47 protein-coding genes and 4 tRNA genes (2 of these 51 running past the window's edge) are annotated in these 57671 nt (G+C 70.0%); 31 read left to right on the top strand and 20 right to left on the bottom strand.

Annotated elements, in window-relative coordinates; genetic code table 11:
* A protein-coding gene (gene glnA / locus ACRVYW_RS00525) for a type I glutamate--ammonia ligase (RefSeq protein ID WP_431800683.1) crosses the window boundary here: on the top strand, positions 1-423 show its 3' portion. It extends 915 nt beyond the left edge of the window; 423 of the gene's 1338 nt are visible here — the last part of the coding sequence; the start codon falls outside the window, past its left edge; its stop codon occupies positions 421-423.
* A gap of 5 nt (positions 424-428) precedes the next feature.
* Complete coding sequence (locus tag ACRVYW_RS00520) at positions 429-3428, top strand: bifunctional [glutamine synthetase] adenylyltransferase/[glutamine synthetase]-adenylyl-L-tyrosine phosphorylase (RefSeq protein ID WP_431800681.1); 3000 nt, start codon at positions 429-431, stop codon at positions 3426-3428.
* Between the two features lie 111 nt (positions 3429-3539).
* Here the strand turns inward: ACRVYW_RS00520 and glnA (ACRVYW_RS00515) are convergent, their stop codons facing one another.
* A complete protein-coding gene (gene glnA, locus ACRVYW_RS00515) occupies positions 3540-4964 on the bottom strand; it encodes a type I glutamate--ammonia ligase (protein ID WP_431800679.1) in 1425 nt (474 codons plus the stop codon).
* 131 nt (positions 4965-5095) lie between these two features.
* Here glnA (ACRVYW_RS00515) and ACRVYW_RS00510 point away from each other — a divergent pair, with 131 nt between their 5' ends.
* A complete protein-coding gene (locus tag ACRVYW_RS00510; protein WP_431800677.1) occupies positions 5096-5497 on the top strand; it encodes an RDD family protein in 402 nt (133 codons plus the stop codon).
* A gap of 18 nt (positions 5498-5515) precedes the next feature.
* Here the strand turns inward: ACRVYW_RS00510 and ACRVYW_RS00505 are convergent, their stop codons facing one another.
* A complete protein-coding gene (locus ACRVYW_RS00505; RefSeq protein ID WP_431800675.1) occupies positions 5516-6226 on the bottom strand; it encodes a DUF4191 domain-containing protein in 711 nt (236 codons plus the stop codon).
* A gap of 128 nt (positions 6227-6354) precedes the next feature.
* On the opposite strand from ACRVYW_RS00505, the gene ACRVYW_RS00500 reads away from it, so the two are divergent.
* On the top strand, positions 6355-7800 hold the full coding sequence (locus tag ACRVYW_RS00500) for a hypothetical protein (RefSeq protein ID WP_431800673.1): 1446 nt from the start codon (positions 6355-6357) through the stop codon (positions 7798-7800).
* A 38-nt stretch (positions 7801-7838) separates the two neighbouring features.
* Here ACRVYW_RS00500 and sucB read toward each other — a convergent pair whose 3' ends face one another.
* The 3 genes from sucB to ACRVYW_RS00485 all read right to left on the bottom strand — a co-directional run bounded on the left by sucB (position 7839) and on the right by ACRVYW_RS00485 (position 12593).
* Positions 7839-9623, bottom strand: coding sequence for a 2-oxoglutarate dehydrogenase, E2 component, dihydrolipoamide succinyltransferase (gene sucB, locus ACRVYW_RS00495; RefSeq protein WP_431800671.1), 1785 nt, complete (start codon positions 9621-9623; stop codon positions 7839-7841).
* Positions 9624-9699: 76 nt separating this feature from the next.
* Positions 9700-11070 (bottom strand): dihydrolipoyl dehydrogenase, encoded by a 1371-nt coding sequence (lpdA, locus tag ACRVYW_RS00490; protein ID WP_431800669.1) that lies wholly within the window; start codon positions 11068-11070, stop codon positions 9700-9702.
* A complete protein-coding gene (locus tag ACRVYW_RS00485) occupies positions 11067-12593 on the bottom strand; it encodes a leucyl aminopeptidase (protein WP_431800667.1) in 1527 nt (508 codons plus the stop codon). The genes lpdA and ACRVYW_RS00485 overlap by 4 nt, the downstream gene beginning before the upstream one ends.
* Positions 12594-12693: 100 nt before the next feature.
* On the opposite strand from ACRVYW_RS00485, the gene ACRVYW_RS00480 reads away from it, so the two are divergent.
* From ACRVYW_RS00480 to ACRVYW_RS00460, 5 genes are all read left to right on the top strand, one after another.
* Positions 12694-13617 (top strand): proteasome assembly chaperone family protein, encoded by a 924-nt coding sequence (locus tag ACRVYW_RS00480; RefSeq protein WP_431800665.1) that lies wholly within the window; start codon positions 12694-12696, stop codon positions 13615-13617.
* 247 nt (positions 13618-13864) lie between these two features.
* Complete coding sequence (locus ACRVYW_RS00475; RefSeq protein ID WP_431800663.1) at positions 13865-15241, top strand: RNA polymerase sigma factor; 1377 nt, start codon at positions 13865-13867, stop codon at positions 15239-15241.
* Complete coding sequence (locus ACRVYW_RS00470; RefSeq protein WP_431800661.1) at positions 15238-15936, top strand: coenzyme F420-0:L-glutamate ligase; 699 nt, start codon at positions 15238-15240, stop codon at positions 15934-15936. Before ACRVYW_RS00475 ends, ACRVYW_RS00470 begins: the two co-directional genes overlap by 4 nt.
* A gap of 1 nt (position 15937) precedes the next feature.
* A complete protein-coding gene (locus ACRVYW_RS00465) occupies positions 15938-16960 on the top strand; it encodes a sugar-transfer associated ATP-grasp domain-containing protein (protein WP_431800660.1) in 1023 nt (340 codons plus the stop codon).
* Between the two features lie 34 nt (positions 16961-16994).
* On the top strand, positions 16995-18002 hold the full coding sequence (locus tag ACRVYW_RS00460; RefSeq protein WP_431800658.1) for a sugar-transfer associated ATP-grasp domain-containing protein: 1008 nt from the start codon (positions 16995-16997) through the stop codon (positions 18000-18002).
* Between the two features lie 48 nt (positions 18003-18050).
* On the opposite strand, the gene murJ is transcribed toward ACRVYW_RS00460, so the two are convergent.
* Positions 18051-19652: a murein biosynthesis integral membrane protein MurJ gene (gene murJ / locus ACRVYW_RS00455; protein ID WP_431800656.1), complete on the bottom strand. Its 1602-nt coding sequence runs from the start codon at positions 19650-19652 to the stop codon at positions 18051-18053.
* A 157-nt stretch (positions 19653-19809) separates the two neighbouring features.
* Entirely contained in the window at positions 19810-20028 is a 219-nt protein-coding gene (locus ACRVYW_RS00450; protein ID WP_431800654.1) for a DUF7455 domain-containing protein, read from the bottom strand.
* A 203-nt stretch (positions 20029-20231) separates the two neighbouring features.
* On the opposite strand from ACRVYW_RS00450, the gene ACRVYW_RS00445 reads away from it, so the two are divergent.
* Positions 20232-22322, top strand: coding sequence for a DNA gyrase/topoisomerase IV subunit B (locus ACRVYW_RS00445; protein ID WP_431800652.1), 2091 nt, complete (start codon positions 20232-20234; stop codon positions 22320-22322).
* Positions 22323-22719: 397 nt separating this feature from the next.
* On the opposite strand, the gene ACRVYW_RS00440 is transcribed toward ACRVYW_RS00445, so the two are convergent.
* Positions 22720-23883, bottom strand: a complete 1164-nt coding sequence (locus ACRVYW_RS00440; RefSeq protein WP_431801704.1) for a sensor histidine kinase — start codon at positions 23881-23883, stop codon at positions 22720-22722.
* Positions 23884-24111: 228 nt separating this feature from the next.
* On the opposite strand from ACRVYW_RS00440, the gene ACRVYW_RS00435 reads away from it, so the two are divergent.
* A complete protein-coding gene (locus ACRVYW_RS00435; RefSeq protein WP_431800650.1) occupies positions 24112-24774 on the top strand; it encodes a response regulator in 663 nt (220 codons plus the stop codon).
* Between the two features lie 48 nt (positions 24775-24822).
* On the opposite strand, the gene ACRVYW_RS00430 is transcribed toward ACRVYW_RS00435, so the two are convergent.
* Positions 24823-27279: a DNA gyrase/topoisomerase IV subunit A gene (locus ACRVYW_RS00430; RefSeq protein WP_431800648.1), complete on the bottom strand. Its 2457-nt coding sequence runs from the start codon at positions 27277-27279 to the stop codon at positions 24823-24825.
* Between the two features lie 78 nt (positions 27280-27357).
* On the opposite strand from ACRVYW_RS00430, the gene ACRVYW_RS00425 reads away from it, so the two are divergent.
* Entirely contained in the window at positions 27358-28506 is a 1149-nt protein-coding gene (locus ACRVYW_RS00425; protein ID WP_431800647.1) for an alkaline phosphatase family protein, read from the top strand.
* Positions 28507-28575: 69 nt separating this feature from the next.
* On the opposite strand, the gene sepH is transcribed toward ACRVYW_RS00425, so the two are convergent.
* Positions 28576-29592 (bottom strand): septation protein SepH, encoded by a 1017-nt coding sequence (gene sepH, locus ACRVYW_RS00420; RefSeq protein WP_431801702.1) that lies wholly within the window; start codon positions 29590-29592, stop codon positions 28576-28578.
* 239 nt (positions 29593-29831) lie between these two features.
* Between sepH and ACRVYW_RS00415 the strand changes: the two genes are divergently transcribed.
* Entirely contained in the window at positions 29832-30125 is a 294-nt protein-coding gene (locus ACRVYW_RS00415) for a DUF4193 domain-containing protein (RefSeq protein ID WP_431800645.1), read from the top strand.
* Between the two features lie 61 nt (positions 30126-30186).
* Here the strand turns inward: ACRVYW_RS00415 and ACRVYW_RS00410 are convergent, their stop codons facing one another.
* A complete protein-coding gene (locus ACRVYW_RS00410; RefSeq protein ID WP_431800643.1) occupies positions 30187-30681 on the bottom strand; it encodes a DUF3093 family protein in 495 nt (164 codons plus the stop codon).
* Positions 30682-30705: 24 nt separating this feature from the next.
* On the opposite strand from ACRVYW_RS00410, the gene dut reads away from it, so the two are divergent.
* The 4 genes from dut to ACRVYW_RS00390 all read left to right on the top strand — a co-directional run bounded on the left by dut (position 30706) and on the right by ACRVYW_RS00390 (position 35568).
* On the top strand, positions 30706-31155 hold the full coding sequence (dut, locus tag ACRVYW_RS00405) for a dUTP diphosphatase (protein WP_431800641.1): 450 nt from the start codon (positions 30706-30708) through the stop codon (positions 31153-31155).
* Positions 31152-31739 carry a DUF3710 domain-containing protein gene (locus tag ACRVYW_RS00400; protein WP_431800639.1) on the top strand — a complete coding sequence of 196 codons (588 nt, stop codon included), beginning with the start codon at positions 31152-31154 and terminating at the stop codon, positions 31737-31739. The genes dut and ACRVYW_RS00400 overlap by 4 nt, the downstream gene beginning before the upstream one ends.
* Positions 31736-32527: a DUF3159 domain-containing protein gene (locus ACRVYW_RS00395; protein WP_431800638.1), complete on the top strand. Its 792-nt coding sequence runs from the start codon at positions 31736-31738 to the stop codon at positions 32525-32527. The genes ACRVYW_RS00400 and ACRVYW_RS00395 overlap by 4 nt, the downstream gene beginning before the upstream one ends.
* 203 nt (positions 32528-32730) lie before the next feature.
* The gene (locus ACRVYW_RS00390; RefSeq protein WP_431800636.1) at positions 32731-35568 is read left to right on the top strand and encodes an aconitate hydratase; all 2838 of its coding nucleotides are present in this window, start codon (positions 32731-32733) and stop codon (positions 35566-35568) included.
* Between the two features lie 107 nt (positions 35569-35675).
* Here the strand turns inward: ACRVYW_RS00390 and ACRVYW_RS00385 are convergent, their stop codons facing one another.
* Complete coding sequence (locus ACRVYW_RS00385) at positions 35676-36023, bottom strand: UBP-type zinc finger domain-containing protein (RefSeq protein WP_431800634.1); 348 nt, start codon at positions 36021-36023, stop codon at positions 35676-35678.
* A 99-nt stretch (positions 36024-36122) separates the two neighbouring features.
* Between ACRVYW_RS00385 and dxs the strand changes: the two genes are divergently transcribed.
* Both dxs and pepN read left to right on the top strand, forming a co-directional pair.
* Positions 36123-38117 carry a 1-deoxy-D-xylulose-5-phosphate synthase gene (gene dxs / locus ACRVYW_RS00380; RefSeq protein ID WP_431800632.1) on the top strand — a complete coding sequence of 665 codons (1995 nt, stop codon included), beginning with the start codon at positions 36123-36125 and terminating at the stop codon, positions 38115-38117.
* A gap of 148 nt (positions 38118-38265) precedes the next feature.
* A complete protein-coding gene (pepN, locus tag ACRVYW_RS00375) occupies positions 38266-40779 on the top strand; it encodes an aminopeptidase N (protein ID WP_431800630.1) in 2514 nt (837 codons plus the stop codon).
* On the opposite strand, the gene ACRVYW_RS00370 is transcribed toward pepN, so the two are convergent.
* The 7 genes from ACRVYW_RS00370 to ACRVYW_RS00340 form a co-directional block, all read right to left on the bottom strand.
* Positions 40721-41323 (bottom strand): hypothetical protein, encoded by a 603-nt coding sequence (locus ACRVYW_RS00370; protein ID WP_431800628.1) that lies wholly within the window; start codon positions 41321-41323, stop codon positions 40721-40723. The genes pepN and ACRVYW_RS00370 overlap by 59 nt on opposite strands.
* A 44-nt stretch (positions 41324-41367) precedes the next feature.
* A complete protein-coding gene (locus ACRVYW_RS00365; protein ID WP_431800626.1) occupies positions 41368-42048 on the bottom strand; it encodes a TetR family transcriptional regulator in 681 nt (226 codons plus the stop codon).
* A 40-nt stretch (positions 42049-42088) separates the two neighbouring features.
* A complete protein-coding gene (locus ACRVYW_RS00360) occupies positions 42089-42799 on the bottom strand; it encodes an SPFH domain-containing protein (RefSeq protein WP_431800624.1) in 711 nt (236 codons plus the stop codon).
* A gap of 230 nt (positions 42800-43029) precedes the next feature.
* Positions 43030-45174: a 3-hydroxyacyl-CoA dehydrogenase NAD-binding domain-containing protein gene (locus ACRVYW_RS00355; RefSeq protein WP_431800623.1), complete on the bottom strand. Its 2145-nt coding sequence runs from the start codon at positions 45172-45174 to the stop codon at positions 43030-43032.
* 5 nt (positions 45175-45179) lie between these two features.
* The gene (locus ACRVYW_RS00350; RefSeq protein ID WP_431800621.1) at positions 45180-46382 is read right to left on the bottom strand and encodes a thiolase family protein; all 1203 of its coding nucleotides are present in this window, start codon (positions 46380-46382) and stop codon (positions 45180-45182) included.
* A gap of 74 nt (positions 46383-46456) precedes the next feature.
* Complete coding sequence (locus ACRVYW_RS00345) at positions 46457-47653, bottom strand: ribonuclease D (protein WP_431800619.1); 1197 nt, start codon at positions 47651-47653, stop codon at positions 46457-46459.
* Positions 47646-48236: a DUF3000 domain-containing protein gene (locus ACRVYW_RS00340; protein ID WP_431801700.1), complete on the bottom strand. Its 591-nt coding sequence runs from the start codon at positions 48234-48236 to the stop codon at positions 47646-47648. The genes ACRVYW_RS00345 and ACRVYW_RS00340 overlap by 8 nt, the downstream gene beginning before the upstream one ends.
* Before the next feature lie 61 nt (positions 48237-48297).
* On the opposite strand from ACRVYW_RS00340, the gene ACRVYW_RS00335 reads away from it, so the two are divergent.
* The 4 genes from ACRVYW_RS00335 to ACRVYW_RS00320 all read left to right on the top strand — a co-directional run bounded on the left by ACRVYW_RS00335 (position 48298) and on the right by ACRVYW_RS00320 (position 52689).
* Positions 48298-49545, top strand: coding sequence for an alpha/beta hydrolase family protein (locus tag ACRVYW_RS00335; protein WP_431800617.1), 1248 nt, complete (start codon positions 48298-48300; stop codon positions 49543-49545).
* A 58-nt stretch (positions 49546-49603) separates the two neighbouring features.
* Positions 49604-50566 (top strand): cell division protein ZapE, encoded by a 963-nt coding sequence (zapE, locus tag ACRVYW_RS00330; RefSeq protein WP_431801698.1) that lies wholly within the window; start codon positions 49604-49606, stop codon positions 50564-50566.
* Between the two features lie 194 nt (positions 50567-50760).
* Positions 50761-51987 (top strand): ammonium transporter, encoded by a 1227-nt coding sequence (locus tag ACRVYW_RS00325; protein WP_431801697.1) that lies wholly within the window; start codon positions 50761-50763, stop codon positions 51985-51987.
* A gap of 99 nt (positions 51988-52086) precedes the next feature.
* On the top strand, positions 52087-52689 hold the full coding sequence (locus tag ACRVYW_RS00320) for a type II toxin-antitoxin system PemK/MazF family toxin (RefSeq protein WP_431800616.1): 603 nt from the start codon (positions 52087-52089) through the stop codon (positions 52687-52689).
* Between the two features lie 148 nt (positions 52690-52837).
* Here the strand turns inward: ACRVYW_RS00320 and ACRVYW_RS00315 are convergent.
* Positions 52838-52913 (bottom strand) — tRNA-Val (locus ACRVYW_RS00315).
* Between the two features lie 172 nt (positions 52914-53085).
* Here ACRVYW_RS00315 and ACRVYW_RS00310 point away from each other — a divergent pair.
* The 8 genes from ACRVYW_RS00310 to ACRVYW_RS00275 all read left to right on the top strand — a co-directional run.
* Positions 53086-53158: transfer RNA gene (locus tag ACRVYW_RS00310), tRNA-Gly, on the top strand.
* A gap of 100 nt (positions 53159-53258) precedes the next feature.
* Positions 53259-53329 (top strand) — tRNA-Cys (locus ACRVYW_RS00305).
* 28 nt (positions 53330-53357) lie between these two features.
* Positions 53358-53429: transfer RNA gene (locus ACRVYW_RS00300), tRNA-Val, on the top strand.
* Between the two features lie 317 nt (positions 53430-53746).
* A complete protein-coding gene (locus tag ACRVYW_RS00295) occupies positions 53747-53980 on the top strand; it encodes a hypothetical protein (RefSeq protein ID WP_431800614.1) in 234 nt (77 codons plus the stop codon).
* Between the two features lie 35 nt (positions 53981-54015).
* Positions 54016-54534 (top strand): glycine cleavage system protein R, encoded by a 519-nt coding sequence (locus tag ACRVYW_RS00290; RefSeq protein WP_431800612.1) that lies wholly within the window; start codon positions 54016-54018, stop codon positions 54532-54534.
* A gap of 176 nt (positions 54535-54710) precedes the next feature.
* Positions 54711-55136, top strand: coding sequence for a hypothetical protein (locus ACRVYW_RS00285; protein WP_431800610.1), 426 nt, complete (start codon positions 54711-54713; stop codon positions 55134-55136).
* A 225-nt stretch (positions 55137-55361) separates the two neighbouring features.
* Positions 55362-57380 (top strand): threonine--tRNA ligase, encoded by a 2019-nt coding sequence (gene thrS, locus ACRVYW_RS00280; RefSeq protein ID WP_431800608.1) that lies wholly within the window; start codon positions 55362-55364, stop codon positions 57378-57380.
* Positions 57377-57671: the 5' portion of an HIT family protein gene (locus tag ACRVYW_RS00275; RefSeq protein WP_431800606.1), read on the top strand. Its footprint extends 263 nt past the window's final position; only the first 295 of its 558 coding nucleotides appear in the window; the start codon lies at positions 57377-57379; the stop codon falls past the right edge of the window. Before thrS ends, ACRVYW_RS00275 begins: the two co-directional genes overlap by 4 nt.

Here is a 57671-nt window from a genome sequence, read left to right as displayed (position 1 = left end):
TTCATCTGCTGGGGCCACAACAACCGCTCCGCACTGGTCCGCGTGCCGATGTACAAGCCCAACAAGGGGCAGTCGACGCGCGTCGAGTACCGGGCACTCGACTCCGCGGCGAACCCGTACCTCGCGTACGCGCTGATGCTCGCGGCCGGACTCAAGGGCATCGAGGAGGAGTACGAGCTCCCGCCCGAGGCCGAGGACAATGTGTGGTCGTTGACGGATGCCGAGCGGCGCGCCCTCGGCTATGCGCAGCTCCCCGCGAGCCTCGACCACGCGCTCGAGTACATGGAGGATTCCGAGCTCGTCGCCGACACACTGGGCGAGCAGGTCTTCAACTACGTGCTCCTCAACAAGCGCCGCGAGTGGCACGAGTACCGCGCGCAGGTGACGCCGTTCGAGCTGAAGAGCAACCTGGAGATGCTCTAAGCGCCATGTCGGCCGGCCAGCGCACTTCGGTCCGGACCACGCTGGCGCGGGACGGGTTCGGTGACATCGATGCGGCCGACGCGCTGCTGACCGAACTGGCCGGCGAGCTCGATCTGACGCGCCCCGAAATCCTGGTGGGCGCCGACGGGGCGGCTGATCCCGATGCGGCGCTCGGCGGGCTGGCGCGCATCGCGCGTCGTGACTCCGCGGCGCTGTCCGCCGCGCTTCGTCGGGTGGGACCGACCCTGTGGCTGCTGCTCGGGGCCTCGAACGGGTTCGCGGACTTCTACCTGCGGCATCCGGGCGAGCTCGCCCATCTGCCAGAACCCGGCGGCGACCTGCCGACGGCCGACGAGCTCGTCGCCGAGCTGCAGGATGCCGTCGCGGCCGACGACGACGGGTTCGCCGCGACCGGCGACGAGAGCGCGTGGGTCGCGCTCCGCGTGCGTTACCGGCGCCTCCTCGCCCGTATCGCGGCATACGACCTCAGCGCGCCCGACCCGGTGGAGGCACTGCCCTCGGTCGCCGCCGCGCTCGCGGATGCCGCCGGCGCGGCGCTGGAGGCATCCTTGAGCGTCGCGCGCACGCGTGTCTCCGGCGGCGCGGCGGGCGCCGGACTCTTCCCCCGCTCTCAGGTCGCCGCGACACAGCTCGCGATCATCGGCATGGGCAAGACCGGGGCGCGCGAACTCAATTACGTGAGCGACGTCGACGTCATCTTCGTCGGCGGAGGATCGGACGAGTTCACCGCGGAGATCGGCGAGAGCCGGGTCATCGACATTGCGACGCGGCTGGCCGTACAGACGATGCGCGGGATCTCCGGCATGGAGGTCGAGCCGCCACTGTGGGAGGTGGACGCGAACCTCCGCCCCGAGGGGAAGCAGGGGGCGCTCGTGCGCAGCCTCGATTCGCACCTGTCGTACTACGACCGGTGGGCGAAGAGCTGGGAGTTCCAGGCGCTCCTCAAGGCCCGCCCGCTCGCGGGAGATCGCATGCTCGGCGAGGCATACGTCGCGGCGGTGCAGCCCAAGGTCTGGACGAGCTCCGCGCGCGAGAACTTCGTCGACAGCGTCCAGCGCATGCGCGAGCGGGTGACGGAGTTCATCCCCGCCGACGAGGTGCCGTATCAATTGAAGCTCGGGCCCGGCGGCATCCGCGACATCGAGTTCACCGTCCAGCTCCTGCAGCTGGTGCACGGGCTCGCCGACGAGCGCATTCGGCAGCGCGGCACGCTCGACGCCCTGTCCGCCCTCGTCACCGAGGGGTACATCGGGCGGGCGGATGCCGCGGCGTTCGCACGCGACTACCGCATGCTGCGGGTGCTCGAGCACCGCGTGCAGCTACGCGATCTGCGGCGCACGCACCTCATGCCGCAGACCCCGGACGGCCTGCGGAACCTCGCGCGGGCGAGCCGGCTGGCTCCCGACGGCGCGGGTGTCTGGGCGGTGTGGGAGGGCATCAAGCGCGAGGTGCGCGAGATCCATGTGCGCCTCTTCTACCGTCCGCTCCTCTCTGCGGTCGCGGCGCTCCCCGCGGAGGAGCAGAAGCTGTCGACCGAGCAGGCGCGCGACCGCCTCGCCGCCATCCGCTTCCGCGATCCGGCCGGGGCCCTCCGCCACATCGGGGCGCTGACGGGCGGGATCAGCCGCAAGGCCGCGATCCAGCGGCACCTCATGCCCGTCATGATCCGGTGGTTCGCCGACGGCGTCGATCCCGACTACGGGCTTCTCGCGTTCCGCCGCGTCAGCGAACGCCTGGGGGAGACGCCGTGGTTCCAACGCGTGCTCCGCGATTCGGCCGGCGCGGCCGAGCGGCTGACGCGCGTCCTGTCCGGATCGCGCTTCGTCGGCGAGCTCATGGAGTGGATCCCCGAATCGGTCGCGTGGCTCGACGCCGAAGACCAGTTGCGGCCGCGCAGCGGGGTCGCGCTCCAGGAGGAGGCGCGGGCCATTCAGACACGCCACGACACGATCGGTGAGGCGATGAGCGCCGTCCGTGCGCTGCGCCGACGCGAACTCCTGCGTCTCGCATTCGCGTCGGTGCTCGAAACCATCACGATCGAGGAGCTCGCCGAAGGCCTCACGACGATCAGCGAAGTGACGATCCAGGCGACGCTTCGCGCCGTGCGCCGCGAAGTCGTCCCGCCGGAGGATCAAGCGCTCGACTTCTCGGTGATCGCGATGGGACGGTTCGGCGGGCGAGAGCTCGGATTCGGCTCGGATGCCGATGTCCTCTACGTCTACGACGCCAACGGCCTCGATCCCCAGCGAGCGAACGAGCTCGCCCAGAAGATCGTGGCGGGCCTGCGCACCTACTCGGAGGATCAGCGCGTTCCGTTCGAGCTCGATGCGGACCTCCGACCCGAGGGCCGCAACGGCCCGCTCGTCCGGTCGATCGAATCGTACGCCGAGTACTACCGCCGCTGGTCGCTGTCGTGGGAGGCGCAGGCGCTCCTGCGCGCGCGGGGCATCGCGGGGAGCGTCAAGCTCATCCGTCGCTTCATGGCCCTCGCCGATGAGGTGCGCTACCCCGAACGCGTCGCCGTGCAGGATCTGCGGGAGATCAAACGGATCAAGGCACGCGTCGAAAACGAGCGGCTTCCGCAGGGGGTCGACCGGGCGCGGCACTTGAAGCTCGGCCCGGGTGGGCTCAGCGACGTCGAGTGGCTCGTGCAACTCCTTCAGCACGAGCACGCGCACGAGATCCCGGCGCTGCGGACGACCTCGACCCTGGGAGCGCTGGAGGCGGCACGCGAGGCGGGGTTCGTGCCGGATGCCGCGGCAGAGCGCCTTGCGGCGTCGTGGCGGCTCGCGAGCCGCCTGCGCTCGGCGAACACGCTCCTCTCCGGGCAGACGAGCGACGTGCTCCCGACCGACCGCGCGAAACTCGACGGCATCGGACGGCTGCTCGAGTACCCGGCCCGCTCGGCCACGCTCGTCGAGGAGGAGTGGCTCCGCACCGCCCGCCGCGCCCGCCGCGACTACGAGCGCCTCTTCTACGGCTGAGCGCCCCGCCCGATCGCGCGCTGGCGCGCAGCGGCGGTGTATTGAGATCACCGCAACGCCGAAGGCCCCGGCATCCGCACAGGGATGCCGGGGCCCTCGCGTCAGGGTGCGTCAGACTCCGAAGTACAGTTCGAACTCGAACGGGTGCGGGCGCGCGGCCAGCGGCTTGATCTCGTTCTCGATCTTGTACTCGATCCACGTCTCGATCAGCTCGGGCGTGAACACGCCGCCCGCGAGCAGGAACTCGTGGTCGGCGCGGAGCGCCTCGAGCGAGTCGAGCAGCGAGTTCGGCACCTGCGGGATGTTCTTGGCCTCCTCGGGCGGCAGCTCGTAGAGGTCCTTGTCGACGGGCTCGTGCGGCTCGATGCGGTTCTTGATGCCGTCGAGGCCCGCCATCATCTGCGCGGCGAAGGCGAGGTACGGGTTGCCGGAGGCGTCGGGGGCGCGGAACTCGATGCGCTTGGCCTTCGGGTTCGATCCGGTGATCGGGATGCGGATGGCCGCCGAGCGGTTGCCCGCCGAGTAGACGAGGTTGACCGGAGCCTCGTAGCCCTTGACCAGGCGCTTGTAGGAGTTCAGCGTCGGGTTGGTGAAGGCGAGGACCGCGGGGGCGTGCGCGAGCAGGCCGCCGATGTACCAGCGCGCCGTGTCGGAGAGCCCTCCGTAGCCCTTCTCGTCGTAGAAGAGCGGCTTGCCCTCGAGCCAGAGCGACTGGTGCGTGTGCATGCCCGAGCCGTTGTCGCCGAAGAGCGGCTTCGGCATGAAGGTCGCGACCTTGCCCCACTGCTCGGCGACGTTCTTGACGATGTACTTGAACTTCAGGATGTCGTCGGCCGCGTGCACCATCGTGTCGAAGCGGTAGTTGATCTCCTGCTGACCGCCGGTGCCGACCTCGTGGTGTGCGCGCTCGAGGACGAGGCCCGACTCGATGAGGTGCAGCGAGATGTCGTCGCGAAGGTCCGCCGTCTTGTCGACGGGGGAGACCGGGAAGTAGCCGCCCTTGTACGGGGTCTTGTTGGCGAGGTTTCCGCCCTCTTCGGCGCGACCGGTGTTCCAGGCGCCTTCCTCGGAGTCGACGGAGTAGAACGAGGAGTTCTGCTTCACTTCGTAGCGGACGTCGTCGAAGATGTAGAACTCGGCCTCGGGGGCGAAGAACGCGGTGTCGGCGATGCCGGTGGAGGCGAGGTACTTCTCCGCCTTCTTGGCGACCTGGCGCGGGTCCTTCGAGTAGATCTCGCCGTTGCGCGGGTTGTAGATGTCGAAGAGCATGATGAGCGTCTTCGCCTCGCGGAACGGGTCGATGTACGCGGTGGAGACATCCGGAATGAGCTGCATGTCGGACTCGTGGATGTTCGCGAAGCCGCGGATCGACGAGCCGTCGAAGAGCTGCCCGACCGTGAAGAACTCCTCGTCGACGGTCGAGGCGGGGATGTTGAAGTGCTGCTGCACACCAGGAAGGTCCGTGAAACGGATGTCGAGGAACTTGACGTCCTCTTCCTGGATGAACTTCAGCACCTCGGATGAATCTTTGAACATGGAGTCTCCAAGATCGGGTGTGGAACGCGCCTGTCGGTGGCAGGCTCGTGCCCGACGCTATCGGCGAGGGGTTGCCCCCCAGTATCTCGCGTGTTTCGGGCGTGTTACGCGGTGCTCGGTAGAATCAGCGGGTGACGGATGCCGTAAGCGAGAACACCTATCCCGGCGAACGTCTCGGGTTTCCGCCGGCCGGCTCCGGCTCGATCGCCCGTCCCGGCCGGCGCCTCGCCGCCCTCGCGATCGACTGGGCGTGCGCCGTGGTCCTCTCGGTCGCCTTCTTCTCCTACGACTCGCTCGCCACCCTCGCGATCTTCGCCATCGTGCAGATCGTCTTCCTGCCGACGCTCGGCGGGAGTCCCGGACATCGCCTGCTCGGCATGCGCCTCCAGCTCGTGACGGGCGGATGGGTGGGCCTCTGGCGCCCCATCATCCGGACCGCGCTCCTGTGCCTCGTCATCCCCGCCGTGATCTGGGATGCCGACCAGCGCGGCCTCCACGACAAGGCCGCCGGCACCGTGCTGCTGCGCGCCTGACCTCTCGGATCTCCCGAGTCAGCGAGGACGAGGGGCGCGCGCCTTCGTCGGGTCGATGCCCTTCGGGATCGGCAGCGAGGTGACTGACTGCGACACCGAGTCGACGCGCTTGACGACGGCCGCCATGGTGGCGCGGTCGACCTTCTTGGGCTGCGACTTGATGGTGGAGGCGAGCTTGGAGATGGGCACGTCGCCCTCGCCGTGGCCGACGTAAACGACCTGGATCGGCACGCCCGAAGCGACGCGCTGCACCTTCATCTTCTCGTCGTTGACGAGCCGCGTGAGGCGACCGCGCGAGCCTTCGGCGACGATGACCACGCCCCCGCGGCCGATGACGCGGTACACGGCATCCTGCGTCTTCGGGTTGATGCCGACCGGCATGTCGGAGGCGACCCAGTTGCGGCCGAGCGACGTCGAGAGGACGTGACCCGAGGCGCCCGGCATGCCGTCGAGCTTCTTGTACATCGCGCGCGTCGACAGGCGCGTGAGGAGGATCATCGCCCCGAGGATGCCGAACATCAGCCCGGTAAGGCTCCACAGGATGACGCTCCACACCGCGACCGGCTGGATGAGGAAGCCGATCAGCACGCCGATGCCGATACCCAGCACCACGATGCCGATGAGGGCCCAGGGGAGCCACGGGAACTCGGCCTTCGTGAAGGTGAACAGGGAGCGCAGCTGCGCGAAGAATCCGGGGCGCTTCTCGGGAGCGGAACTGCGGGATGCCATGCCACATAGCCTACCGTCGGCGCCTCGACCTCATCACCGCCTCCTCCCCAACAGGCCGATCGAGCGATTCGTCCACAGATCGCTCCGTTCGGCCTCCGCACGGCGCACGCTCCGCTCAGAATCGGCTCATGTCGCTCCTCGATTCCCCCGCCCCGCCGCTGCGACGCCTGCGCGCGGACGAAGCGCCGTGGCCAGGCGCGCTCCTGCCCGCCCTCGACCCCGGTGACCCGCCGACGGTCCACGTCGCGCTCGACCTCGTTCCCGACGTCCTCTGGCGCGCGGCGCCGGACGGCCACCTCCTCGTGCCGTCCGACATCTTCCGCACCGAGGGTGGCCACGCGGCGGTCGTGCCGCACTGCCCGCACCGTCTCGTCGAACGCGCGCACACCGCGTCGGCCGGTGAGGCCGTCACGATCGCCGTCAGCCTCCTGCGTGCTGCGGCGGAGGCGCGGGCGCTCGGGCTCGTGCCCGCCGAGGACGCTGGTGCATGGTGGGTGGATGCCTCGGGGCGTCCGGTCCTCGCCCTCACCGGTGCGGCGAACTGGGCGGACGAAGCCCTCGACCTGCTGGAGGTTCTGGCGGCCGGCGCGCCGCGGCAGCTTGCCGCGGCGCTCGATGACGCGGCCGCGGTGCTCGCGGCGCCGCGGTGGCCGCGCGCGGATGCGGCCGCCGCGGAAGACGCGCTCTTCGACGCCGCCGAGCCGCTCGCGCTCCGCTCGGAGGGCCACAGCGACGATGCCGCCGCCCGTCAGGATCTGCGGCCGCGGCGCTCGGACAGTCTGCGCGGGGAGTGCGGCGAGGCCCGTTCGGGCCGTCGCCGCGACGCGGCCGTGCGAAGCGGCGAGACCTGGATCGCCCGCTTCACCGAGGCCGGGTGGGCCGCACGCGTCGCGGATGCGCTGCGCGGCACCCTCCGCGGGCCGGCGCTCCTCGCGGAGGCGCTGCGCGAGCGCCGAGCCGCGCGCTCCCGCGTCGAGTCCCCGCGGAGCACCGCGGCTCCACGTCGCTCGGGCGATGAGTCGCCCGCCCGGCGGCGCCGCGCACCGATCCTCGTCGCGGCCGCGCTCGGTGCGACGATCCTGGTGGCCGGTCTGATGTGGCCCGAGCCCTCCGCGGAGGCGGGCTCCGCGCCGACGCCGAGCATCACGCCGACGACCGGCGGAGTCGAGACGGCCGAGGCCGCACAAGCGGAGGACGCGCCCGACACGGACGGCGAGAACACTGCGGACGTTGCGACGCAGGCGGATGCCGGAGAGCCGACGCCTGACGCCACCGGGGGCGACACGCTGACGGCGGCAGCCGGCGCGGCGCTCACTGCCCTGACCGCCTGCGGAGAGGGGCAGCCGTGCCCGGGTGTCCTCGAGACGGACGGCGCCCTCGTTCCCGCCGGCGTGGCGTCGTCTCCGGGCATCGAGCGCACCGCCTCGCTTCTCGACGAGTACGGGGGCGTCGCGGTCTTCCGTATCGAGGCCGTGGGGGAGCCCGGCATCCCCGCGCAGATTCTCGTGATCGTCAGCGGCGCTCACGACACATGGCTGGTCCGCGACGTGTACGACGTCGCGGACCAGCCGTGAGTGTCTCCGATACCGGTGCGTCCCGGCGCCGCCGCGGGTCAGATCCCGAGCTGGCCCTCGAAGTCGGCCGCCTCGAGACGCGACTTCACCGCGCCGAGGAAGCGGGCGGCGTCCGCGCCGTCGACGATGCGGTGGTCGTAGGAGAGTGCCAGGTAGACGTAGGAGCGGACGGCGATGGCGTCCACACCGTCGATCTTCACGACGCCGGGCTCCTTCACGACCGCGCCCGTGCCGAGGATCGCCGACTGCGGCAGGAAGACGACGGGCGTGTCGAACAGCGCACCGCGCGAGCCGGTGTTGGTGACGGTGAAGGTACCGCCGGCCAGCTCATCGGGCTTCAGCTTGTTGTCGCGCGTGCGCGCCGCGAGGTCGGCGATCTCGCTCGAGATGCCGGCCAGCGTCTTGTCGCCCGCGTCACGGAGCACGGGAGTCAGCAGGCCACGCTCGGTGTCGACCGCGATCGAGATGTTCTCGGTCGCGGGGTAGACGATGTCGGTGCCGTTGACCGTCGCGTTGATCACCGGGTACGCCTGCAGCGCCTCGGCCGCGGCCAGCACGAAGAACGGCAGGAACGAGAGCTTGCCGCCCGTCTTCGCCACGAAGTCGCTCTGGACGGCCGTACGGTACGCGGCGACCTTCGTCACGTCGACCTTGACCACCGTGGTGAGCTGAGCGGTCTGCTGCATCGAGGCGACCGCGCGCTCGGCGAGGACCTTGCGCAGGCGGGACATCGGCTGGGTCGTTCCGCGCAGCGGCGAGACCTCGAGTGCCGGGGCGGTGGGGGCGGCGGGGGCGGCCTGCGATGCGGCGGGTGCCTCGGCAGCGGCGGGCGCGGCCTTCGCGGCCTCGGCGGCCTTCAGGACATCCTCCTTGCGGATGCGTCCGCCGACACCGGTGCCGGTGACGCTCGCGAGGTCGACGCCCTGCTGCTGGGCGAGCCGACGCACGAGCGGCGTGACATAGGTCGTGACGTCGTCGTCGGCCGGGGCGGCTGGGGTGGACGCCGCGGGGGCCGGCGCTGCGGGGGCCTCCGCCGCGGGGGCGGGCGCCTCCGGAGCGGGCGCCGGGGCTGCCGGTGCGGGGGCCCCGGCGGCGGGGGCGGGAGCCGGGGCGTCGGGCGCCGGAGCCTCGGGCGCAGGAGCCTCCGTGGCGGGCTTTGCGGGAGCCTCCGGAGCGGCGGCGGACGCACCGGAACCGATGCGGGCGAGCACCGAACCCACGGCGACCGTCTCGTCCTCGGAGACGACGATCTCCTGCAGGACGCCGGCGACCGGTGACGGGATCTCGGTGTCGACCTTGTCGGTCGAGATCTCGAGGAGCGGCTCGTCGACGGCGACGTCGTCGCCGACCTGCTTGAGCCAGCGCGTGACGGTGCCTTCGGTGACGCTCTCGCCGAGCTCGGGCAGGACGATGTCCTGCGCGTCGGCGCCGGCGGGCGCGGCCTCAGCGGCCGGCGCGGGCGCGGGCTCGGCGGCGGGCGCGGCCTCTGCGGCCGGCGCAGGTGCCGCCTCGGGCTCCGCGACCGGTGCCGCCTCCGCGGCCGGCTGTTCGGCGGCGGGCGCGGCGCCCTCCGCGGGTGCGCTCGAACCGTCGCCGATCTTCGCCAGGACGGCGCCGACCTCGACGGTCTCGTCTTCCTGCACGAGGATCTCCTCGATCACGCCGCTGACGGGCGAGGGGATCTCGGTGTCGACCTTGTCGGTCGAGATCTCGAGCAGGCCCTCATCGGCCTCGATCGTGTCTCCGACGTTCTTGAGCCAACGGGTGACCGTTCCCTCGGTGACGCTCTCGCCGAGCGCGGGGAGGACCACGGATGTGCTCATGACTGTGTCTCCTTCAGAAAGTCCGATGTCGTTCTAGCTTAGTGACCCCGCACTGCGGGGGGTGCCGTGGCGCGCATCAGAGCGCGTGCAGAGGCTTGCCGGCGAGGGCGAGGAATGCCTCACCGAGCGCTTCGCTCTGGGTGGGGTGCGCATGAACGTACGGGGCCACGTCCTCGGGGTGTGCCTCCCACGCCACGACGAGCTGGCCCTCGGTGATGAGCTCGCCGACGCGGTCGCCGATCAGATGCACGCCGATGACCGGTCCGTCCTCGACGCGGACGACCTTCACGAGCCCGCCCGTGCCGATGATCTCGCTCTTCGCGTTGCCGGCGAGGTTGTACTCGGCCGTCCGCACGCGATCGCCGTGCGCGTCGCGCGCCTGCGCCTCGGTGAGGCCGACCGAGGCGACTTCGGGGCTCGAGTAGGTGATGCGGGGGATGGATGCCCCCGGCACCGAAACGGGGGAGAGCCCTGCGATCTGCTCGGCGACGAAGATGCCCTGCTGGAAGCTGCGGTGCGCGAGCTGCAGCCCCGGAACGATGTCGCCGACCGCCCAGACGTGCGGCACGCTCGTCTGCAGGCGCTCGTCGACCCTCACGAACCCGCGGTCGAGCGTCACGCCCGCCTCGGCGAAGCCGAGCCCCTCGGTCGCCGGGCCACGGCCGACGGCGACGAGCAGGTAGTCCGCGTCGAGGGTCTCGCCGCTTTCGAGCGACACCTGGACTCCGGCATCCGTCTGCGTCACCCCGGCGAACCGGGTGCCGAGCTTCGCCGTGATGCCGCGCTTGCGGAACGCCCGTTCCAGGCCCTTGCTGAGCGCGATGTCCTCGTTCGGGACGAGGTGGTCGAGAGCCTCGACGATCGTGACCTCGGCGCCGAACGAGCGCCAGACGCTTGCGAACTCGACGCCGATCACCCCGCCGCCCAGGATGACGACGTGCTCGGGGACGACGTCGAGGGCCAGCGCCTCCTCGCTCGTGAGGACACGGCCGCCGAGTTCGAGTCCGGGGAGCGACCTGCTGTACGACCCGGTCGCGAGGATGACGTCCGTGCCGCGGTAGACGTCGGCGCCGACGGCGACGCCGCCGTCGGGCAACAGGCGACCGGCGCCCGTGACGGTCGTGATGCCGCGCGCTGCGAGGAGCCCCTCGAGTCCCTTGTACTTCTTCGCGACGATGCCCTCGCGGTAGGCCGTGACCCCGGCGATGTCGATGCCCTCGTAGGAGGCCGTGACGCCCACCGAGCCGGCGCTGCGGACGTGGTCGGCGACCTCGGCCGCGTGAAGAAGTGCCTTGGTGGGGATGCACCCACGGTGCAGGCACGTCCCACCGACCTTGTCCTTCTCGACGATGACGACGCTCTTGCCGAGCTCGACCGCGCGGATGGCTGCGGCATAGCCCCCGCTGCCCCCGCCGAGGACGACGACGTCGACGGCGTGGTCGGTCATCGGGTGCCCTCCGCGCCGTCGCGTGCGCCCGGCTCCGCTGCGCGACTCTCGACGAGGTCGATGAGCGTGCGCACGGTCGCCGCCGTCGGGCCCTTCTCCGTCGCACCGAACGCCGACTTCGCGGTGCCGCTGCCGGCGATGTCGAGGTGCACCCACGGGATGCGGGGCGCGTCGGCATCCTCGCCGGTCCGGCCCACGAACCGCTGCAGGAACAGCCCCGCGAACAGCGAGCCGCCGGAGGTGTCGCCGATCTTCGCGTTCTGCAGGTCGGCGATGGGGGAGTCGAGCTCGTCTTCCATGTGCGCCGGGAGCGGCAGGTGCCACGCGGGCTCGCCCGCGCCTGCCGCGGCCTCGAGATAGTCCGCCACGGCATCGTCGTCGCCCATCACGCCGGTGTGCCGGTGACCGAGGGCGACGATGATCGCGCCGGTGAGGGTCGCGATGTCGACGATGAGGTCGGGGGAGGTGCGGCTCGCCGCGACGATACCGTCGGCGAGGACGACGCGGCCTTCGGCATCCGTGTTCAGCACCTCCACGCTCGTGCCGTCGGCGATGCGGACCACGTCTCCCGGGCGCAGGGCGCGGCCCGACGGCATGTTCTCGGCGAGGCACAGCCAACCCGAGACGCGCACGGGAACGCCCAGCACCGCGGCGGCGCGCACCACCGCGAGGACGCTCGCGGCACCCGCCATGTCGAACTTCATGCCCACCATGCCTGCGGGGGGCTTCAGCGAGAGTCCGCCGGTGTCGAACGTGATCCCCTTGCCGACGAGCGCGACGTGCGCGGTCGCACCCTCCGGCGCGTAGTCGAGATGCACGAGGCGCGGCGGCCGCTCGGATCCCTGGCCGATGCCGAGGATGCCGCCGAAGCCCTGCTCCTCGAGCGCGTGCTCATCGAAGACCTCGACGTCGACGGGAAGGCCCTCGAGCGAGGCGAGGGCGGCGTCGGCGACGTCCTGCGGGCCGAGCCACTGCGCGGGGGTGTGGACGAGGTCCTTCACGAGGGCGACGGCGGAGGCGACGGCGACAGCGCGTGCGACTGCCGCGGGCGCAGGCTCGGCGGGCCAGTGCAGGGTGACGACGTCGGCGCGAGCGGCACCGGCGTTCTTTTTGTAATCGTCGAAGCGGTATCCGCCGAGCAGGGCACCTTCTGCCGCGGCGCTCCACAGGGCGGCATCCGCCGTGTTGCTGTCATCGGCGACCGCCGGAGCGGCGACGGCGAGACGGGCGAACCCGGTGGTCGTCCGCACGGCCGCGCCGACCGCCTCCCGGAGCGTCGCCGCGTCGGGCGCGGAGCCGGTGCCGACGACGAAGAGGGGGAGGGGCGTGGCCTCCGGTACGTGCACGCGGACGGTCCCGCCCGGAGAGCCGGAGAAGCCGACACCCTCCAGCACGGAGCGCAGTCCCGGCCAGTCGGCCAAGGCATCCGCCGCGTCATCGAGCGGCGGGAGCGCGAGCACCAGCACATCGGCGTCGGCGGCGGAGAGGAGGGCGGTGGACGTGGACAGCTCGGGGAACGCCATGCCCCCATCCTAGGAGCGGTCCGCGGCCCGCGCCGCGGTCGGCTGTTCGCTGTCAGCGCGACCGAGCCCCACCTTCCGCTGCGGCTCGTAGAGTTGATGCATGCCCTTGAGCGGTCCCCTGTACGAGCGCGTCGCGTCGGCACCTCCCGTGCCCGCGGGGCTTCCGCTCGTCATCGCCTTGACCGGTTTCACGGATGCCGGGGGTGCGGTCTCCCGGATGATCGACCTCTTCCGCGACGACCTCGATCCGTCGCCGGTCGTCGTGTTCTCGGCCGACGTGCTGCTCGACTACCGTGCCCGGCGTCCCGCCGTCACGTTCGACGGCGATCACCTGGTCGACTACCGGCCGCCGCGGCTCGAGCTCTCGCTCGCCCATGACACCCTGGGACAGCCCTTCGTGCTGCTCGCCGGCTACGAACCGGACTTCGCGTGGGATGCCTTCGCCGATACCGTCGTCGGTCTCGCCGAGGGGCTGCAGGTCTCATCGGTCACGTGGGTGCACGCGATCCCCATGCCGGTCCCGCACACGCGCCCGATCGGCACGACGGTGAGCGGCAACCGCGCGGAGCTGACGGAGGCGCACTCGGTGTGGAAGCCGCACACGCAGGTGCCCGCGACGATGGGGCACCTCCTCGAGCTGCGCCTCTCCGAGAGCGGCCACACCACCGCCGGGTTCGTGCTCCTCGTGCCCCACTACCTCGCCGACACCGACTACCCGGCATCCGCCCTGGCGGGGCTCGACAGCGTCTCGGTGGCGACGGGGCTCGTGTTCGACGGCGACGAGATCCGCGAGGAGAACCGCGACTATCTCGCGAAGGTCGACGACCAGGTCGAGGGAAACGCCGAGCTCACGACGATGCTCCACACCCTCGAAGAACGTTACGACGCGTACATGGCGGGGTCGACCCAGGCCCAGCCGATCATCCACACGGGTGACCTGCCGAGCGCCGACGAGCTCGCCGCCGAACTCGAGCGGTTCCTCGCCGACCGCCGCGACGGCGACGACAAGCGCGGGCGGCGCTGAGCGCGTTCGCACGTACCGCGGAATGCCAGGGCCGCCGCCGACGTTGTCGTTGAGGTCCGACGCACGCATCGGCCCGCCGCAGCTTCGCAGGTTGAGGGCAGGTTCGCAGGCTGAGGTATGCGACAATAGGACACCCGACCCGTTGTCTTCACGGTGTGGCATCCCTCGCGGATCGCTACGCCGGACTTGACAAGGGTCTTACTAGTGTCCGAAACCCCCCGGCGCCCCCGTCGGTGAAAGGCGAGACGTGACTTCCGGCACGAAGACCACCCGTACGCGCAAGACGGACGACACCGAAACGACCGCGCAGGAGACCGTCGAGGCCCCTGCGGCAGCGCGCAAGACCGCCGCCAAGGCTCCCGCGAAGAAGGCTGCAGCCGCGGCGGAGAAGCCCGCCGCGAAGAAGCCGACAGCCAAGAAGCCCGCAGCGGCGAAGCCCACCGCGAAGAAGAAGAAGGACGACGAGGACGTCGAGATCGACGACGAAGAGCTCGAGACGCCCGACGACGGCGACGACACGGATGCCGGCGACGACAGCGACGACGCCGCGCCGAAGGACGCCAAGAAGTCGGGCGACGACGCGGACGACGAGGACGACGACGAGGGCACCACGAAGCCCGCGTTCACCGAGCCGCTCCCGACCGGGGCGATCGTCATCTCGTCGAGCGACGAGGACGACGTGCCCGTCTACTCGACGCAGATCACCGGCGCGACCGCCGACCCGGTCAAGGACTATCTGAAGCAGATCGGCAAGGTGCCGCTCCTGAACGCGGCCGAAGAGGTCGAGCTCGCGATGCGCATCGAGGCGGGCCTGTTCGCCGAGGAGAAGCTCTCGCACATGTCCGCCGCCGAGAAGTCGAGCCAGCTCGGCCTCGATCTGCAGTGGGTCGCCCGCGACGGTCAGCGCGCGAAGAGCCACCTGCTCGGTGCGAACCTCCGCCTCGTGGTGTCGCTCGCCAAGCGCTACACGGGCCGCGGCATGCAGTTCCTCGACCTCATCCAGGAGGGGAATCTCGGCCTCATCCGCGCCGTGGAGAAGTTCGACTACACCAAGGGCTTCAAGTTCTCGACGTACGCCACGTGGTGGATCCGCCAGGCGATCACCCGCGCCATGGCCGACCAGGCGCGTACCATCCGCATCCCGGTGCACATGGTCGAGGTCATCAACAAGCTCGCCCGCGTGCAGCGTCAGATGCTGCAGGATCTGGGCCGCGAGCCCACGCCCGAGGAGCTCAGCCGCGAGCTCGACATGACCCCCGAGAAGGTCATCGAGGTGCAGAAGTACGGCCGCGAGCCGATCTCGCTGCACACGCCCCTCGGCGAGGACGGCGACAGCGAGTTCGGCGACCTCATCGAGGACACCGAGGCCGTCGTCCCGGCCGACGCCGTCGGCTTCACGATGCTGCAGCGTCAGCTGGAGTCGCTCCTCGACTCGCTCAGCGAGCGCGAGGCGGGCGTCATCCGCATGCGCTTCGGCCTCGGCGACGGGCAGCCCAAGACGCTCGACCAGATCGGTGACACGTTCGGGGTGACGCGTGAGCGCATCCGCCAGATCGAGTCGAAGACCATGGCCAAGCTCCGCCACCCGTCGCGGTCGCAGTCGCTGCGGGACTACCTCGAATGAGCGAGACCCCCAACGACGGCAAAGTGCTGTCGGTCACGACCGACGCGGGCACGTTCAAGCGCATCCCGATCCGCACGCGCGTCGTGTTGCCCGGCGACGACCTCGACGCGTTCATCACCGAGTACGCGACGGGGCTGACCGAGCCCGGCGACACGCTATTCGTCACGGAGAAGATCGTCGCCATCACGCAGGGCCGCTCGTACACGCTCGACGAGATCACGCCGCGCCCGCTCGCGCGTTTCCTCTCGAAGTACGTCACGCGCACCCCCTACGGGATCGGCCTCGGCATGCCGGAGACGATGGAGATGGCCCTCCGCGAGTGCGGCACGCCGCGCATCCTCTTCGCCGCCGGCGTCAGCGCGGTGACGAAGGTCTTCGGGCGACGCGGAGACTTCTACCGCATCGCCGGCGACAAGGCGCGCGCGATCGACGGGCCGACCTCCGGCACCATCCCGCCGTACAACAAGGCCGTCGTCCTCGGCCCCGAAGACCCCGACGGGGTCTCGGCGCACCTGAAGGCGCTCCTCGGAACGGGCGCGGAGGTCGCCGTCGTCGACATCAACGACATCGGCGGCAACATCCTCGGCTCGACGCTCGACGCCCAGGGCGAGCAGCAGCTCGTCGGCATCCTGCGTGACAACCCGCTGGGCCAGGGCCACCAGTCCACGCCGCTCGGCATCGTCCGGAAGGCGTAGCGTGGGCGCGCTCGACCGCGCCTATCGCAAGGCGCGCTTCTTCGTCCGGCGTGTGACCTCGTTCGATCGCGAGCGGGTGGTGCAGTTCGCGCGCCAGTCGGCGCGGCTCTCGAAGGCCCCGCTGTGGTGGGTCACGCTCGACATGGCCTGGTGCGCCGTGCGGTACGAGGCGACGTTCGAGAACTACTCGGAGTGGGACTTCCGCATCCTCTCCGGGCGGGAACGGTCGACGTACATGACCGACCCGAAGTCGTTCCACCTCTCCCGCCGCCTCAACGACGACGCCGTGCGTGCCGCCTTCGACGACAAGATCGAGTTCGCCGGGCGGTTCCAGGGCGAGCTGGGGCGCGAGTGGATCGACATCCGCTCGGCATCCGACGACGACCTCGCCGCGTTCCTCTCGCGTCATGACCGCGTCATCACGAAGGACCCCTCGGGAGTCGGTGGCAACGGCATCCAGATCCGCGACAGCGCCGACCTCGGCACCGCCGCGGATGCCCGGCGGACGCTCACCGATGCGGGCCAGGTGCTCGCGGAGCAGCTCATCGTCCAGCACGAGGACATGGCCAGGCTCTACCCCGGGAGCGTCAACTCGCTGCGGGTCGTCGCCTATCGCGACCCCGATGACGAGGTGCACATCCTCGCGGCGGTGCTGAAGATCGGCAACGGCGGGATCATCGACAACTTCAGCAACGGCGGCATGTACACGATGCTCGGTGACGATGGCCGAGCCCTGCACCCCGCGAGCGACGAGGAGGGGCACGCGTTCGCCGTGCATCCTTCGACCGGCGTCGAGATCACCGGGTACCAGGTGCCGCTGTTCGACGAGGTCAAAGCTCTCGTCGACACGCTCGCCCGGCGCGTCCCCGAGATGCCCTACATCGGTTGGGACATCGCGATCACCCCCGACGGCCCCGTCGTCATCGAGGGCAACCACAACTCGGGCGTCTTCCAGTCGAAGCCCTCGGTGTCGGGCATCCGCCAGGGTCTCCTGCCGCGGTACCGGGCCGCGATGAGATTCTGACCCGGCGCTGTCCGATCCACGAGGAGAACCCCGCATGGCCAACGTCCGACTCGGTTACCTGATCGACCGTGCGCGGAACATCCGCGTGCGGAACCTGTTCGAGTTCGCCCAGCAGGTGGGGCGCGTCTCGAAGGCGCCGACACCGGTGATCGTCGCGGACATGCTGTGGTGCTCGGTGAAGTACGACATGGGTTTCCGCGACTACGCCGTGTGGGACATCCGCCTGCTGAACCGCGCCGAGCGGGCGACGTGGATGACCCACCCGAAGTCGTTCCGCATCACGCGCCTGCACAACACACCCGAAGGGCGGGCGAAGCTCGAGGACAAGCGCCGGTTCGCGGTGGAGTACGCGGACCTCCTCGGCCGCGAGACGATCGACCTGCGCGACGTGGACGACGCGACGCTCGGCGCGTTCCTCGCCCGGCATCCCAAGGTCATCACGAAGCAGGTCGACGGCCAGGGCGGCGGCGGCATCACCGTGCGCGAGGTCGCCCCCGACACGGATGCCGCAGCGTTCCGCGCCGAGGTGATGGCAGCCGGCCAGAGCGTGGTCGACGAGTTCATCACGCAGCACCCGCGGATGTCGGAGGTCTACCCCGGCAGCGTCAACACCGTCCGCCTCATCACGTTCCTCCGCCCCGACGGTGAGGTGCGCCTGCTCGCGGCGGTCCTGCGGATCGGCAACGGCGGATCGATCGACAACTTCGCCTCCGGCGGCATGTACACGATGCTGGATGCCGAGGGGCGCGCCCTCTACCCGGGCGTCGACAAGAACAGCAACGTCTACGACGTCCACCCCGTCACCGGGGTTCCGATCGTGGGCTTCGAGGTGCCGAAGTACGACGAGGTCGTCGCCCTGGCGGAGAGCCTCGCGCGGCGCACGCCCGAAGCGCCCTACGTCGGCTGGGATCTCGCGATCACCGAGTCGGGCCCGGTCGTCATCGAGGGGAACCACAACTCGAGCGTCTTCCAGCCGAAGCCCTCGGCGTCGGGAGTCCGGACGGGCCTGCTCAAGACGTATCAGGACGCCGTGTCGTTCTGACCTCGCGCGTGTCGTACGCGGCCGCTGCGTCGCGGCTCGCTCGCCGGATCAGCGCCCCAGCCGGGCGCGGAGCTTCTGCACGATCGGACGCATCTCGGGTGTCCGGGTCACGATGAGCGTCAGCGCGTAGACCACGACGACGGTGCCGCCGATGAGCGCGGTCGCGATGATCGCCGGCGCGATGCCCGACAGCGCCCAGCCCGTCCCGTTCCCGAAGCCACCGAGCGCGGCGGCCACGCCGGCGCCCGCGGCAGCGGCAGGAAGCGCGCGCATGCCGAACGACGCATACGCCTGCAGCGCCGCCGGCACCCCGGTCGCGCCGATCTTGCGGCGGAGCAGCAGAGCCGCGAGCACGACCTGCACGATGTTCGAGATCGACTGGCCGAGAGCGATACCGAAGGCGAGCCAGACCAGGGGAAGGGTGGCTGCCGCGATGAGCGCCGTGATCACGACGAGGACGCACTGGACGAGCGTGAACACGAACGGGTGGAACGTGTCGTGATAGGCGAAGAACGCGCGCGTCAGGGGCGCCTGGATCGCCAGCGGGATGAGGGCGAGCAGGTAGGCAGCGAGGATCGCCGCGAACTGGCCGGACTGCGAGGCATTGTCGGTGAAGACGCGCGAGATCGGCAGGATCGCCACGAGCATCGCCGCGAGCGCCGCGACGATGAACATCGCGATGATCCGGCCCGAGGTGCGCAGGTCGGTGTGGACGGCGGCGCCGTCGCCCGCGGCGGCGTGCTCGCTGAGCTGCGTGTAGTACGGCGTGACGATGGAGAGCACGATCACCGAGTAGGGGAGGATGAACACCACCCACGCGTACTGCAGGGCGGCGCTGGCGGCGCCCGCCTCCGACGCGGCGCCGACGAGATTCACCTGCACGGCGCCCGCGATCTGACCGGCGACGACCATGAGGAAGGTCCACCCGGCAAGCCGTCCCATCTGACGCAGGCCGATGCCGCGCCACTGGAAGTCGGGGCGGACGGTGAGGGCCGCGCGCTTCCAGAACAGCAGCAGCACGATGGTCTGCACGGCGATACCCGCGGTCGCTGTCCCCGCCATCAGCGCGATCATCCCGGGCGTCCACCCGATGGCACTGCGGGTCGGGCCGAATACGGCGATGAAGGCGAGGAACCCCACGATCGAGACGATGTTGTTGACGACCGGCGACCACGCGTACGGGCCGAAGACGCGGCGGGCGTTGAGGATCTCGCCGAGCAGCGCGTACAGCCCGAGGAAGAAGAGCTGCGGCAGGCACCAGTAGGCGAACGCGAGGGTGAGAGCGATCGCGTCGGACGACATCCGTCCGCTGTAGATGAGGACGATGAGGGGCGCGAGCGACACCGCCAGCAGCGTCACGGCGCCGACCGCGACCGTGCCGAGCGTGATGAGCTTGGAGACGAAGGCGCTCCCACCGTCACGGTGCGCGGCCGCCTTGACGATCTGGGGGACGAGGACGCCCGCGAACAGCCCCGACGAGACGAGGGCGAAGATGTTGTTCGGAAGCTGGTTGGCGATCGCGAACGCGTTGCCGGCGGGCGTCTCCAGGGAGCCCAGCGCGACGACGAGGACGACCGTGCGGACGAGGCCGGTGACACGGGACACCATGGTCCCGGTGGCGATCGTCGCGCTGGCGCGTGCGCCGCTCACAGAGCCTGCGGCCGGTCGCCCGAGAGCGAGTGGACCGGGGGAGGGCTGTTGCGCGTCATGCTCTCCAGACTAAGACTCCCACCCGGCGCGGAGTGTCCGCGGCGGATGGGAGTCTCGTCGGAAAGTGTCGGACGGCCTGGGATCAGACGGCCTGGGATCAGACTGCCTGGGAGAGGCGCGCCGTCTCGTCGTGCCACGAGGTGGCGACGGCGCGGAGCTTCTCTTCGTACTTGCGGCCGTGGTGGGCGCAGAAGAGCAACTCGCTGCCGTTGACCTCCGCGGCGATGTAGGCCTGCGCGCCGCAGGAGTCGCAACGGTCGGTGGCCGTCAGTCGGTACTCGAGGACGCCCGGTTCTGCGGTGGTCGACATGCTCATTTCGGTTCCTCCTCGGTACATGCGATCGCGTGCGGTTCTCTGACATACAACCACGTGAATGTTGCAGGTATGCCGCGATCCGGTCACATTTCGCTGTACGCGTACGGGGCTGCGTGTCGAGAATGCGTCGGCCGCGTTGCGCCACCCTGTGACGCCGTGTGTCGGCGCCGTCGTGTCCGCCCCCCGGCTTACGCTTGGAGATTGTGACCGCCGAGTACTCCGCCCATCACCTCCAGGTTCTCGAGGGGCTCGAGGCCGTCCGCAAGCGCCCCGGCATGTACATCGGCTCGACCGACTCGCGCGGCCTCATGCACTGCGTGTGGGAGATCATCGACAACTCGGTCGACGAGGCTCTTGCCGGGTACGGCTCGCAGATCGACATTTTCCTGCACGCCGACGGCAGTGTCGAGGTGCGCGACCGCGCCCGCGGCATCCCCGTCGACGTCGAGCCACGAACGGGCCTCACGGGCGTCGAGGTCGTCTTCACGAAGCTGCACGCGGGCGGCAAGTTCGGCGGGGGATCGTACGCGGCCTCCGGCGGGCTCCACGGCGTCGGCGCGTCCGTCGTCAACGCGCTCAGCGAGCGGCTCGATGTCGAGGTCGATCGGGCGGGCAAGACCTACGCCATGTCGTTCCACCGGGGCGAGCCGGGCGTGTTCGCCGGCCCCGGCCCCGACGCCCCGTTCACGCCGTTCGAGAAGGCATCCGAGCTCCGCGTCGTCGGCAAGGCGGCGAAGGGCGTCACCGGAACGCGCATCCGCTACTGGGCCGATCGGCAGATCTTCACGAAGGAGGCCGCGTTCCACCTCGACGAGCTCGAGCAGCGCGCGCGTCAGACTGCGTTCCTCGTCCCCGGCCTCGAGATCGACATCACCGACGAGCGCCCGTCGGCCGACGCCGAGGCGGCGGACGAGGCGCGCACGACCGTGTACCGGTTCGACGGCGGCATCTCCGAGTTCGCCGAGTTCCTCGCGCCGGATGCCGCGATCACCGACACCTGGCGCCTCACCGGATCCGGCACGTTCACCGAAACCGTCCCCGTCCTCCAGCCCGGGGGCGCGATGGTCCCCACCGAGGTCGAGCGCACGTGCGAGGTCGACATCGCGGTGCGGTGGGGGACTGGATACGACACGATCACCCGCTCGTTCGTGAACATCATCTCGACGCCCAAGGGCGGCACGCACCAGGCCGGCTTCGAGCAGGGTCTCATGAAGATCCTCCGCAGCCAGGTCGAGCAGAACGCGCGCCGCCTCAAGGTCGGCAGCGACAAGGTCGAAAAGGACGACATCCTCGCCGGGCTCACCGCTGTGCTCACGGTGCGCCTCCCCGAGCCGCAGTTCGAGGGCCAGACCAAGGAGGTGCTCGGCACCCCCGCGGTCCGCGCGATCGTCGCGAACGTCGTGGCGAAGGAGCTGACCGCACGCTTCGCGTCGACCAAGCGCGAGGACAAGGCGCAGACCGCTCAGCTGCTCGAGAAGGTCGTCTCGGAGATGAAGGCGCGCATCTCGGCGCGCACCCACAAAGAGACCCAGCGCCGCAAGAACGCGCTCGAGTCCTCGTCGCTGCCCTCGAAGCTCGCCGACTGCCGCACGAACGACGTCGTGCAGTCGGAGCTTTTCATCGTCGAGGGCGACTCGGCCCTCGGCACGGCGAAGCACGCGCGCAACAGCGAGTATCAGGCGCTGCTGCCGATCCGCGGCAAGATCCTGAACGTGCAGAAGGCGTCGATCAGCGACATGCTCTCGAACGCGGAGTGCGCGGCGATCATCCAGACCATCGGCGCCGGATCGGGTCGGTCGTTCGATCTCGACGCGGCGCGCTACGGCAAGATCATCCTGATGAGCGACGCCGACGTCGACGGCGCGCACATCCGGACGCTTCTGCTCACCCTCTTCTTCCGCTATATGCGGCCGCTCATCGAGGAAGGGCGCGTTTACGCCGCCGTCCCGCCGCTGCACCGCGTCATCATCGTCAATCCCGGCTCGAAGCCGAACGAGACCGTATACACATACTCCGAGAAGGAGCTGCACACCCTCCTCGCACGGCTGCAGAAGTCGGGTCGGCGCTGGCAGGAGCCGGTGCAGCGGTACAAGGGCCTCGGCGAGATGGATGCCGATCAGCTCGCGACGACGACGATGGACCGGGTCGGGCGCACGCTCCGCCGCGTGCGCGTGCAGGATGCCGAGGCCGCGTCGACCGTGTTCGAGCTGCTCATGGGCAGCGACGTGGCGCCGCGGCGCGATTTCATCGTGACGTCGAGCGACCGCCTCGACCGCGAGTCGATCGACGCCTGAGCCCCGGCATCCCGCGCCTCACGCGCCCACGCGCGCCCCACGTGCTCGCGAATCACCGCTCGTTGCGCGAGTCACCGCTGCTTTCGCGCGCAATCACGGGTGATTCGCGAAAGCGGCGGTGATTCGCGAGCGCTGATATGAGCCCGGAAACGCGCGGGGCCCGAAACCGAGCTGGGGGGATCGGTTTCGGGCCATCGCCGCGGCGCCCTCGCAACATCGTGATGACGACGGTGCAGATCGCGGACCATCGTCCCCGAAATCACGACCGTGCGTCGGGCGCTCAGTGAAGAACCGACTGGGGACCGGTTCTTCGGCTCTTCAAGACTAAGCAGACGCGCGCCCGCCTGCGCCCGACGAACGGCTAGTCCGCTTGCGACTTTCGTCTACATCGCGGCGGTCAGGAGGACAGCGGCAGCGACGCGGTGACGACCCATCCCTCCGCGCGACGCCCCGCTGAGAACGAGCCGCCGAACAGTCGGAAGCGCTCCTGCAGACGGACGATGCCATACCCGGACGACGGCAGACCGGCGGTGCGGGCCGGAGGCGAGTCGTCGGCGAACTCCAGATGGGCCCACCCGCGCTCGACGGTCAGGGTGATGCGGACGTTCTCGGCACCGGTCGCGTGCTTGAGCACGTTCGTCGCGCTCTCTCGGATGACGCGCGTCAGGGCGACGAGCGACGCGCCCGGAAGGCGGATCTCTTCGGGCACATCGGCGGTCACCGTGACGCCGGCCCGCGCGAGTTCCCTGCGGACGGCCGCGATCGTGCCGTCGATGCTGTCGGGCGAGGGGATGCGTTCGGGGGAGAGGTTCTCTTCGCCGCGCACCATGCCCAGCACTCGGCGAATGTCGGTCAGTGCTTGTACCGCGGCTTCGCGGATCGCCGTCTGCGACTGCGTGCGGGTCTGGGCGTCCTCGGTGCGTTCGAGCACGGCGGCGTGGAGGGCGACGATCGTGATCTCGTGGGCGACGATATCGTGCAGCTCGTCCGCGATGAGGTCACGCTCGTGTCTCAGCTGTTCCGCGACTTCGCGTTCGCTCTCCTCGAGCTGACGTGCCAGCATTTTCGACCTATCGTTCTGTTGCCTGATCGCGGCGCCGATGACGAGGCTGATCAGGGCGACGACGGAAATGACGACCGAGGGGAGAAGGTCAAGTCCCGATTCTGGCCGCCACACTTCCACCCCGAGCCACGCGAGCCACACGATGCCATAGACCGCGCAGAGGCGTGCACTGCAGGTAAGCGCGACGAGACCGAAGGCCACGGCGCACGCAAGCAGACTGTCCCGAGCTACGCCCGATGCCGCAGCGAGGATCATCGCGACGATAAGGACGCTTGTCGCGATCGGCGGACGCCACACGAAGAGTGCGACGGCGACTGTGATGCTCGTGGTGATGATCGCTCGCGACAGGCTTGTCTGTGTGCCACTGGTCGCGCGCAACAGCGAGTCGAGAATGAGGAGCAGCGCGACGATGACGATGAGGACGCGGCGCACCACAGGGCGCAGCGGCTCGTAGCTCCAGAACGGCGCACGCGCGTAGCGGGTGAGGGTCGCACGCATCAATGTCACAACGCGATTATCTCGTGCGTCCTCACTTCCAGAGGCCCATCATGCGGCCGATAATGTCCCATACACTCATGTCGTCACCTCCTTCAAGTGCTCGAATCGATTCTTCAAACAGACGTCTTCGCGCACGAGAGACGAAGGTCGAGACCACTTGCGACTTTCGTCGAATCCGAGCAGCGGCGTGCGGCGGAGACCACCGCTGAGCGTCCGTAGGATGGCGATGTGACCGAGCCGATTCGAGTGATCATCGTGGACGACGAGTCGCTGGTGCGCGCCGCGCTGCGCGTGTTCATCGAATCCTCGCCCGACTTCGCGCTCGTGGGCGAGGCGGATAACGGCGCCGACGCGGTGACCCTCGTCCGCGCGGTGTCACCCGACGTCGTCCTCATGGACGTGCAGATGCCCACGATGGACGGCATCGAGGCGACGCGCCGGCTCACGCACGAGTTCCCCGGCATCAAGGTCGTCGCGCTGACCACGTTCTCCGCCGAGCGCGTCATCGTGCCGATGCTGAGCGCGGGGGCGTCCGGTTACCTCGTCAAGGACACGTCCCCCGACGGCATCCTGGATGCTGCCCGACTCGCCCACGAGGGCGGGTACGTGCTCTCGCCGCGCGTCGCGAAGGAACTCATCTCGTCGGTGGAGACCTCGAAGGCGCCTCCATCGCGGTCCCTCGGACGCGACGAAGAGCTGACCGAGCGGGAACTGGAAGTGGTCGAACTGCTCGCTCAGGGCAAATCGAACGCCGAGATCGGCGCCGCGATGTTCGTGTCGGAGGCGACGGTGAAGTCGCACCTCGGGCGGATCACGGCGAAGTGGGGCGTGCGCGACCGCATCCAGGTACTGATCCGGGCTGCCGAACTCGGCCTCGTCACGATCGGCTGAGACGCGCGGAGGCACGCGTCCACGCTCCTGACCGGGCCGCGGCCCCGATCACGCGATGGGCGCGCCGACGGCGCCGACCACGGCGTCGAGCATCTGGCCCGAGGCATCCCGCTTCGCGCCGGATGCCGGAAGCTGGCGCACCGAGCCGTCCGCGCCGACCGCGCGAGGGTCGGCGCCGACCCAGGCGATCGTGAGCGCGTCCTCGCCCTTCAGGAAGCGCTGCGCGCGCACGCCGCCGGTCGCGCGGCCCTTGGCCGGGAACTCCGTGAAGGCCGACACCTTGGCGCTTCCGGCATCGGTGCCGGCGATCGCCTGCGTGGAGCCCGCGATCGTGACGACGACGGTGTCGGAGGAGGTCGACGCGGTGGCGGAGACCGTCGCGAAGGCGATGACCTCCGCTCCGGGCGAGAGGCGGATGCCGGCCATGCCGCCCGCCGCCCGGCCCTGCGGGCGCACGGCGTCGGCGTCGAAGCGCAGGAGCTGCGCGTCGGACGCGACGAAGACGAGCTCCCCGCCGTCGCGGCTGAGCCCGGCACCGACGACGCTGTCGCCGTCCTTCAACGCGATGATCTCGATGTCGTGCTTTCCGGCCGCGAGCTCCGCCGTCGACACGCGCTTGACCGTGCCGTGACGGGTGCCCAGGGCGATGACGTGGTCGCTGAGCGGGACGATCGCGACGACGTGCTCGCCGGATCCGAGCCCGAGGTACTGATCGGCCCTGGTGCCCGCCGCGAGTTGGACGGCGCCTGCAGGCACGGACGGCAGGTCGACGGGGGAGAAACGTACGAGGCGGCCCGCGCTCGTCACCGCGCCGATATCCCCGCGGGTCGTCGTGTCGACGGCGCTGCGGATCGCGTCGTGCTTCGCGCGCCGCGTCGGGGCGACAACGCCGCCCTCAGGGCTGAGAGCGGCCCGCACCATGCGACCGGTCGCCGAGAGGAAGACGCGGCACGGCTCGTCCGCGATCTGCAGGTCGGCGGGCGCCGCCGACCGCGACCGCGCGGCTACGGGTCCGCCGTTGAGAAGGAGCGTGCGCCGGGGTGTCCCGAAGGTCTCGGCGGCGGCGTCGAGCTCACGGGCGACCTGGGCGCGCAGGAGCGCCTCGCTGCCGAGGAGCTCCTCGAGCGCTGCGATCTCGGCCTTCAACTGGTCGCGCTCGGCTTCGAGCTCGATGCGGGAGAACTTCGTCAGGCGACGCAGACGCAGTTCGAGGATGTACTCGGCCTGCTGCTGCGACAGGTCGAACACGCTCATGAGGCGCGTGCGTGCCTGCTCGCCGTCGTCGGAGGCGCGGATGACCTGGATGACCTCGTCGATGTCGAGGATCGCGATCAGGAGCCCCTCGACGAGGTGGAGGCGCTCCTGCTTGCGCGCCAGACGGAAGCGGCTGCGCCGCGTGACGACCTGGATGCGATGGTCGAGGTAGACGCGCAGGAGAGGCTTGAGCCCGAGGGTCTGCGGCTGGCCGTCGACGAGGGCGACGTTGTTGATGCCGAAGGAGTCCTCGAGCGGCGTCAGCCGGTAGAGCTGCTCGAGGACCGCGTTCGGGTCGAAACCGGTCTTGATGCCGATGACGAGGCGCAGGCCGTGGTTCCGGTCGGTGAGGTCGGTGACGTCGGCGATGCCCGTGAGCTTTTTCGCGTTGACGGCATCCTTGATCTTCTCAATCACCCGCTCGGCGCCGACCATGTACGGCAACTCCGTGACGACGAGGCCGGTGCGACGCGGGCCGAGCGACTCCACCGACACCTTCGCGCGCGTGCGGAAGGTGCCACGGCCGCTCTCGTACGCCTCTGTGATGCCGTCGAGCCCCACGATGATGCCGCCGCCGGGGAGATCGGGTCCCGGCACGAACTCCATGAGCTCGGCCGTCGTCGCCTCGGGATTGTCGAGCAGGTGGATCGCGGCGGCGACGACCTCGATGAGGTTGTGCGGCGCCATGTTGGTCGCCATGCCGACCGCGATGCCGGTCGCGCCGTTGACGAGCAGGTTCGGGAAGGCTGCGGGGAGGACCTCGGGCTGCTGGAACTGCCCGTCGTAGTTCGGGATGAAGTCGACGACGTCCTCGTCGAGGTTCTCGGTCAGGGCGAGCGCGGCCGGCGCCAGACGCGCCTCGGTGTACCGCGCGGCGGCGGGCCCGTCGTCGAGCGAACCGAAGTTACCGTGCCCGTCGACGAGCGGCACGCGCAGGGCGAACGCCTGGGACAGCCTCACGAGGGCGTCGTAGATCGCGGAATCCCCGTGCGGGTGGAGCTTTCCCATGACCTCGCCGACGACGCGGGCGCTCTTGACGTGACCGCGGTCGGGGCGCAGGCCCATGTCGGCCATCTGGAAGAGGATGCGGCGCTGGACGGGCTTCAGACCGTCGCGGGCATCGGGGAGGGCGCGCGAGTAGATGACCGAGTAGGCGTACTCGAGGAACGAGTCCTGCATCTCCGCGGAGACGTCGACGTCTTCGATGCGGCCGTGACCTTCGGGAATGGACTCGGAGCGCGAACCTGCCATGGAACTGAGTGGACCTCGGGTAAGAGTCGGAGTGGTGGGACCGGATGGGCCGCATCGCCGTGTGCGAGACTGGCCCCGATGTCACTCAGCCTACCCGCGGACCCCCCGTTGGCCCGGAGCCTCACCGGTGTCGTGCCGCAGGTGCTCGGGTCGCTCTCCGGCGCACCGGACTGGTTCCCGACGGCGCGATCGGCGATCGTCGTCGTCGTCGACGGCCTCGGCCGCAGCAACCTCACCGCCCGCGGGGGCCACGCGCGATTCCTCACGTCGCAGATGACGAAGAAGGATGCCGCGCGCACCGTCTTCCCGGCGACGACGGCCACGGCGCTCACGAGCCTGCTGACGGGGGAGGATGCCGGCATCCACGGCATCGTCGGGTACCGCGCCCGCGTGCCCGGCACTCTCAGCGCCCCGAACCAGCTCAAAGGCTGGGAGACCGACGGACTCGACCCGCTGACCTGGCAACGCGCCGAGCCCCTGTTCGAACGCGAAGCGGCCGCGGGGCGCCCCGTGTTCGTCGTATCGAAGCCGAAGTACGCGGCGACGGGGTTCACGCAAGCGATCCAGCGGGGCGCGACCTTCCTTCCCGCCGAGACGGCCGAGGAGCGGTTCGCCGCCGCCGCCGATGCGGCCGCGACCCACCCCGGCGCGCTCGTCTACGTCTACGTTCCCGAGCTCGACACGATCGGGCACGCCCGCGGGTGGGAGAGCGATGCGTGGGTGCACGGCCTCGAGTCCGTGGATGCCGGCATCCGCCGCCTCTCCGAACGTGCCGCACCCGAGACCGGCATCGTCGTCACCGCGGATCACGGCATGGTCGACGTGCCTGCCGACCGGCAGGTGCTGCTGCGGGACGGGGACGCGCTTCTCGACGAGGTCGCACTCGTCGCAGGCGAGCCGCGCCTGCTGCAGCTCTACGTGGGCGACGATGCGGTGGAGGGCGCCGCCGAGCGGGTCGCGGAACGCTGGCGCGCCTCGGAGGCGTCACGATCGTGGGTGCTCACGCGCGCGGAGGCGGTGGCGGCAGGCCTGTACGGGCCCGTGGTGGATGCCGAGGTGCTGCCGCGGATCGGGGACGTGCTGATCGCCGCGCGCGGCACGGTCGCCTACTATGACGACCGGCTCGCCGACAAACGCGCTCAGCGTATGATCGGGCAACACGGCTCGCTGACCGATCAGGAGCGGATCGTCCCGCTCATCCGCTTGGGCGCCTTCGCGCGCGCCTGACGCGTCTGCCGCATACGCACCCATCGGTGATCGAGTACGCCGGCGCAGCGGCGTGTATCGAGATCCCGCTCAGCCGTCCTCGGTGCGCGCGCCGAAGACGATCTCGTCCCAGGAGGGCATCGAGGTGCGACCCTTGCGCCGCGCACCGTCACTGGAGCCCACATCGGCCGAGGGCTCCTCGGGCTCCGCGGGCGGGGCCTCGTCGTAGCCCGGCTCGAGCGCGTCGAACAGGGCGACCGGGTTGTGCGCGCGCTCCTCGGGCTCCTCCAGAGGCATCGGCTCTCGCTGCCCGCGACGGCGGCGCAGCGCCTCGAGGAGGTCGGCGGTCTCGGCGGAGGTGACCGCGGCATCCGGGGCGCGCTTGATCGCCGCCTCCTGAACCGCGGCGGTCGCGGGTGAGCGCTCCTCGGGAGCGACGGGCTCGGGGTCGACGTCGAGACGGCGCGGTCCGAAGGCGCCCGAGTCGAAGCGCGTCGAGTCCTTCATCGGGTTGGCGTCGAGCGCGCGCAGACGGGGGATGAGACCCTCCGGGAGCGCGCCCTGCCGCGAGAGTTGCGTGGCGTCGGAGTTCAGCGGCGAGAGCGTCGAGCGACGCGGGTCGAAGCTCCACCGCGCGTCGTGGTCGACGTCATTCGCGGTGAACTCGAGCTTGACGATCCAGCCGTTCTCCTCGCGCCAGCTCGTCCACCGCTCGCCCACGGCGCCCGCATCGGCGAGCTTCGTGCGCACCGCGGTGCCGAAGGTCGGCTGCGCGCCCGGGTCGAGTTCTCCCGCGATCAGCACGGGCACCGCGAGGGCCTGCCCGACGATGTGCTCGCGCTCGGCGAGGACCGGTCCTTCGAATCGCTGCACATCCTCGATGCGCGCGCCCAGCAGTTCCGCGACTTCGGCGGCCGAGAGCCCCGAGCGGATGTGGGCCTGGATGTCTTTCGGGCTCGGCCGCACCGTGCGGGGCTCGGCATCGCGCTCGATGCGCCGCAGCTGACTGCGCAGCGTCTCATCGACCGGCAGCGCGAAACGCTCACCCGTCTCGGTGGCGACGACCAGCACGCCCTCTTCGATTCCGATGACTTTGAGCTGCTCCATGCGAGACATGCCTCCAGATCCCTGCGTCGGCACCGAATACAGTGCCTTCGTCATGGTGTCACGGCCCGGGCTCAGCACCGGGAATAACGCGGGCGCGCCGCGAGTTCTCGTCGTCGCACCCGTCGGATGGCGGGATGCTCACGACGCGCATTTGCGAAAAGCTCCGCGCTCGTGCAAACTATGGCCGCCCCTCGCCCAAGAAGCGGGGGACGAACCCGTCAGATCCTGGAAGTGAGAGCATGGCGACCGACTACGACGCCCCCCGCAAGACCGAAGACGACAGCGAGTCGATCGAGGCCCTGAAGGAGCGCGTCCCCGACAAGATGTCCGGTTCGGTCGACGTCGAAGACGCCGACAACCCGTCCGGTTTCGAACTGCCCGGCGCCGACCTCTCCGACCTCGAGCTCGACGTCGTCGTGCTGCCTCCGCAGGAGGACGAGTTCACCTGCGTCGAGTGCTTCCTCGTCAAGCACCGCACCCAGATCGACCACGAGTCCTCCATCGGCGCGATCTGCGTCGAGTGCGCCGCCTGAGGCCGACGTCGTCACCGGCGCCGAGCGCCGTCGGCCGGACGTCTCGACGCTCGGCGGCGGCTCAGCCGCGTTGCGCCCGTCGGATCGCCGCGACCACGCGATCGGGCGTCCGCGTGGAGAACACCCACGCCGTCACCGGGTCGCGCGGATCGTCGACCGGCACGACGACCACCCCGTCGATGCCGCCACGGAGCGCGTGCCACGCGGTCGCCGGCAGTCCCGGCCCGCGGATGGCACGCGCCTGTTCGCCGACGAATCCTGCGGGATCTCCCAGGTAGGACACCGGGATGTGCGCGCGTCCGACCCGCAGTTCACCGCCGCGCACCTCGATGACGGGGCAGAGCAGGATCAGCGCGGTGAGGATGACCGCGGCGGCGACGACTCCCGCGACGAGCGCGACCGTGGCATCCAACGGCACGAACACGAGCGAGACCATCGGCGCGGCGACGGCGGCGCTGAGAAGCGTCCACAACGACGGACTCAGTCGCTCGCGGTAGGTGGGCGCCGCGGGTGCCGCTGAGCGCGCGGGAGCGTCGGTATTCACGTCGGTGTTCATGGGGGCGTGCACTAGCCTCGTCTGGTGATCGAATCCGTGGACGTTCCCATTATCGCGTCGCAGGTTCCCGTGTACGCCCACCCCGGCGATGCCGGAGCCGATCTGGTCTCGACCGAGGCGCTCCGCCTTGCGCCGGGCCAGCGCGCCCTCGTCGGCACCGGCGTGCGCATCGCCCTGCCCGACGGCTTCGTGGCGTTCGTCGTGCCGCGCAGCGGCCTCGCCGCGAAGCACGGCATCACGATCGTCAACTCTCCCGGCACGGTCGACGCCGGCTACCGCGGCGAGATCAAGGTCTCACTGCTGAATACGGATGGTGCGGAGCCGTACGACATCGCCGTCGGCGACCGCATCGCGCAGCTGATCGTCATGCCCGTTCCCCGGGTCACCTTCGTTCCCGTCGCCGAACTGCCCGACTCCCCCCGAGGAGAGGGCGGATTCGGCTCCACCGGCTACCAGACAGGAGAGGCGCGATGAGCGACGCATCCGCAGGAAAGTCCGCCCCCGACGACCGCGCATCGAGCGGACCGTTCGACGAGTCCGAGGCGAACCCCGTCCGCCCCTACATCGATCTCGGCGGCATCAAGGTGCTGCCCCGCGAGGGCCTGAACCTCCGCCTCGAGGTCGAGGAGCAGTCCAAGCGCATCGTGGCCGTCGGCCTCGACTACGCCGATTCGACGCTGCAGGTGCAGCCGTTCGCCGCGCCGCGATCGACCGGTCTGTGGGACGAGACACGCGAGCAGATCCGTCAGCAGATCCGTCAGCAGGGCGGGCGCGTCGAGGAGCGTGAGGGCCCGCTCGGCCCGGAACTCCTCGCCGAGGTGCCCGTCGCGGCCGGCCCCGACGCGACGCCCGGCAAGCGCCTCGCGCGTTTCGTCGGCGTCGACGGCCCGCGCTGGTTCCTGCGCGGCGTCATCGGGGGAGCGGCGACGAGCGATGTGGATGCCGCGGCACAGATCGAGGACCTCTTCCGCTCGATCGTCGTCGTCCGAGGCGGCACGCCAATGCCCCCGCGCGACCTCATCCCGCTGAAGATGCCCGCCGCCCCCGGCACGGCATGAGCGACACGGACGGCCGCCCCGTGGACGAGACGCCGGAGGCGCTGGAGCCACCTCAGACGCCGAAGCCGACAGCTGACGGGGAGCGCCAGCCCACGGCATCCGACCTGTTCGGTCAAGCCCTCGGCTCCGCGGCGCGCCGCGCGGGCATGGACCCCGCGAAGGAGGCGCACACCGGGCATGTCGTGTGGTCGGCGATGGGCGGGTGGCGCGGCGTGTTCGAGTCGGTGCTGCCCGGTCTCGCGTTCGTGCTGCTCTTCACCTTCACGCAGAACCTGCCGCTCTCCCTCGCGGTGTCGGTCGGGCTCGCGGCCGTCTTCACGATCATCCGCCTCGTGCAGCGCTCGACGATCTCGGCCGCCCTCGGCGGCTTGATCGCCGCAGGTGTCGCCGCGGCCCTGGCCCTGTGGACCGGGCGCGGGCAGGACAACTTCGTCCCGGGCCTCATCACGAACGCCGCGTACGGCACGGCGTTCCTGGTCTCGGCGCTGATCGGGTGGTCGCTCATCGGGCTCGCGGTCGGGTTCCTCATGAACGAGGGCACGGCGTGGCGAAAGGATGCCAAGAAGCGCCGCGTCTTCTTCTGGCTCGCCATCGCGTGGGCAGGTCTCTTCTTCGCGCGCCTCGCGGTGCAGCTGCCGTTCTACTTCGCCGGAGACGTCACCACCCTCGGGACCCTCAAGCTCGTCATGGGTCTACCGCTGTTCGCGCCTCTCATTGCGGTCACCTGGCTCGCCGTCCGCGCGGTATACCCGCCCCGCGTCGAGGCCGGCGACAGCCCCGCCTCGTGATAGATTTATCTTGACATCAAGATAAATTCTTCCCCCGGGTCGCGCTCTCCCGGTGAGGCGGCCGAGTAAGGCAGGCCTCACTAGCCGCGGGCGCAATGGGCGGGGAAGATGGAATGACGGGCCGGCGCCGACGCGCACACGCTGCGCACTTCACCGCGTTCCCGACGACGGCGCCCGCAGCCACCCCAATGAAGGAGAGCAACGTGTCCACTGTTGACAGCTTCGGTGCGAAGAGCACCCTGACGGTCGGTGGCACCGACTACGAGATCTACCGCATCGACACCGTCGCCGGGTACGAGAAGCTCCCGTTCAGCCTGAAGGTGCTGCTCGAGAACCTGCTGCGCACGGAGGACGGCGCGAATGTCACGAAGGCGCAGATCGAGGCACTCGGCAACTGGGATGCCGACGCCGAGCCCGACACCGAGATCCAGTTCACGCCCGCCCGCGTGGTCATGCAGGACTTCACCGGCGTCCCCTGCATCGTCGACCTCGCCACGATGCGCGAGGCCGTGACCGCCCTCGGCGGCGACCCGAACAAGATCAACCCCCTCTCGCCCGCCGAGATGGTCATCGACCACTCCGTCATCGCCGACCTCTTCGGTTCGGAGAACGCCCTGGAGCGCAACGTCGAGATCGAGTACGAGCGCAACGGTGAGCGCTACCAATTCCTCCGCTGGGGCCAGACCGCCTTCGACGACTTCAAGGTCGTCCCGCCGGGCACCGGCATCGTCCACCAGGTCAACATCGAGCACCTGGCCAAGGTCATCTACGACCGGACCGGCCGTGACGGCGTGCTCCGCGCCTACCCCGACACCTGCGTCGGAACCGACTCGCACACCACGATGGTCAACGGCCTGGGCGTGCTCGGCTGGGGCGTCGGCGGCATCGAGGCCGAGGCCGCGATGCTCGGCCAGCCCGTGTCGATGCTTATCCCGCGCGTCGTCGGATTCAAGCTCACCGGCGAGATCCCCGCCGGCGTCACCGCGACCGACGTCGTCCTCACGATCACCGACATGCTCCGCAAGCACGGCGTGGTCGGCAAGTTCGTCGAGTTCTACGGCAAGGGTGTCGCCTCGGTGCCGCTCGCGAACCGCGCCACCATCGGCAACATGAGCCCCGAGTTCGGCTCCACGGCCGCGATGTTCCCGATCGACGACGTCACGCTCGACTACCTGCGCCTCACGGGCCGCGACGAGCAGACCGTCGCCCTCGTCGAGGCCTACGCCAAGGAGCAGAAGCTCTGGCACGACTCCGACAACGAGCCCGTCTTCAGCGAGTACATGGAGCTCGATCTCGGCACCGTCGTGCCCTCGATCGCCGGCCCCAAGCGCCCGCAGGACCGCATCCTCCTCTCCGAGGCGAAGAGCCAGTTCGAGAAGGACATCGTCAACTACGCGACGCCGTCCTCGACGACCGAGGTCGCCGACCTCGAGTCGATGGGCTCGTTCCCGGCATCCGACCCGGGCGGGGCGCCCGGCGACGAAGAGCCCGAGACCATCGCGGTCCCGATCTCGAGCGGCGCGCCGGCCACGGCATCCAAGCCGGTCAAGGTGACGACCCCCGACGGCACCGCGTACCTCCTCGACAACGGCGCGGTCACCCTCGCCGCGATCACGTCGTGCACGAACACGTCGAACCCGTCGGTCATGATCGCGGCCGGCCTGCTCGCCAAGAAGGCCGTCGACAAGGGCCTCAAGCGCAAGCCGTGGGTCAAGACGACCCTCGGCCCGGGCTCGAAGGTCGTCACCGACTACTACGAGAAGTCCGGCCTCGACAAGGCGCTCGAGGGCCTCGACTTCTACACTGTCGGCTACGGCTGCACCATCTGCATCGGAAACTCCGGTCCGCTGATCGAAGAGGTCTCGGCCGCCATCAATGAGAACGACCTCGCCGTCACGGCCGTCCTCTCCGGCAACCGCAACTTCGAGGGCCGCATCAGCCCCGACGTGAAGATGAACTACCTCGCGTCGCCGCCGCTGGTGGTCGCGTACGCCCTCGCCGGGTCGATGAATTTCGACTTCGAGACCGACCCGCTCGGCACCGACCAGAACGGCGAGGACGTCTTCCTGAAGGACATCTGGCCGGCCCCCGAAGAGGTGCAGCAGGTGATCGACGCGTCGATCTCGCGCGACCAGTTCATCACCCAGTACGCCACCGTCTTCGACGGCGACGAGCGCTGGAAGAGCCTGCCGACGCCCGAAGGCCCCGTCTTCGAGTGGGATGCCGATTCCACCTACGTCCGGAAGGCCCCGTACTTCGAGGGCATGTCGATGGAACTGACCCCGGTCAGCGACATCTCCGGCGCCCGCGTCATGGCGACGCTCGGCGACTCGGTCACCACCGACCACATCTCGCCGGCCGGCAACATCAAGGCGGGCACCCCGGCAGCGCAGTACCTCACCGAGCACGGCGTCGCGCAGAAGGACTTCAACTCCTACGGCTCGCGCCGCGGCAACCACGAGGTCATGATCCGCGGCACGTTCGCGAACATCCGCCTGAAGAACGAGCTCGTCGCCGCCGTCAACGACGGCCAGATCGTGGAGGGCGGCTACACCCGCGACTTCACGCAGGCCGGCGGTCCGCAGTCGTACATCTACGACGCGTGCGAGAACTACGCGGCCCAGGGCACCCCGCTCGTCGTCTTCGGCGGCAAGGAGTACGGCTCGGGCTCGTCGCGCGACTGGGCGGCGAAGGGCACCTCGCTCCTGGGCGTCAAGGCCGTCATCACCGAGAGCTTCGAGCGCATCCACCGCTCGAACCTCATCGGCATGGGCGTCGTGCCGCTGCAGTTCCCCGACGGCGAGTCGTGGAAGAGCCTCGGCCTCGACGGCACGGAGATCGTCTCGATCGAGGGTCTCGAGCAGCTCAACGAGGGCGTCACCCCCAAGACCGTCAAGGTCACGGCATCCCCGAGCGAGTTCTCGCCCGAGGGCAAGGAGACCGTCGTCTTCGACGCCAAGGTCCGCATCGACACGCCCGGTGAGGCCGACTACTACCGCAACGGCGGCATCCTGCAGTACGTGCTGCGCTCGCTCGTCTGAGCCGGCGCCGCCTCGCGAGCCCGTCCCCGTCTGGGGGCGGGCTCGCGTCGTCCCACCCTGGCCTCATCCGGCCGCCGCGCGGCCCACGCCGCACGGGCCGCGCGCGCTCAGCGCCGGGAGAGGCGGAGCATCCAGTCGGCGGGAACGCGCGAGGCGGGGCCGGGAACCGTCTGATCGGCGGGGTGACTCTCGGGCGGCGCGAGCGCCGGGCCGGTCGTGTAGTCGTCGGTCCGGAAGTCGTAGAACCAGTCTTCGCCGGGCTCGAAGCTCCGGATGATCGAGTGGCCCGTCTCGGCCGCGTGCGCGCGGGCGTGCCGCGAGAGCGACTGGTCGCAGCATCCGACGTGCCCGCAGGCGGCGCAGCGGCGCAGGTGCAGCCACCAACCGCCTGTCGCGTCGCAGTCCAGGCATCCGTCGCCGCTCGGCGGCACCTCGGGGTCGATCTCCGCAGTCATCTCGTCCTCCTCGTTCCCCCCGATCCTCCCGCGCGCGGCCGCGGCCCGCCAGACCCCCGCCTGGGGCGTGCGCAGGCCCGGGCGGCGTAGACTCAGGGGATGAGTCTGCTCGCATCGATCACCGGACCGCGCGACCTCGATGCGCTCACCCCGGCGCAGCTGGAGCAGCTCGCCCGGGAGGTGCGCGACTTCCTCGTCGAGAACGTCGCCCGCTCGGGCGGCCACCTCGGCCCCAACCTCGGCGTCGTGGAGCTGACGATCGCGCTGCACCGCGTCTTCGACTCGCCCGCCGATCCCATCATCTTCGACACCGGCCATCAGTCGTACGTGCACAAGCTCCTCACCGGCCGCCAGGACTTCGACAAGCTGCGCTCGCGCGGCGGCCTCGCCGGCTACCCGCAGCGCTCCGAGAGCCCGCACGACGTCGTCGAGTCATCGCACGCCTCCAGCTCGCTCAGCTGGGCCGACGGCATCTCCCGCGCCCTCACCCGCACGGGCCGCACCGACCGCCATGTCGTCGCGGTCGTCGGCGACGGCGCGCTCACCGGCGGCATGACGTGGGAGGCGCTCAACAACATCTCCGACGACAACGACCGCAACCTCGTCATCGTCGTCAACGACAACGGCCGCTCCTACGCGCCCACGATCGGCGGCATGGCCCGCTACCTCAACCGCGTCCGGACGACCGACGGATACGAGAACCTGCGCCGCGGCTCGGCGTCGTTCGCCCGGCTGTTCGGCCCTCCCGGGCGTGCGATGTACCGGGGGCTGCGCGGCGGCACGCACGGGTTCCTGTCGCGCTTCGTCAACAACGAGGCGCTCTACTCGAACCTCGACATCAAGTACCTCGGCCCGATCGACGGTCACGACCTGCCTGTGCTCGAAGAGACCTTGCGCCTCGCCAAGGAGTACCGTGCGCCCGTCATCGTCCACGTCATCACGGAGAAGGGGCGCGGCTACGAGCCCGCCCGTCGCGACGAGGCCGACCAGTTCCACGCGGTCGGAAAGATCGATCCCGCAACGGGGGAGCCGATCGGATCGTCGGATGCCGTCGCATGGACGGATGCCTTCTCCGCGGCGCTCGTCGCCGCCGGCGAGCGACGCGAGGACATCGTGGCGATCACCGCCGCGATGCTCCGCCCCACGGGTCTGCAGCCGTTCGCCCAGCGCTTCCCCGACCGGGTCCTCGACGTCGGCATCGCCGAGCAGCACGCGGTCGCCTCCGCGGCGGGGCTCGCCTTCGGCGGCCTGCACCCGGTCGTCGCCATCTACGCGACGTTCATGAACCGCGCTTTCGACCAGGTGCTGATGGACGTCGCGCTGCACAAGGCGGGGGTCACGTTCGTCCTCGACCGCTCGGGCGTGACCGGCCCCGACGGCCCCAGCCACCACGGGGTGTGGGACCTCGCGATGCTGCAGCTGGTTCCCGGCATCCGCATCGCCGCCCCTCGCGACCAGGCGCGCCTGAGGGAGGAGTTCGACGAGGCGATCGAGGTCTCCGACGGCCCCACCGTCATCCGGTTCCCGAAGGGCGCCGTCGCCCCTGACCTGCCCGCGATCGAGCGCCGCGCCGACGGCACCGACGTGCTGTGGCGGCAGGGGAGCGAGGACGTCCTCCTCGTCGGCATCGGCTCGATGGCCCACCTCGCCGTCGAGGTCGCCGAGCGCCTTCGCGCACAGGGGATCGGCGCGACCGTCATCGACCCGCGCTGGGTGATCCCGGTGCAGCCGAGCGTCATCGAGCTCGCGGCAACCCACCGCCTCGTCATCACGATCGAGGACGGCATCCGCGTCGGCGGTGTCGGCACGCGGGTGCGCCAGGTGCTCCGCGAGGCGGGCGTCGACACGGCGGTGGACGAGCTCGGCCTTCCGGGCGCGTTCATCGACCATGCCTCACGCGAGCAGATCCTCGAGGATGCCGGGCTCACGGCGACCAAGATCGCGCACGACGTCGTCTCGCAGGTGCTGGGAACGCGCATCCCCGTCGCTCGCCCGTCGGCGGACACGGGCGCGATCTGGACGGTCTCGGCGCCGGAGCCGGAGCGTCTCGCAGAGCGCCTTCCCGAGCACGACGGCGAGCCGCAGGAGCGCTGAGCGCGCGTCGGCACGGCCGGTGCGCGCGGTCGCGCGTTCGTCTCGCAGGAGATTCGCGTCCGCACGCCCGCATGCGGGCCTCCTTCGCGCCGCGGAGTCGAGATCTCCTGCGAGACGAACGCCGACGGCGGCGTGACAGCATGGAGGGATGAGCTCCACCGCCAACCTGACCCGTGATGAGACCGCCGCCCGCGCCGCCGGCATCCGCCTCGAGACCGTCGACGTCGACCTCGATCTGCGGAGCGCACCGCGCACGGATGCCGAGACTTTCGCGACGGCATCGACCCTCGTCTTCACCGCCGCCGTCGACGAGACGTGGGTGGACTTCCTGGGCGCATCGGTCGACGAGGTCACGATCAACGGGGTCGCGCAGCCGGTCGACTGGGACGGCGCGCGGGTGCGCCTCACCGGCCTCCAGCCCCACAACACCGTCGTGATACGCGGCACGGCGCGCTACAGCACGTCGGGTGAGGGGCTCCATCGCTTCCGCGACCCGGTCGACGACGCGGTGTACCTGTACACCCAGTACGAGCCGGCCGACTGCCGCCGCGTCTACCCCTGCTTCGAGCAGCCCGACCTCAAAGCCCGCTGGCGTTTCACGGTGACCGCGCCCGCCGACTGGCAGGTGCTCTCCAACGGGGCCGAGACCGGACGTGACGCGGTCGACGGCGGCGTGCGCGTGACCTTCGCGCGCACACTGCCGCTGTCGAGCTACATCACGGCGGTCGCCGCGGGTCCGTACGCGCGTGTCGACGGGGTGTGGGAGGGCCCGGACGGCGATGTTCCGCTCGGGGTCCTCTGCCGCGCCTCGCTCGCGCCGCACCTCATGGGCACCGGTGACGCCGACGAGATCCTCGAGATCACCCGGCGCGGGCTCACGTTCTTCGCCGACGCGTTCGGCCTCGCCTACCCCTGGGGCACCTACGATCAGATCTTCGTGCCGGAGTACAACCTCGGGGCCATGGAGAACCCGGGCCTCGTGACGTTCACGGAGGCCTACATCTTCCGCGGCGCGTCGACGGCAGCGCAGCACGAGGGGCGCGCGAACACGATTCTGCATGAGATGGCCCACATGTGGTTCGGCGACCTCGCGACGATGCGCTGGTGGGATGACCTGTGGCTCAAGGAGTCGTTCGCCGACTTCATGGGCGCCCACGCGGCGGTCGTCGCCGGCGGCTTTCCCGAGGCCTGGGTGACGTTCGCCAGTCGCCGCAAGGGCTGGGCGTATGTGCAGGATCAGCTGCCGACGACGCACCCGATCGTCGCGGACATCCCCGACCTCGAGGCGGCGAAGCTGAACTTCGACGGCATCACCTATGCGAAGGGCGCGTCGGTGCTGAAGCAGCTCGTCGCGTTCGTGGGGGAGGATGCCTTCTTCCACGGCGCCCGGCGCTACTTCGCCGACCACGCCTACGGCAACACGACGCTGCCCGACCTCCTGACGGCCCTCTCCGGCGCCTCCGGCCGCGACCTCTCCGCCTGGAGCGGCGCCTGGCTCGAGACGACCGGGATGTCGCAGCTCTCGGTCTCACGTGGCACCGACGGCGCTCTGACGCTCGTGCAGACCGACCCTCGTCCGCACCGCCTCACCGTCGGGCTGTACGGCTTCGAGGGAGATCGGCTCGTGCGCCGGGGCGGCGTGGACCTCGACATCACGGGCGAGCGCACCCCGATCGAGGTGCTGGTCCTTCCGGCATCCGACCTCATCGTCCCGAACGACGATGATCGCACCTATGCGAAGGTGCTGCTCGATCCGGCGTCGACGGATGCCGTGGAGCGCGGCCTCTCGACGATCGACGACGCCGTGACGCGCGCCGTGATCTGGGCTGCCCTGTGGAACGCGACGCGTGACGGCGACCTGCCCGTCGCCCGCTACCTCGGGATGGCGCTGCGCCACGCTCCCGCAGAGACGAACGTCGCACTCCTGGCGGATGCGCTCGCGCGCGCCGACCAGGCGATCGGGCGGTACGCGACGGACGCGGATCGGCCCCGGCTCGCCGCCGACTGGCTCGACAGCGTCTGGGCGACGCTGTGGGCGGCGGAGCCGGGATCAGACGCGCAGCTGGCATGGGCGCGCGCACTGGGCGCCGCGGCATCGCGCGCGGACGGCCGCGCGGAGGACATCCGCGCGATCCTCTCCGGTGACGCCGCCGCACCCGAGGGACTCGCGCTCGATCCCGAGCTGCGGTGGGCGTGGCTCGTCGCGCTCTCGGCGACCGGACACGCGAGCGTCGCAGACGCGGATGCCGAGCTCGTTCGCGACCCGTCCTCGCAGGGCCGCGCCGCGCGCCTCACGGTGCTCGCTGCCCGCCCCGACGCCGAGGTGCGCGCCGACGCCTGGCAGGCGCCATGGGACGACGAGAGCCTCACGAACGATCAGTTGAGCGCGACGATCGCCGGCGTCCGCGCGGGAGATCACCGCGACCTCCTCGCTCCGTTCGACGAGGAGTATTTCGCACGGATCGCACCGGCCTGGTCGGCGCGGAGCATCGAGATCGCTCGGCGCCTCGTCGTCGGGCTGTTCCCGGCATCCGCCTCACTCGACCTGGCCGACGCGTGGCTGGACAGTCACGCCGACGCGCCGGGCGCGCTGCGCCGCCTCGTCATCGAGCAGCGGGATCACCTGGCGCGGGAGATCCGGGTTCGGGCGACTCAGCCCTGACGGCACCAGGCCCGACCTGTTCGACCCCGTCGGCTTCGAGCTGGTCCACCCGGAGCCGGTATGCCCTGATCATGTCGGCTTCGAGCTGGTCTGCCCGGAGCTGGTCTGCTCTGAGTTTGTCTGCTCTGAGCGCACGGCGGCGGGCTCGGAACCGTCCGAGCGGGACAACGATCGCGGCGGCCACGGCGAAGACGGAGAGGACGAGCGAAAGGCTCAGGTCGAAGCCGCCTGTGATGCTGTAGTTCAGGACCAGAATCGTCGAGACGCCCACCGCCATGCCGAGGACCGCGAAGGCGGCGAGGTGCACAGGTTCGGAGGGGACCCGGCGAAGAGACCGGGCGAGAGCCCACGCCGGACCGGCCCAGACCAGCATCTCGACGAGCGCGATAAGCACGGAGACCGGGAGTGCGTACAGCAAGAAGGCGATCGCATAGGGACTCTCGCCGAAGAAGGTCATGACGAGACACAACAGCAATGAGGCGAGGGAGAACCACCGTACCGCCGAGAACGCGCCCCACCAGAACTCCCGGGCGGTGAACGCCATCGGCTCGGCCGCCGTCCGCGGTGAGCCGGGCACTCCCGCCCCGCTCACGGGCGGACCTCGCCCACGAGTGCCAGCAGCTCGGCGAGCGGTTTCCGGGCGAGGGGGAGGCGCGCGAGCGGAAGCGTGAGCTTCAGGAGCGCCAGGCCACGGTCGAGGAGCCGCCGCGTGCGCTCCTGCGCGGGGGAGTCGTCGTACACCCAGTAGAGCGCGAGCAGGAGGTACGCGACGAACAGCACCGAGGGGAGCGCTGCGGCGACATCTACCGGGAGGGAGCGCTTCGCACCCGCAACCGCGTCGGCGAACAGGCCCTCGGTGACGTCGCGCGCGGCGGTGGAGTCGTGCGACAGCGGGTTCAGCGACGAGCGCGGAGCAAGGGCCGCCGACACGAACTCGGCCGCGTGGTCGTGGTACGGCTCCAGCTCGTCGAGGCCCGTCGTGTAGACGATGCGGAGGCGCTCGACGAGGTCGGCCGACCCTCCGAGCAGCGGCGCGGCGGCGGCGCGGTGCCGCTCCTGCACCTCGAGGTAGAGTTCCTGCACGAGGTCGGCCTTCGAGGCGAAGTGGTAGTTGGTCGTCCCCACCGAGACGCCCGCCTCCTGCGCGATCAGGCGGATCGTCGTCGCGTCGTACCCGCGTTCGCGGAACGAGCGGAGCGCGAGGTCACGGAGGAGACCGCGAGTGCGCTCGCTCTTCGTCGTCGCGGCTCGATCATCAGAACTGAACATGTTCAGATTCTAGCGCATCGCGCGGTCCGGCTCGAGAGGCTCAGACGCTCCGCAGCACGGCGACGGCGCCAGCCCAGTCATCCGCCCCTGCCACTGCGGACCCGGCGGGGTGTCGCCCCGCGATCGCCTCGGCGAGCAGGTAGCCGTCGGTCGTCGCGTCGCCGGTGATGACGACGGACAGCAGCTCAATTCCGCAGGCGGCGCGCACCCGGTCGCTGCACGTTGCGAGTACCGATGCCGACAGCGCCGCGTTCTCGGGGAGCCGGGGCGCCGCCTCATCGCTCACGAGGTCGCGCAGGGCCGCCCCGACGATGTTCCCGGTCCGTTCGGCGACGTACGCGACCTCGAGCTCGAAGACCCGAAGATCGGTGCCCGTGACGAACGGACGCCAGTCGAACGAGGCGTGCACGAGATGCTGCCGTCCGCTGCCGCTCGTCAGCTGCCGAGCGGGGAGATCTGTCGAACGCACGCGCGTGTCGACGCGCCGGTACCACGCGAGCACCGGGAACACGGCGTGCGTGCCCGGGCCGAGCACGACGACCTCTCCGGCCTCATGTCCCCGGCCTGCACGCCGTCGCACGATCGGCCTGCCGTTGCGGGTGCGGATCGCGGCTTCGCCCTCGTCGATCGTGACCATCAGGAGCTTGAAGAGCGCCGGCACCACCAGGAGCACCGTGAGCACCGCCCCGCCGGTCTTGATGAGCGCGTTCATCCCACCCGTGCCGACGAGCGAAGTCAGGGTCTCGATCACGACACCAGGATGCCGCGCCATCCGGCATCCGGCCGCCTGCGGCAGTCAGCGGAACGGAGTCTTCGCCGTCGCGTCACCGAGTGTTCCGCAACCGGACGCGCGCAGACCCGCACCCTCCCCTCCACCCGCAGGTTCGGAGCTGAAACGCAGAATCGGATGCCGCGCGCTGCGGCATCCGATTCTGTGGCGCTTCTCCGAATCCGCGACAGCGGATCGGCCTCAAGGACGGCTCAGGAGCCGATCCCCACGATGCGCGGGTCGTGGAAGGTGCCGCCGAAGACCCGCTCCGACGCACCCTCGCGATCGAGGTACGGCGAGGCGCCGCCGTCGATGAAGGGCCAGCCGGCTCCGAGGATGAGGCACAGATCGATGTCCTCGACCTCGGGCACGACGCCCTCGTCGAGCATGATCTTGATCTCCTGCGCGAGACCGTCCTGCACGCGGCGGAGGATCGTGTCGGCGGGCGTCGGGGTCGAGCCGATGTGACCCTTGATGACCTTCTGGGCCTCCTTGGTGAAGCCCGTGACGCGGCCGCCCTTGTCCTTCTCAACGACCTCCGGCAGCTCCGCGAGCGCGTGGAAGTTCTCGTTCGCGTAGAAGCGGTCGGGGAAGGCGCGCACCATCGTGTCCTGCACGTGCGCGGCGACCTTCCAGCCGACGAGGTCGATGAGCTGGAACGGTCCCATCGGGAGGCCGAGGGGCGCGAACGCCTTCTCGACGTCGGCCACGGGCGTGCCCTCGTAGACGGCGCGGGCGGCCTCGCCCATGACCTTGGCGAGCAGGCGGTTCACGACGAAGCCCGGCGCGTCGGCGGTGAGCACCGCGTTCTTGCCGAGGCCCTTCGCGACGACGAACGCCGTCGACAGGGCCGCGTCCGAGGTCTCCGGCGTCTTCACGATCTCGATGAGCGGCATGACCGCCACCGGGTTGAAGAAGTGGAAGCCGACGAGCCGCTCGGGGTGGGCGAGCTTCGACCCGATCTCCTCGACCGACAGCGACGAGGTGTTGGTCGCGAGGATCGCGTCCTCCGCGATGATCGGCTCGATCTCGCCGAACACCTGCTGCTTGACGCCGACCTCTTCGAAGACGGCCTCGATGACGAAGTCGCAGTCCGCGTAGAGGCTCTTGTCGGTGGTGCCGGTGACGAGCGCGCGCAGCTGGTTGGCGGTGTCGCCGTCGAGGCGACCCTTCTGCTCGAGCTTCGAGATCTCGTCGTGGATGTAGGCCACACCCTTGTCGACACGGGCCTGGTCGAGGTCCGTGATGAGCACGGGCACCTTGAGGCGACGCACGAACAGGAGGGCGAACTGGCTCGCCATGAGGCCCGCACCGATGATTCCGACCTTCGTGACCTTCTTCGCGAGGGCCTTGTCGGGCGCGCCGACAGGGCGCTTCGCGCGCTTCTGCACGAGGTCGAAAGCGTACATCGACGCCGCGAACTGGTCACCGGTCACGAGGTCGGCGAGGGCGTCGTCCTCGCGGGCGAAGCCCTCTTCCTTCGTGCCGCTCTTGGCCTTGTCGAGCAGGTCGAGGGCCACGTACGGCGAGCGGGGAACCGTGCCGATCTTCGACTCGAGCATGTTGCGCGCCATCTTGATGGCGACGGGCCACTTGACGGTGCGCTCGATCTTGCCGGGCGCGTTCTTGCGCTCGACCTTGATCGCCCCGGTCAGCACGCCGTCCGCCCACGCGAGCGAGTCCTCGAGGAACGTCGCCGCGGGGAAGATCGCGTCCATGATGCCGAGGTCGTACGCCTGCTGCGGCTTCAGCATGCGGTTCTGCTTCAGCGGGTTCGAGATCACGACCTCGAGGGCGTTCTCGATGCCGATGAGGTTCGGCAGCAGGTAGGCGCCACCCCAGCCGGGGATGATGCCGAGGAAGACCTCGGGAAGGGCGATCGCGGCCGCCGAGGCATCCACCGTGCGGTAGTGCGAGTTGAGGCCGATCTCGAGGCCGCCGCCGAGGGCGAGGCCGTTCGTGAAGGTGAAGGTCGGCACGCCGATGGTGGCGAGCTTGCTGTAGACCTTGTGGCCGAGCTGGGCCACGAGTTTGGCGTTGTCCTTCGACCCGACCTTCGTGATGTCGGAGAGGTCGGCGCCGGCGGCGAGGATGTACTGCTTGCCGGTGATGCCGACCGCGTCGATCTCACCCGCCGCGGCGCGCGCGGTGAGGGTGTCGAGGGTCTCGCCGAGCTCGGTCATCGTGGCCGGGCCGAGCGTGTTCGGGCGGGTGTGGTCGCGACCGTTGTCGAGCGTGATGAGCGCGAGCACCTTGCCCGAGCGCAGCGTCACGTCGCGCACGCGCGAGTGTGTGATCACCTCGTCGTCGGTGAGCGCGAGGATGGGGGAGAAGTCGATCTCGTCGTAGTTCGTCATCGCGATCAGCGCTTCTTTCCGTTGTAGTGCGGGTTCTCCCAGATGACCGACCCGCCCTGGCCGAGGCCCACGCACATGGCGGTGAGGCCGTAGCGGACGTCGGGACGCTCGGCGAACTGCGCCGCGAGCTGGATCATCAGACGCACACCGGATGCCGCGAGCGGGTGTCCGAGCGCGATCGCGCCGCCCCACTGGTTGACGCGGGGGTCGTCGTCGGCGATGCCGAAGTGGTCGAGGAGCGAGAGCACCTGCACGGCGAACGCCTCGTTCAGCTCGAACAGGCCGATGTCCTCGATCTTCAGGCCGGCCTTCTTCAGCGCCTTCTCGGTCGAGGGGATCGGGCCGATGCCCATGATCTCGGGCTGGACGCCGGCGAACGCGAACGAGACCATCCGCATCTTCGGCGTGAGACCGAGCTCCTTCACGGCGTGCTTTCCGGCGAGCAGCGACATCGTCGCGCCGTCGGTGAGGGGCGAGGAGGTGCCGGCGGTGACGCGGCCGTGCGGGCGGAAGGGGGTCTTCAGCGCGGCGAGGTCTTCCATCGTGGTCTGCGGGCGGCGGCCCTCGTCCTCGGTGGCCAGGCCCCAGCTGCCCTCGGCATCCTTCACGGCGACCGACACGAGGTCGGGCTGGAACTTGCCGGCCTCGTACGCGGCCTGCGCCTTGTGCTGGCTCAGCATGCCGAAGCGGTCGGAGCGCTCCTTGGTCAGCTGCGGGAAGCGGTCGAAGATGCGCTCGGCCGTGACGCCCATGTTCAGCGCACCCGGGTCGACCATGCGCTCCGAGACGAAGCGCGGGTTCGGGTCGGCGTTGCCACCTATCGGGTAGTGACCCATGTGCTCGACGCCGCCGGCGAGGGCGAGATCGTACATGCCCGATCCGATCGCGCCGCCCATCATGGCGACGCTCGTCATCGCGCCCGCGCACATGCGGTCGATCGCGAAGCCGGGAACCGTCTGCGGGAGACCCGCGAGGATCGCGACCGAACGCCCCAGGGTGAGGCCCTGCTCGCCGGTCTGGCTGGTCGCGGCGATCGCGACGTCGTCGATCCGGTCGGCGGGCACGTCCGCGTTCCGCTCCATGAGTCCGATGGTCGCCTTGACCGCGAGGTCATCGGCGCGGGTGTTCCAATACATGCCCTTTTCGCCGGCGCGACCGAACGGGGTCCGCATGCCATCGACGAAGTAGACGTCCGAAATCTCGGCCACACTGCCTCCAAGGTAAATGAGATTGAGTACAGCCTAACGTGACACTCAGTCTCGCGAAGCCGCTTGGTCCGATTCTACGAGGCGTCGGCGGGAGCGTCCTCGGAAGCCTGCACGGATTCGACAAACGCCTGCGCGATCACGGGAGCGGTGAGGGCGACCTGCCAGGGGCGCGCGCCGCGCGCGGCGAGGGCGGCGCCCACCGAGTCACTGTCGATCTCGTCGGGTGCCTCCCACGCCACCCGGCGCAGCGTGTCGGGCGTGAGGAGGTTCTCCGTGGGCATGTTCAGATCGCGCGCGAGCTGCTCGATGAGCGGGCGTGCCGCTTTGAGGCGAAGGTCGGCGGGCGGGTTGCGGTCGGCCCACGCCCGGACGGGCGGCATGCCGTCGCCGGGGACCCGCTCGACAGGAAGCGCGGGGTCGGTCCGGCCTGTCTCGATCGCGGCCCACCAGCGGTCGAGCTGGGTGCGGCTCGCGCGCCCGGTGAAGTCCTTCACCCGCGACAGTTCCTGCTTGCTCGCGGGGTTCGCGAGCACCGCGGCGACGAGGGAGCGGTCGGGCACGAGGCGACCCGGGGCCGTGTCCTGCTCGCGGGCGTAGTCCTCGCGGGCCTGCCACAGCGCGCGGGCGATCGCGAGCGCACGCCTCCCGCGCACGGTGTGGAGACCGCTGAGCCGGCGCCACGGCTCTTCGCGCGGCGGCTTCTCGGGGCGGGTGCGAACAGCCTCGAACTCCTGCGCAGCGAGGTCGGTCTTGTCCTGCTCGGCGAGCTCGGCGACCAGGGCGTCGTAGACATCGACCAGGTGCAGCACGTCGAGCGCGGCGTATTCGAGCCACGGCTGGGGGAGCGGGCGGGTCGACCAGTCGGCCGCCGAATGCGCCTTGGCCAGCGTGATGCCGAGGGTGTCCTCGACGACGGCTCCGAGTCCCACGCGCTCGTGGCCCAAGAGGCGCGCCGCGAGCTCGGTGTCGAAGATCGACGGCGGGGTGAGGCCCAGTTCGTGCAGCGAAGGCAGGTCCTGGCTCGCGGCATGGAGGATCCACTCCTCCTCGCCGATCGCGCGCTGAAGCGCCGTCATGTCGCCGATCGCCGGCGGGTCGAAGAGGAACACGCCCGCCCCGCGGCGGAACACCTGGACCAGGTACGCGCGCTGCGAGTAGCGGAACCCCGAGGCGCGCTCGACGTCGACGGCCACGGGACCCGTTCCCGCCGCGAGCGTGCGCGCCGCGGCATCCAGCCCGCCCGCATCGGCGATGACGTCGTACTCAGCCACGCGTCGACCTGCGACCTCTGAACACCGCGATCCCTTCCGATTCCGGCGGAAGACCCGCCAGCATGCACACCAATTCTGCCCACGCGTCCACCTGTGCGGCGATGTCGACCTGTGCGGCGATGTCCCCGTCTCCACCACTGCCTCCCGCAGGCGACCACGATGCGCGCAGTTCGATCTGTGCGCCGTCGCCTTCGCCGGCGAGACCCCCGAATCCCTTCGAGAGGGTCTTCGTCGCTGTGCCGGATGCCGAATGGAACGCCGCCCCTCGGGCCTCCAGCGCGTCGACGAGCCACGACCAGGCTACGTCGGCGAGGAGCGGATCGGTGCCGATCTCCGGCTCGAGGGGAGCCTGCGCGAAGCAGACGATGCGCCACGGACCACCCCACGCGTCCGGCTCGGAGGGGTCGTGGAGCACGATGAGGCGCCCGGTGCCGTACTCGGAATCGGCGCCGTCGCTCTCGGGGCGCACATCACCGGCGATCGCGTACGCCTCGGGCGCGAGGGAGGCGGGTGCGGGGATCTCGCGCACCGAGAAGTCGGGGCGGAAGGTGAGCGCGCGCACGGAATCCACGACGCCGGTCATCGCCGCAGAGCCGGCCAGGGGACGGGGTTCATCCACGCCGTCAGACTAGAATGCACAGACGATGAAGGCATCCAGGCGCGCCGCCTTCGGCGCCTCACGATCCGGCTCGGCGCCTTCCGCGTCCGCGGCCGCTCTGCGGGGCACCGCGCTGGCCCTGGCCTCCGCACTCACCGTCGTCTCCGCAGCTCTCGCCGTCGTCACGGTGCGCGTCGCCCGTCGGGTCGTCATGCCCGCCGCGCGCGCCGTCGACACGCGCATCCTGGGGGTCGACGTCGCCGCACAGACGGTGACCCTCTCGCGCACCCCCGACACGCAGCTGCCTGGTCGATACGGGCTGTTCACGACCGGCGCCGCCGACTATCTGAAGATCGGGTCGGTGCTCTCGAGCGATGCCGCGAGCGTCACCCGCAAGCTCCTGACGGAGGTCGACGGCGAGACGCAGCTCACCCCCGACGCCGCCTTCAGCGGGTGGTACTACCGCACCCCCGACGAACTGCACCTGCCGTACACAGAGGTGCACGTGGCCGCGCCGATCGGCCCTTGCCCCGCGTGGCTGTTCCCCGCCGGCAGCGGCCCCGAGGGCACGGCCGACACGTGGGTCATCCAGATCCACGGCCGCGGCACCACCCGCTCCGAGTGCCTCCGCGCGGTGCCCGTCTTCCACGCGCTGGGTCTGACGTCGCTCGTCGTCTCGTACCGCAACGACGGCGACGCGCCGCACACCCGCACCGGCAGTTACGCCCTCGGCGCGACGGAGTGGCGTGACGTCGACGCCGCCATCTCCTGGGCGCGGCACCGGGGCGCACGTCGCATCGTCCTCATGGGGTGGTCGATGGGGGGCGCCATCGCGTTGCAGCTCGCGCTCCGCTCCGCGCACCGCGAGATGATCGCGGGGCTCGTGCTCGATTCCCCCGTCGTCGACTGGCGCACGGTCCTCGAGTACCAGGGCCGGGCGCTCCGCCTGCCCGCCCCCGTCACCGACCTCGCGATCGGCACCCTGTCCGCCGACTGGGCGACGCCCGCGACGCGCGCCGATGAGGGCATCCCGTTCGATCGGCTCGATCTCGTCGCGCGGTCGGGCGAGCTGCGGCATCCGATCCTCATCCTGCACAGCGATGACGACGGCTTCGTCCCGTCGACCGCGTCCCATGCCCTGGCCGAGGCCCGACCCGACCTCGTCGAACTCCAGACGTTCACGACCGCACGCCACACCAAGCTGTGGAACTACGACCAGCAGCGCTGGACCGACGCGATCGACGACTGGCTCCGCCGACACGACCTCCTCCCCGCCGAAAAGAGCGCCCTGTGAGCATCCAGTGACGATCGTCCATCTGACCGAGCGCAACCCTCAGGTATCCGGCGACGAGATGGTCGCGGCGCTCGTGCCGCCACCCCAGTTCGACGGCGCGAGCTTCGAGACCTACCGCGCCGACCCGGCCTACCCGTCTCAGCAGGAGGCGAAAGACCTTCTCACGGCGTTCAGCCGTGGGGGGGCTCCGGCCGAGCGCGGGGGACTCTTCCGCCGGGCCAAGCGCGCGCCCGAGATGAAGCCGGGCGTCTACCTCGACGGCGGGTTCGGCGTCGGCAAGACCCACCTGCTGGCCTCGATCTACCATGCGATGCCCGCGCGCCGGAAGTACTTCGGCTCGTTCATCGAGTACACCGCCCTCGTCGGCGCGCTCGGCTATCAGAAGACCGTCGAGCTGTTCCGCGGCGCCGACCTCCTGTGCATCGACGAGTTCGAGCTCGACGACCCCGGCGACACGATGGTGATGACGCGCCTTCTGGGCGAGCTCGTCCCCACCGGTACACGCCTCGCTGCGACCTCGAACACGCCGCCGAACGCGCTCGGCGAGGGTCGCTTCGCGGCACAGGACTTCCTTCGCGAGATCCACGCGATGTCCGCGAGCTTCGAGACCATCCGCATCGACGGGACCGACTACCGCCAGCGCGCGATCGACGGGCACGCCGTCGTCCTGGATGACGCGGCGTACACGCAGGCGCTGACGGATGCCGACGCCTCCGGCACGGCATCCGACGACGCGTTCGACGGACTCATCCGCCACCTCGCCTCCGTGCACCCGTCGCGCTACATCCGACTCATCGAGGGGCTCGACACGATCGGGCTGCGGGATGTCGCGGAGCTGCAGGACCAATCGGCGGCGCTGCGCTTCGTCGCCTTCGTCGACCGCGCCTACGACGCGCAGATCCCCGTGCGCGCGACCGGGCTCGGCCTCAACGAGGTCTTCGCGCCTGAGATGCTCGCCGGCGGATACCGCAAGAAGTACCTGCGCGCCATCTCGCGACTGAACGCGCTCACGCATTCCTGAGCGGATCCGCCCGCGACACGCAGGAGCGCGAAACGTGATGTTCACATCGCGCGGGGGCATGTAACCGACGCGAAACACGCTGCGCACGGCGGAGGAAACCGCACGTCGCCACACTGGGTCTCGCCCGGACCGCTGCGACCCGAAACGCTGCAGGGGAGGGGCTTTGAGTTACACAACCCCGAGTGAGGACCTTCATGGACAGCGGAAACCTCGCGTGGTCTGTCGCCGCGACAGCCCTCGTGCTTTTTATGACGCCGGGTGTGGCGTTCTTCTACGGCGGCCTCGTCAAGGCCAAGAGCGTCGTCAGCATGATGATGATGAGCTTCGGCGCGATGGGCCTGGTCGGCGTGCTCTGGATCCTGTACGGCTCCAACATGACCGCCATCGCAGACGGCGAGAACCAGTTCCTCGCCGGAAACCCCTTCAGCGACTTCGGCCTGGCGAACACCGGCAGTGACGGGCTGGTCGTCTCCGCGTACGGTGCGACCTTCGCCATTATCACCGTCGCGCTCATCTCCGGAGCGATCGCCGACCGCGCGAAGTTCGGCTCGTGGATGATCTTCGCCGGCATCTGGGCGACGGTCGTCTACTTCCCGGTCGCCGCGTGGGTCTGGGGCGGCGGCTGGGTGTACAACCTCGGCGCGAACATGGGCCTCGACGTCAGCGTGATCGACTATGCCGGTGGTACCGCGGTGCACATCAACGCCGGTGCAGCCGCGCTCGCGCTCGCGCTCGTGCTCGGCAAGCGCGTCGGCTTCCAGAAGGGCATCCACAAGCCCCACAACGTTCCTCTCGTGATGCTCGGTGCCGCGATCCTGTGGTTCGGATGGTTCGGCTTCAACGCGGGCGCCGAGGGCACGTTCTCGCTGCTCGGCACGGAGGGCTCGTCCGTGGGCCTCATCGTGATCAACACGCTGGGCGCGACGGCCGCGGCGATCATCGGCTGGATCGTCGTCGAGAAGATCAAGGACGGCAAGCCCACCGCCGTCGGCGCCGCCTCCGGCGCCGTCGCGGGTCTCGTCGCGATCACCCCGTCGTGCGCCGCCCTCGCGCCGGGCTGGGCGCTGCTGCTCGGCGTCATCACCGGTGCGGTCTGCGCCCTGGCGATCGAGCTCAAGTGGAAGCTCGGCTACGACGACTCGCTCGACGTCGTGGGCGTCCACCTCGTCGGTGGTCTCATCGGCACGCTCTACCTCGGCTTCTTCGCCAACGGCACCGGTCTGTTCACCGGAGGCAACGGGGCGCAGCTGCTCGTACAGGCGATCGCCGCCTTCGGCGTGCTGATCTACTCCTTCGTCGTGGCCTACCTCCTCGGCCTCCTCATCGAGAAGACGATCGGGTTCCGCGTCAAGAACGAGGACGAGATCGCCGGCATCGACACCGTCGTGCACGGCGAGGAGGGCTACGCGCTGGTCGACTGACCGCACATCGCGTTCCCCGAGGGGCGCCGGGCTTCGGCTCGGCGCCCCTCGTCGCGCCGCCTGGGTCGCACCTCGGGCGGCGTTGTTAGGCTGACGCGCATGCACGCACGTCGCGACGGGTTCGGTGTCGGTCTGCTCCAGAGCCTGCTGAAGGCGTTCACGCGGCCCGCGCAGACATCGGAGCCACCGTCTCGCACGGCCACAGGCAGGTCGTCCCGCCTGTCCTCCGGAGCCCCTTCCTGGGGCGCGGACGGCGTGGATGCCGAGGCGCACCGCGGACGGAGCGGAGTCACCGCCACGAAAGAGATCGACCCGCCGGATGCGCGCGGCCTCACGATCACGTACGCGCCCGACCGCGACGGCGACCCGGACGCGGGGGAGGTCGTCTGGACGTGGGTGCCGTACGCCGAGAACGACGGCCGCGGCAAGGACCGGCCCGTGCTCGTCATCGCGCGCCAGAACGCCGACCGCGTCTACGCGGTACGTCTGACGAGCAAGGCGCACGAGGGCGACCGCGACTTCCTGGCCATCGGCTCCGGCCCGTGGGACTCGCAGGGTCGTCCCTCATGGGTCGACATCGAGCAGGTGTACACCGTGCATCGCGACGGCATGCGCCGCGAGGCATCCGCGCTCGATCTGGATCGCTTCACCCGCGTCGCCGCCGCATTGCAGCAGCGTTACGGCTGGGCAGTCGGTTCCTGACTCCGCGCGACGCGCCGGTGCCGAACTGCAAGGGATCAGGACGGACACGCCGTGACGGATGCCATCACGGCGGCGTGTCGTCGGCGACCCCTTGCAGATCGTGTCGCCCCGGGGGTACGAGAAAACCCCCGGCGAAGCGAGGGTTTCGTGGTGGGCGATACCAGACTCGAACTGATGACCTCTTCCGTGTGAAGGAAGCGCGCTACCAACTGCGCCAATCGCCCGTGAGCGCGGAGAAGATTCTGCGCGCCGAGACTCGATGCTACCGGATGCCGACCCCACCCGCCGAATCGCGCACGTGACACGCGCGGGCGCGCATCGGTTTTGCGCTGGGCCGATCGTCGGCTAAAGTCGATCAAGCGCCTGAGGGAGTCGGAGACGACAACCAGGGAGCACGCGGATGTAGCGCAGTTGGTAGCGCATCACCTTGCCAAGGTGAGGGTCGCGAGTTCGAGTCTCGTCATCCGCTCGAGTGCAGCGGTCGTTCTTCGGAATGATCACGGCACGTGGGGTCAAACCACACGGTTTAATCACACGGTGGTTAAACACCACACGGTGGTTGAACACACGGTGGCGTGGCCGAGCGGCTAGGCACCGGCCTGCAAAGCCGTTTACACGGGTTCGAATCCCGTCGCCACCTCACGTCACAACTGAATACGCCTGTACAGGCGCGATTGGCGCAGCGGTAGCGCGCTTCCCTGACACGGAAGAGGTCACTGGTTCGATCCCAGTATCGCGCACATATCAAAGCCCCCGGAGTCCCGGGGGCTTTCGTTGTTTCACCGCACGGCGGTCGCCGCTGTGATAGGTATCGAGGGTGTCTCAACCCCCTGCCTCTCAACCGCCTGCCTCTCAACCGCCCGCGTACCCATATCCTGCGCCTCACGCTGCCGCGTACCCCCACGCCGTACCGCAGCGTCCCGCGTACCCGCACCCCTCGGCGTTCCCACCCGCCTCGCCATACGCCGGGTTTTCGCCGGCTCCCTCCCGGCCGACCGGCGCGCGCGCCGCAGCCTGGGGGTGGTGGGCGTTCGGTCTCGCATTCCTCGCGCCGCTGGTGGTCTTCCTGTCCCTTATGGGCTTCGGCGTCGGATCCTTCGGCATCCTGGGCATAGCGGGTCTCGTTCTGTCTGTGGCCTTCGGCATCATCGCGTTGGTGCGGCGCGCGCAACCCCGCTGGCCGGCCATCGTCGCCCTGGCGGTGACGGGCATCTACCTCGTGGTGTTCTGCGTCTTTCTCGTGTGGGCGATGATCGGCCTCACCCAGATCATGTTCCTGCCCACCCACTGAGGCGGGGGAGGGGCAGGGAGGGTTAGGCTCACGGCATGGCCCACCTCGTCCTCACGGTCGTCGGCGACGACCGTGCCGGTCTCGTCAACGCGCTCGCCCGAACGGTCTCCGAAGCGGGCGGCAACTGGGGGCAGAGCGAGCTCGCAGAGCTCGCCGGAGCGTTCGCCGGCATCGTCGCGGTGGATATCGCCGACGCGCGCGTCGCGGAGCTCACCGCCGCGCTCGAGAGCCTCGACGGCATCCTCACCGTCACGATCCACTCGGGGAGCGCACCGACCGCTCCGCAGCCCGAGGCATCCCGGACTCTCGCGTTCACCGTCCTGGGAAACGACCGTCCGGGCATCGTCCGCGATGTGACGGCGGCCATCGCCGCACATGCCCTCTCGATCGACACGTTCCGCAGCCGCACGCTCGACGCGCCGATGGCGGGCGGCACCCTGTTCGAAGCGAGCGTCGAGGTGCGCGTTCCCGCCCACGCGGATGCCGGCGAGATCACGCGCGCGCTCGAGGAGCTCGCGGGGGAGATCCAGGTCGACCTCGACGTCGCGCTCTGAACCGCTGGGTCTGTCCCGACCGACGGATCCACCGGCTTCCGGAGGTGATGCCAGCGCCACATCGCATGGTCCATGCCCCCCGCATGCGAAGGTGCGACCGGCCGGTGATGCCGCTAGCCTCAAAGCCGAACCATAGGGACATCGACCGCGCCTCGGCGCACGACGAACGGAACACCATGCGCATCAAGACCACCGCCGGACTCCTCCTCGCCGCCGGTTTCACCGTCGCCGCTCTCACCGGCTGCTCGGGCGGCCAGTCGGTCGCCGAGGCGTGCAGCACGGCGCAGTCGGAGCTCAGCGACGTGCAGACGCAGCTCAGCAGCGTGCAGTCCGACGCCGCGTCGGGCAGCTTCTCGAAGGTCGCGGAGTCGATCGGCGCGCTCGAGGACCGTCTGGACGAGACGGCCGACAAGCTCAGCAACGACGAGGTCAAGGCGGCGGTCGAGGACCTCTCCGACAAGATCGGCGAGTTCGGCGAGACGTTCGAGGGCATCGACGACGGCGACACGGCCGCCCTCGCCGACCGCACCGAGAAGATGACGGATGCCGCCACGGCCGTGCAGGATTCGGGCAAGAAGCTCGACGAGCTCTGCACCGCCTGAGCGACAGCGAAGAGAAGAAGGGGGCGCCGCGTGGGCGGCGCCCCCTTCTTCGTGCCGCGCGAGCGGGCAGTAGCATGGCTGTATGGAACCGGACCGGCTGAGCCACCCCGCGATGGTCGGCGTGTGCCGTCCGACGCGAACGCTGCACGCCTGAGCGGGCGGGGCGCGGGACGCGCTCGAAGCTGAGTAGCCTTGATTCCGAGCCACCTCTCTGGAGAGATTCCCTTGACCGACGTCATCACCCCGGCGGACGTTGACCTTCCCGCCGACGGTTTCGCCCTGTTCCCCGACCGCTCCGTGATCGCCCTCCGCGTCAACGGCGAGCTGAAAGACCTCGCCACCGTCGTGACGACCGGCGATGCCGTTGAGCCGGTGACCGTCGAGAGTGCCGACGGCCTCTCGATCCTCCGCCATTCGACGGCGCACGTGCTGGCGCAGGCGGTTCAGCGCGTCAAGCCGCAGGCGAACCTCGGGATCGGCCCGCCGATCACCGACGGCTTCTACTACGACTTCGGTGTCGACGAGCCCTTCACCCCCGAAGACCTCAAGGCGATCAAGAAGGAGATGGAGCGCATCGTCCGCGAGGGCCAGCGCTTCGTTCGCCGCGTCGTGACCGAGGACGAGGCGCGCGCCGAGATGGCCGATGAGCCGTTCAAGCTCGAGCTCATCGATCTCGCCGGCGGCCCCGGATCGGGTGCGGACGCCGCCGAAGGAGCATCGGTCGAGGTCGGCGCGGGCGAGCTGACGATCTACGACAACGTCACCCGCGACGGCGACACCGCCTGGCGCGACCTGTGCCGCGGCCCGCACGTGCCCTCGACCCGGCTCGTCGGAAACGGCTGGGACCTCACCCGCGTCGCCGGAGCGTACTGGCGCGGCAGTGAGAAGAACCCCCAGCTACAGCGCATCTACGGCACCGCGTGGCCCACGAAGGACGAGCTGCGCGCCTACCAGCACCGCCTCGAAGAAGCCGCCAAGCGCGACCACCGCAAGCTCGGCAAGGAGCTCGACCTGTTCTCGTTCCCCGACGAGATCGGACCGGGCCTCAGCGTCTTCCACCCCAAGGGCGGCATCATCCGCTACGAGATCGAGCGCTACATGCGCGAGCGCCTGCTCGCGAGCGGCTACCAGGTCGTGAACACCCCGCACATCACCAAGGGTGACCTGTTCATGACCTCCGGTCACCTGCAGTGGTACGCCGAGGGCATGTACCCCCCGATGGTGCTGGATGAGATCGTGGATGCCGATGGGCACGTGTCGCGGGAGGGCCAGGAGTATTACCTGAAGCCCATGAACTGCCCGTTCCACAACCTGATCTTCCGCTCGCGCGGTCGGTCGTACCGCGAGCTGCCGCTGCGACTGAGCGAATTCGGCTCGGTCTACCGGTACGAGAAGAGCGGCACCCTCTCGGGCCTCACCCGTGTCCGCGGGATGACCCAGGACGACACCCATATCTACGTCACGCCCGACCAGGTCAAGCGCGAGCTCACCCACTCGCTCGACTTCGTGCTGCAGACCCTCCGTGACTACGGGCTGAACGACTTCTACCTCGAGCTGTCGACGAAGGAGGAGGGGAACCCCAAGTTCCTCGGCCCCGACGAGCTGTGGACCGATGCGACGGAGACGCTCCGCGAGGTCGCGGAGGGCTCGGGGCTCGAGCTCGTGCCCGACCCGGGCGGAGCCGCCTTCTACGGCCCCAAGATCTCGGTCCAGGCACGCGACGCCATCGGACGCACCTGGCAGATGTCGACGATCCAGCTCGACTTCAACCAGCCCGAGCGCTTCGAGCTCGAGTACACCGGCCCCGACGGCGAGAAGCACCGCCCGGTCATGATCCACCGCGCGCTGTTCGGGTCGGTCGAGCGGTTCTTCGCGATCCTCCTCGAGCATTACGCCGGGGCGTTCCCGGTGTGGCTCGCGCCGGTGCAGGTCGTGGGCGTCCCCGTGGCGGAGGAGTTCGCCCCGTACCTCGACGCGATCGTCGAACGCCTGCGCGCCCACGGCGTCCGCGCCGAGGTCGACCACTCCGACGACCGGATGCCGAAGAAGATCCGCACCCACACGACGCAGAAGGTGCCCCTGCAGCTGATCGCGGGGGAGCAGGATCGCTCCGCAGGCACGGTGTCGTTCCGGTTCCGCGACGGCACGCAGCTGGGCGGCATCCCGGTCGACGAGGCGATCGGCAAGATCGTCGCGGCCATCGCGGGCAAGGCCCTCGTGAACACCGCGGAGGATCTCGCGTGAGCTCCCCGGACGACGTCGACGCGCGGCTCGAAGAGGCCAGCGCGTTCGCCGGCGTCCCGGACGGCTTCCAGCGGCTGTGGACCCCGCACCGCATGGTCTACATCAACGCAGGTGCCGACGTGAACCGCGGCGAGGGATGCCCCTTCTGCGCGGCACCGCAGAAGTCGGATGCCGACGGCCTCATCGTCTACCGCGGCACGACGTCGTATGCGCTGCTGAACCTCTTCCCGTACAACTCCGGTCATCTGCTCGTCTGCCCGTACCGCCACATCGCGACCTACGATCAGGCAA

The sequence above is a fragment of the Microbacterium sp. bgisy203 genome (assembly GCF_965345155.1).
Classification (GTDB): Bacteria; Actinomycetota; Actinomycetes; order Actinomycetales; family Microbacteriaceae; genus Microbacterium.
This window is presented reverse-complemented; position numbering and strand designations above follow the sequence as displayed.

Coding starts and splice junctions, on each gene's coding strand:
- ACRVYW_RS00520 (WP_431800681.1), top strand. CDS start 429: ATGTCGGCCGGCCAGCGCACTTCGGTCCGGACCACGCTGGCGCGGGAC.
- glnA (WP_431800679.1), bottom strand. CDS start 4,964: ATGTTCAAAGATTCATCCGAGGTGCTGAAGTTCATCCAGGAAGAGGAC.
- ACRVYW_RS00505 (WP_431800675.1), bottom strand. CDS start 6,226: ATGGCATCCCGCAGTTCCGCTCCCGAGAAGCGCCCCGGATTCTTCGCG.
- ACRVYW_RS00500 (WP_431800673.1), top strand. CDS start 6,355: ATGTCGCTCCTCGATTCCCCCGCCCCGCCGCTGCGACGCCTGCGCGCG.
- sucB (WP_431800671.1), bottom strand. CDS start 9,623: ATGAGCACATCCGTGGTCCTCCCCGCGCTCGGCGAGAGCGTCACCGAG.
- lpdA (WP_431800669.1), bottom strand. CDS start 11,070: ATGACCGACCACGCCGTCGACGTCGTCGTCCTCGGCGGGGGCAGCGGG.
- ACRVYW_RS00485 (WP_431800667.1), bottom strand. CDS start 12,593: ATGGCGTTCCCCGAGCTGTCCACGTCCACCGCCCTCCTCTCCGCCGCC.
- ACRVYW_RS00480 (WP_431800665.1), top strand. CDS start 12,694: ATGCCCTTGAGCGGTCCCCTGTACGAGCGCGTCGCGTCGGCACCTCCC.
- ACRVYW_RS00470 (WP_431800661.1), top strand. CDS start 15,238: ATGAGCGAGACCCCCAACGACGGCAAAGTGCTGTCGGTCACGACCGAC.
- ACRVYW_RS00460 (WP_431800658.1), top strand. CDS start 16,995: ATGGCCAACGTCCGACTCGGTTACCTGATCGACCGTGCGCGGAACATC.
- ACRVYW_RS00450 (WP_431800654.1), bottom strand. CDS start 20,028: ATGAGCATGTCGACCACCGCAGAACCGGGCGTCCTCGAGTACCGACTG.
- ACRVYW_RS00440 (WP_431801704.1), bottom strand. CDS start 23,883: ATGCGTGCGACCCTCACCCGCTACGCGCGTGCGCCGTTCTGGAGCTAC.
- ACRVYW_RS00430 (WP_431800648.1), bottom strand. CDS start 27,279: ATGGCAGGTTCGCGCTCCGAGTCCATTCCCGAAGGTCACGGCCGCATC.
- ACRVYW_RS00425 (WP_431800647.1), top strand. CDS start 27,358: ATGTCACTCAGCCTACCCGCGGACCCCCCGTTGGCCCGGAGCCTCACC.
- sepH (WP_431801702.1), bottom strand. CDS start 29,592: ATGGAGCAGCTCAAAGTCATCGGAATCGAAGAGGGCGTGCTGGTCGTC.
- ACRVYW_RS00415 (WP_431800645.1), top strand. CDS start 29,832: ATGGCGACCGACTACGACGCCCCCCGCAAGACCGAAGACGACAGCGAG.
- ACRVYW_RS00410 (WP_431800643.1), bottom strand. CDS start 30,681: ATGAACACCGACGTGAATACCGACGCTCCCGCGCGCTCAGCGGCACCC.
- ACRVYW_RS00400 (WP_431800639.1), top strand. CDS start 31,152: ATGAGCGACGCATCCGCAGGAAAGTCCGCCCCCGACGACCGCGCATCG.
- ACRVYW_RS00395 (WP_431800638.1), top strand. CDS start 31,736: ATGAGCGACACGGACGGCCGCCCCGTGGACGAGACGCCGGAGGCGCTG.
- ACRVYW_RS00385 (WP_431800634.1), bottom strand. CDS start 36,023: ATGACTGCGGAGATCGACCCCGAGGTGCCGCCGAGCGGCGACGGATGC.
- dxs (WP_431800632.1), top strand. CDS start 36,123: ATGAGTCTGCTCGCATCGATCACCGGACCGCGCGACCTCGATGCGCTC.
- pepN (WP_431800630.1), top strand. CDS start 38,266: ATGAGCTCCACCGCCAACCTGACCCGTGATGAGACCGCCGCCCGCGCC.
- ACRVYW_RS00370 (WP_431800628.1), bottom strand. CDS start 41,323: ATGGCGTTCACCGCCCGGGAGTTCTGGTGGGGCGCGTTCTCGGCGGTA.
- ACRVYW_RS00365 (WP_431800626.1), bottom strand. CDS start 42,048: ATGTTCAGTTCTGATGATCGAGCCGCGACGACGAAGAGCGAGCGCACT.
- ACRVYW_RS00355 (WP_431800623.1), bottom strand. CDS start 45,174: ATGACGAACTACGACGAGATCGACTTCTCCCCCATCCTCGCGCTCACC.
- ACRVYW_RS00340 (WP_431801700.1), bottom strand. CDS start 48,236: ATGACCGGCGTCGTGGATTCCGTGCGCGCGCTCACCTTCCGCCCCGAC.
- ACRVYW_RS00335 (WP_431800617.1), top strand. CDS start 48,298: ATGAAGGCATCCAGGCGCGCCGCCTTCGGCGCCTCACGATCCGGCTCG.
- zapE (WP_431801698.1), top strand. CDS start 49,604: ATGGTCGCGGCGCTCGTGCCGCCACCCCAGTTCGACGGCGCGAGCTTC.
- ACRVYW_RS00325 (WP_431801697.1), top strand. CDS start 50,761: ATGGACAGCGGAAACCTCGCGTGGTCTGTCGCCGCGACAGCCCTCGTG.
- ACRVYW_RS00320 (WP_431800616.1), top strand. CDS start 52,087: ATGCACGCACGTCGCGACGGGTTCGGTGTCGGTCTGCTCCAGAGCCTG.
- ACRVYW_RS00290 (WP_431800612.1), top strand. CDS start 54,016: ATGGCCCACCTCGTCCTCACGGTCGTCGGCGACGACCGTGCCGGTCTC.
- ACRVYW_RS00285 (WP_431800610.1), top strand. CDS start 54,711: ATGCGCATCAAGACCACCGCCGGACTCCTCCTCGCCGCCGGTTTCACC.